Source organism: Acrocarpospora macrocephala, from assembly GCF_009687865.1.
Classification (GTDB): domain Bacteria; phylum Actinomycetota; class Actinomycetes; order Streptosporangiales; family Streptosporangiaceae; genus Acrocarpospora; species Acrocarpospora macrocephala.
On the sequence record NZ_BLAE01000009.1, the window covers coordinates 116,042 to 171,497 of the forward strand.

Below are 55,456 nucleotides of genomic sequence, written 5' to 3' on the forward strand. Positions count from 1 at the left end.
CCGCTGGCACCCGCCGTACCGGAGCAGGCCGAGGAGCCGCCCCCGGCTCCGCGCGGGCCTGACGACGACCCGGAGTTTCTGCGGAACCTGGAGCGGCGGCTCAGGGACGAGGATTAGTTCACGTCAGCGTAGGAGTGCAGGCCGCCGAAGAAGATGTTCACGCCGACCAGGTTGAACAGCAGGCAGCCGAAGGCCACCAGGGAGACGATGAGGGCGGCTTTGCCCTTCCAGCCGGCGGTGGCCCGGGCGTGCAGGTAGGCCGCGTACGCCACCCAGGTGATGAACGCCCAGACCTCTTTGGGGTCCCAGTTCCAGTAGCGTCCCCACGCCTTGTCGGCCCAGAGCGCGCCGGAGATGACGGCGAACGTCCAGATCGGAAAGCCGATCACGATCACCCGGTGCGCGATCCGCTCCAGGTCGGCGAGGGCGGGCAGCCGGGACTGGCCCTCGCCCCGGGAGCCGCGGAACAGGTAGAGCGCGGCGGCCACGCCGCCCACGGTGAACAGCCCGCTGGCGGCGATGGCGGCGGTCACGTGAATGGCCACCCAGTACGAGTCCAGCGCCGGAACCACGGGACCTGCCTGCGTGTACAGCACCCGGACGCTGAACCCGAGCCCGACCGCCGCGATCACGCTCACGAACGCGCCCAGGAACCGGACGGGGTAACGCAGCTGCATGAACAGGTACACGGTCACGGCGGCGAGGATCATCGCCACCACGAACTCGTACATGTTGCCCCACGGCCACCGTTCGACCGCGAGCCCCCGGGTCAGCGTGGCGGTCACGTTGGCGGCCCAGCCGACCCAGGTCAGGCCGACCGCGATCCGCCCGGCGCGCATCGCCCAAGCGACGGGCTCGGCCTCCTGGGTCTCGGTGATCGTGCTGCCGTCTGAGGCGACGAGTTCTCTGACCTGTGCCGGTCGGGTGGCGAAGGCCAGCTCAAGGGCGTACCCGACCATGGCGGCCAGGTAGAGGAGGATGGCGGCCAGGATGAGCTGGTCGCTCAGGGTGGCCAGAGTGTCAGCGGTCATCCGAGACTCCTGAACGGGGGTTGAGCGAGGCGACGATCTCGGCGAACTCGTCGGTGAAATTCGACCCCTCGGTGCGGGACAATCCTCCCACCGTCACCCTTCCGTCCTTCATCCGGACCCAGACCCGGCGGCGGCGGATGGTCAGCGAGAACACCAGGCCCAGGACGGCGGCGATAGAGGCCACCAGCGCGGGCATCCGCCCGGGGTCGTACGTGGTCTGCAAGGAGATCCACTCCTTGACGCCGGTGAACTCGATCTTCCCGGCGCCGCCCGGCAGGTCGAGGGCCTCGCCGACGGCCAGCGGGCGCGGCTGCACGGTCATCGTGCCCAGCGGTTTGAGGTTCTTGTGCGCGCTCAGGTCGTAGACCGACTGCGGCTCGCCGGAGTCCAGCCCGAGGTCGCCCGCGAACGGCCAGACCTGCACGGTCGGGTTGGCGGCCCCGGGGAAGACCGAGATCCACTCCTCCCCGACCGGAAGCGTGGACGGCAGGAACCGCCCCAGGAAGGCCAGCTGCTGGGGCCGCGCGTCCGGCACCTTGATGACGCACTCGGATTCGTACGTCGAGGTGTTGGAGGTCAGGCACGGCACCGGTCCCTCGTACGCGACCTGCCCCTGCCCGTCGGTCACCTTGAAGACGGGCGCGTAGCCGTGGCCGATCAGGTAGGTCAACGTGCCGTTGACGTCCAGTGGCTCGTTGACGCGCAGATCGACCACCCGCTCGGCCGCGCCGGGGGCGTCCTTGACGCTCAGCGTGGCGGAGAACGTGAGCGGCTGGCCTACCTTCTCGTGCCCTGGCCCGATATAGGTGGCCTGGAAGTCGGTGAGCTTGAACGAGAACGGTTCCAGCGACTCGGCGGAGACGGAAGCACCGGGGACATAACGGTCGTAGGCCGCGACGGTGTTGGCGAAGCCGTCGCCTTCGACCACCAGGACGTTGCCCTTGTAGCCGTACAGCCCGCCGGCGCCGACCGCGATCAGCAGGACCAGCAGCGCGACGTGGAAGACCAGGTTGCCGGTCTCCCGGAGGTGACCCTTCTCGGCCGCCACCCAGTCGGGTCCGGTTTCGACCCGGAAGCGCCGCTTCTTGAGCGTGGCCGCGGCTTCGGCGATCGTGAGGTCCGCCGTGAACTCGTCGTGGTGTGGCAGGCGGAGCAGGTTGCGCGGCGCGGCCGGGGGTTTGCGGCGGATCTCCTTGAGGTGGGCCAGCGTGCGCGGCAGCACGCAGCCGACCAGCGACAGGAACAGCAGCAGGTAGATGGCCGCGAACCAGGGCGAGTGGAACACGTCGAACAGCCAGAACCGGTCCAGCCATTCGGCCTTGACCGGGTCGTTCGCGTAGTAGCGCGCCACGAGGCTGGCATCGACGTTGCGTTGCGGGAAGACCGAACCGGGCACCGATGCGAGCGCGAACAGGAACAGCAGGATGAGCGCGGTCCGCATCGAGGTGAGCGTGCGCCAGCCCCAGCGCAACCAGCCGACCACCCCGAGACCCACGGGCTTGGTGACTTCCTTCTGCTCTTCGTCGGTCAGCGTCATCAGATCACCGGCTCGAATCCGCCCACCCAGCCCTGCAGGCCCGCGATGAGCTCACCCCACAGGCCGGTGACGAGCAGCAGCCCCACGGCCACCAGCATCGCGCCGCCGACCCGGGTGATGAGTTGGGAATGGCGGCGAACCGCCCGGAAGGTGTGCAACGCCCTGCGGTAGGCGAGCCCGGCGAGGATGAACGGCAGGCCCAGGCCCAGGGCGTACCCAAAGGCCAGGAGCGCCCCACGAGCGGCGCTGCCTTGGTCGACGGAGAGGGTCAGCACAACAGCCAGGGTGGGGCCGATGCACGGCGTCCAGCCGAGGCCGAAGACGACGCCGAGCAGCGGCGCGCCCGCAAGACCGGCGGTGGGGAGCTTGTGGAAGCGGAACTCGCGCTGCAACCCGGGGATGAGGCCGAGGAACGCGAGCCCGAGCACGATCGTGAGCGCGCCCAGCACCTTCGTGATGACCTGGGCATTGCCGAGAAGCGCCGCGCCGAGACCGCCGAAGAGCGCGCCGCCGAGCACGAAGACCAGAGCGAATCCGAGCACGAAGAGCCCGCTGCCGAGCACCAGCGTGCGCCGGCGCGGGTCGGCGCTCATACCCGTGACGTACGACAGGTAGCCCGGCACCAGCGGCAGCACGCACGGCGAGAGGAACGAGACGAGACCGGCCAGCAACGCGATCGGCAGCGCGATCAGCAGCGAACCGGAGGCGACCGTCTCAGCGAGATTCACTGTTGACCTTGGTGACGGCGTCGAGCAACGCCTGGTACTTGACCGCGCCGAGAGCCCGCGCGGCGATCTTCCCGTTCCTGTCGATGATCAGCGTGGACGGGATCGCGGCGGGCGGCACGGTCCCCTGGAACCCGAGCAGCACCTGCCCCTGCTGGTCGTGAATGCTCGGATACCCCGGCTCCATGGCCCGGTCATAGGCGAGCGCCGCCGTCTTCTGATCCTTGAAGTTCACCCCGAGGAACTCCACACCCCCCGATTTGGTACGGGCGGCGACATCTTTCAGGATCGGCCCCTCGGCCCGGCAGGGCGCACACCAGGACGCCCAGAAGTTGAGCACGACGACTTTGCCCTTGGCCATCCCCGCAGTCGACCCATCCAGCGACTGCCCTTCAACCGCAGGCGCGGCCTTCCGCTCCCCCGGCTCAAAGATCTGGATTTTTCCGTCACCGGGGATAAATCGCGTATCTCCGGACTCCGGCTGCCCCGAACTCTGCGAACCCGCACAGCCCGCCAGCACAAGGATGGCAAGCACGAAGACGAGAGGTTTGATGGGCATCGGAGAACGATCTCCTAGTACTACGGCCAGTAGAGCAACGTCACTCTACTGCGTCATGCCCGCGCCTCCGGCACGGGGGCTCGGGCGCCTTCAGCCTGTGTCTTCCCTCGTCTCTCCGGTCGCTTCGCTCCCTGCGTTCCTCAGTCCAGACACAGGCGCGCCCTCACGGGGATAGCTCGCCCTAAGCTCCGGCCAGGGGATTGCTCTTGAGCAGGATCGCGGCCGGTTCCGTATAGCCAACGGTGACCAGCCGGTCGTCCTCGAAGGTGAAGCTCGTCAGGCTGGCCAGCGAACACTGGCGTCGCCGCGGATCATGCCAGAGCCGCCGGTTCTCCGCCGCCAGCCGGATGATCCAGATCGGCAACTGATGGCTGACCATCAGGATCTCGTGCCCGCGAACCGCCGCTTTCGCGGAGTCGATGACGGACTTCATCCGGGCCACCACGTCCAGATACGCCTCCCCCCAGGAAGGCCGCCGCGGATCCCTGATGTGCCAGAAGTTGCGCGGATCCTTGAAGACCGCGCCCGCCAGCCGCTTGCCCTCGAAGACGTTCGTCGCCTCGATCAACCGATCGTCCAGGGCGACCGCGAGCCCGCCCAGGGCCTCCGCGCTCGGCGCGGCCGTCTCCTGGGCGCGCTCCATCGGCGAACTCCAGATCGCCACGATGTCCCGCCCCGCGATGGACTTGGCCACCATGTCGGCCATCGCCCGGCCGTTGTCCGACAGGTGATATCCCGGCAATCTGCCGTAGAGGACGCCCGCGGGGTTATACACCTCACCGTGGCGCAGCAGATGAACAACGGTGGTCTCAGTCATGGTGGCGCCAGCCTACTGCGCTAAACCGGCGTGCTCTGACTCGCCGCGCCCGGCTCCAGCGCCAGCGGAGCACACGCGGTGCGCAGCGCCTCCACCGCCGCCCGGATCGCGGGACGGCGGGCCGCGTCGGTCCGCCACAGCGCATAAACACGGCGAATCGGCCGGGGCAGGATCGGGACCATCCGCACCTCGTCGGGCACCGCGCCCCGGCCCAACCGCGGGATGAGCGCGTAACCGTGCCCAGCCGCGACCATGGCCATCTGCGACGGATACTCATCGGCGTAGCACACCACCTGGGGCTCCTTCTCCGACGACCGGATCAGGAACATCAGGAAATCATGGCAGACCGTCCCCGGCGAGGAGATGATCCACTGATCGCCGGGCAGGTCGGCCAGGGCCACCTCGCGCTGGTCGGCCAGCGGGTGGTCGGCCGGCACGGCGACATCGGCCACGTCTTCGAGCAGCGCGGCCCGGGACAGACCGTCCGGGATGGCTATCGGCCGGTTGACCCAGTCCTGCACCACGGCCAGGTCGATCTCGCCCCGGGTGACCTCGCGCACCATCCGGTCCGGCTCGCGCTCGTAGACGAGCAGGTCCAGGTCCGGGTGCCGATCCTTGAGCAGGGTGAGCGCGTTCGGCATGATGCCGCGCGCGGCGGTCGGGAAGGCCGCCATGGACAGCCTGCCGACGACCGCGCCGCGCAGCGCTTCGAAGTCCGCCTCGGCGGTCTCCACCAGCGCGAGGATCTTCTCGGCGTGGTCGGCCAGCAGCCCGGCGGCGTCGGTCAGCTTGACCCCGCGCCCGTTGCGCTCGACCAGCACGGCGCCGGTCTCCCGCTCCAACTTGGCGAGTTGCTGGGAGATGGCGGACGGGGTCACCATCAACGCTTCCGCCGCCGCCCCCACCGAACCGTAGGTCGCGACCGCGTGCAGAGCCTTCAACCGGTGCAAGTCCAACATGTAGCTAGTCTAAACCATGCACCTAAGAAAATCTCGCTTGTGCTCAACTGTTAAGCACTGGAAAATGAAGACATGAGAATCCTAAACAACGTCTTCACGAAGACCACCCGCCCCGCCGAACTCTCCTACCTGGAGACCCTGGCCCGCCAGGCCCGTCAGTCCCGCTCCAAGAAGCTGAGTCGCTCAACCTGAAGCTGCTGCTCTTGCTGCAGCCGGTAGGGCTTCGGCGATCCGAGTCAGTGCGTCGTCGTCGTGCGCGGCAGAGAGGAACCACGCCTCGTACGCGGACGGCGGCAGGTAGACGCCCTGATCCAGCATCGAGTGGAAGAACGCCGTGTAGGCCGCCGTGTTCTGGGTCTTCGCCGACGCGAAGTCCGTCACCGGCTGATCGGTGAAGAAAATGGAGAAGAGGTTCCCGGCGCGCTGGAGCCGATGCGGCACCCCCGCGGCGGCCAGCGCGTCCGAAGCCGCCCTGCCGATGATCAAGGCAGAAGCGTCGACCCGGTCGTAGACGTCGGCGTCGCAGGCGATCAACGTGGCCAATCCGGCGGCGCACGCGAGCGGGTTTCCCGACAGCGTGCCCGCCTGGTACACCGGCCCCTCTGGAGCGAGGTAAGCCATCACGTCGGCCCGGCCGCCGAAGGCCGCCGCCGGGAGGCCGCCGCCCATCACCTTGCCGAAGGTCATCAGGTCGGCGCCCACGGAGTCGAGGCCGTACCAGCCGGAGGCGGTCACCCGGAAGCCGGTCAGCACCTCGTCCACGATGAGCAGCGCGCCATGCTCGGTGCACAGCTCGCGCAGCCGCCGGTTGAAACCGTCAAGCGGCGGGACGACACCCATGTTCGCCGGGCACGCCTCAGTGATCACGCACGCGATCTCGGCGGCCGCGAACGCCTCCTCCACCGCCGACACGTCGTTGTACGGCAACACGATCGTGTCCGCCGCCGACGCACCCGTCACGCCCGGGGTATCCGGCAGGCCGAAGGTGACGACACCGGAACCCGCCGAAGCCAGCAGCGCGTCCACGTGCCCGTGGTAACACCCGGCGAACTTGATGATTTTCGATCGGCCGGTGAAGCCGCGCGCGAGCCGTACCGCGCTCATGGTGGCCTCGGTGCCGGAGCTGACCAGCCGCACCTTTTCGACGGCCGGGCTCATCCGGTTGACGATCTCCTCGGCGAGCAGCACCTCGCCCTCGGTGGCGGTGCCGTAGGAGAGACCGTGGGCGAGCGCGTCGGAGACGGCCTGCACCACGGCGGGATGCCGGTGGCCCAGAATCATCGGCCCCCACGAGCAGACCAGGTCCACATACTGGTTGCCGTCCACATCCGTGAGGTACGGCCCCTGCCCGGAGGCCATGAACCTCGGTGTGCCGCCCACCGCCCCGAAGGCGCGGACCGGGGAGTTCACCCCGCCCGGCACGAGCTCCTTGGCCCGGGCGAACAGTTTCGCGGATTGCTGGGTAAATTCCACGCCCACGAGATTAGTCGGCAATCAGGTCGAGCACGCGCAGGGGATCGGGCAGCGGACGCCCGTCCGGCGGGCGCAGCCAGGTCACCACCGAGCCGTCCGGAAGCGTCGACGGCGGCGCGAGCACGTAGCTGTCGCGGCAGTGCCAGCGCAGCCCAGGTGAGGAGTCGATCGTCTCGGGGCCGTAGTCGAGATGGCAGGACCACCACTCGTCCTCGTCGTCGGGCGCACCTCGGGTAGCCACATAAAAAAGAACCCGGTCGCCGTTCGCGGCGACCGGGCCAGTGGCGAATCCGGCGGCGTCCATGGCCGCCAGCGCCGTGATCCCGGCGGCGGCGGGGACGTCGAACACGTCGAACACCCGGCCGGTGGGCAGGATCACGTTCGCCTCGGGGTTCTGCCCCCACCAGCGGGTGAGCTGGGCGGTGTCCAGCGTGGCCTGCATCTGCCAGGCGGGCGACAGCGGATGCATGCCGGGATCGGGACAGCCGATCCGATCGCACGAGCAGGCGCGCCCGCCCTCGCGGAGCGGGTGCGCCCCTAGACAGCTGGCCCAGCCGAGCGCGGCGTAGTGCAGCACCGAGGTGATGGGGCGCGGCGTCCGGTGCGCGCGCCGCCTCGATCTCCGAGCCAGCGGTACCCCCACCATGGTGCCCCTCCCCGATGCCCGACGGAAACAACAACCACACGGGTGGCTGGTGTTGCACCCGATAATGCCTGTTACCAAATGACCTTCGCAGGGCGACCCCCGCATATGGCCCGGTTAGGCCAAGCGGCGGGCGATTTCCGTGGCCCAGTAGGTCAGGATCAGATCAGCACCAGCCCGCCGGATGGCGATCAGCGATTCCATGATCACTCGATCCCGGTCGATCCAGCCGTTCGCGGCGGCGGCCTCCACCATCGCGTACTCCCCGCTCACCTGGTAGGCGGCCACGGGCACGTCCACCATGTCGCGGACCTGCCGCAGGATGTCCAGGTAGGGCAGCGCGGGCTTCACCATGACCGCGTCCGCGCCCTCGTCCAGGTCCAGCCGGACCTCGCGCAGCGCCTCCCCGACCGGCCCGGCCGGATCCTGCTGGTACGCGTTCCGGTCGCCGAACTGCGGCGCGCACTCGGCCGCCTCCCGGAACGGGCCATAGAACCCGGACGCGAACTTCGCCGAGTAGGCCAGGATCGGAATCTCCGCGAACCCTTCGGTGTCCAGCGCCGCCCGGATCGCCGCGACCTGGCCGTCCATCATGCCGCTCGGCGCGATCACCTGCGAGCCCGCCCGCGCCTGCGCGACGGCGGCGGCGGCATAACGCTCCAGCGTGGCGTCGTTGTCGACCTCGCCGGTCGCGGTGAGCAGGCCGCAGTGGCCGTGGTCGGTGTACTCATCCAGGCAGGTGTCCGACACCAGCACCAGCGCGTCGCCCACCTCGGCAGCCAGGTCGGCCAGGGCGAGCTGCACGATGCCGTCCGGGTCGTCGGCGGCCGAACCCCGGCCGTCCTTGTGCAGCGGGATGCCGAACAGGATGAGCCCGCCGACACCCGCCTCAGCGGCTTCGTGCGCGGCTTTGCGGAGCGAGTCGCGCGTGTGCTGCAGCACGCCGGGCATCGACCCGACCGGGTTCGGCTCGGCGATGCCCTCCTTGACGAAGAGCGGCAGGATCAGCTCGGCCGGATGCAGCCGGGTCCCGGCCACCATGCGGCGCAGCGGCGCGGTCCGGCGCAACCGGCGCGGTCTAGCGACCGGAAACTCAGCGGTCATTCCCCTCACCTCATGTTATTTGGCCCGGCGACGGGCGCCCCTGCGCGTCTGTGACGGGCGACGCGGAACCTCACCCGCGGAGACGGCCGCCTGGCGCTGCTTCGCACCGTACTCCGCCAGCGCCGCCGCGAGGGCCGAAGCCGAAGGTTTGTCGGCCATCACGTCCACCCGCAGCCCGAACTCCTCCGCCGTTTTGGCGGTCTGCGGGCCGATGACCGCGATAACAGTGACGTTATGCGGTTTCCCGGCGATCCCCACCAGATTCCGCACGGTCGAAGAAGACGTGAAAAGTACAGCGTCGAACCCGCCGCTCTTGATCGCCTCCCGAATCGGCGCCGGCGGCGGCGCGGCCCGGACCGTGCGGTAGGCGGTCACGTCGTCGCACTCCCAGCCGAGCTCGGTCAGCCCGGCCACCAGCGTCTCGGTGGCGATGTCGGCACGCGGCAGCAGCACCCGGTTGATCGGGTCCAGCATCGAGTCGTACGGCGGCCACTCGGCCAGCAGCCCTTCCGAGGACTGCTCGCCGGTCGGCATCAGATCCGGCCGGACCCCGAACTCGACCAGGGCCCGCGCGGTGGCGTCACCCACGGCGGCCACCTTCAGCCCGGCGAAGGCGCGCGCGTCCAGCCCGTATTCCTCGAACTTCTCGCGGACCGCCTTGACGGCGTTGGCGCTGGTGAAGGCCACCCACTCGTAGCGTCCGGTGACCAGGCCCTTGATGGCGCGGTCCATCTGCTGCGGCGTGCGCGGGGGTTCCACCGAGATGGTGGGCACCTCCTCGGGCACCGCGCCGTACGAGCGGAGCTGCTCGGACAGCCCGGCGGCCTGCTCCTTGGTGCGCGGCACCAGCACCCGCCAGCCGAACAGCGCCCGGGTCTCGAACCAGGAGAGCTTGTCCCGCTGGCCGACCGCGTCGCCGACCACGATGACCGCGGGCTCGGTCATCCCGGCGTGCTTCAGGTCGGGGCCGAGCCGCCCGAGCGAGGAGACCACCGTGTACTGCTCGGTGGTGGTGCCGTCGCTGGTCACCGCGACCGGCGTGTGGTCGGGCTTGCCGCCGGCGATGAGCGCCTTGGCGATCGGGACCGCCTCGGCGAGACCGTTGTAGATCACCAGGGTGCCCTGGCAGGCGGCGTGCGGCGACCAGTCGGTGACCTGCGTGGCGTCCACGATCCGGAACTCCGGCACCGACGAGGCGGCCGGGATGCCGGCGTAGGTGAGCACCGCGGTCGCGGGCGGCACGCCGGGCACGATCTCGAACTCCACCTCGGCCTTGGCGCAGGCCGCGACCTCCTCGGCGACCGAGGAGAACAGCGAGGGATCGCCGGGGCAGACCCGGACGACCCGCTTGCCCGCCTTGGCCGCGGCGATGAAGCCCTCCGTCATCACGATCACGTTGGGCGGGCAGTGGCGCAGCATCGCGCCGTACACCTCCTGGTCCAGCACGACGACATCGGCGCGCGACAGTAGGTCGGCGCCGCGAAGTGTGAGCAGGTTCTCGTCGCCGGGCCCAGCTCCGACAAATGCCACGAATCCAGATTCGGTATTGCTCAATGGGCCCCCATCAACGTGCCGGCCCCTTGCGCGATCATGGCGACCGCGAGCTCGCGCCCGAGGTCCATGGCTGCCGTCCGGGGTCCGGAGGCGGACTTGCGGACCGCTCGCGCGCCGTCGATCGCGACGACGGTGGCGGTCAAATTCAACGTGTGCCCGTCATCCGCCGCATACGCGCCCACCGGCGCGGAGCAGCCCGCCTCCAGGGCGGCCAGCACCGCACGCTCGGCGGTGACGGCGGCCCTGGTCCTGGCGTCGTCGAGCGCGGACAGCAGCTCGACCAGGTCGGGGCGCCCGGTCAGGCACTCCACCGCGAGCGCGCCCTGCCCAGGGGCGGGCAGCATCTCGTCGGTGTCGAACAGCTGGGCGATCTCGCCGTCGCGGCCCAGGCGGGCGAGCCCGGCGGCGGCCAGCACCACCCCGTCCAGCTCGCCGGCGGTGACCTTGCCGATCCGGGTGTCGGCGTTGCCGCGAATCGGCACGTACTCCAGGTCGGCGCGGAGCGCGCGCAGCTGGGCGATCCGGCGCGGCGAGCCGGTGCCGACCCTGGCCCCTGGCGCCAGGTCGGCCAGCTTGACCGCGCCCACCAGGGCGTCCCTGGGGTCGTCGCGGAGCCGGATGGCCGCGATGGTGATCTGCGGGTCCGCGGCGGTGGGCAGGTCCTTGAGCGAGTGCACGGCGAAGTCGATGTCGCCCTCGATCAGGTGGGTGCGCAGCTCGCTGACGAACACGCCGGTGCCGCCGAGCTGGCTGAGCTGCGCCTTGCTCACGTCGCCCAGCGTGGTGATGCCGACGAGTTCGACCGTCCGGCCGGTGAGCGCGGTCAGCCGGTCCGCCACCTGCTGCGACTGCGTCGTCGCCATCAGGCTCTTGCGGGTGCCCAGCCTCAGCTTCACTGTTCGAGCTCCATCCTGGATACGGCGCCCGGCGCCTTCGGGTCCAGATTGAACAGTTCGCGGAGCGCCTCGGCATAATGATCGCCTGCCGGGGACGCCGCGAGCTGCTTGACACGCACAGTCGGCTCATGGAGGAGTTTGTCCACCACGCGCCTGACCATGTGCGCGACCTCGTCTTTTAGCTTGCCATCGAGTTCGGGCACTCGTGCCGCCAACCGGCCCATCTCGGCCTCGACCACGGCCGCCGCCCGGCTGCGCAGCGCGATCACGGTCGGCGTGACCCGGGCCGCGCGGGTCTGGTCCAGGTAGGCGGCGACCTCCTCGGCCACGATCCCCCGGACCGCCTCGATCTCGGCCCCGCGCCCGCCGTCGCCGCCGATCCCGGCCTGCTGCATCGAGTCCAGGTCGACCAGGGTGACGCCGGGGAACGTGCGCACGCCCGGGTCCACGTCGTGCGGCAGCGCCAGGTCCAGCAAGAACAGGGGTCGCGAACGGCCCGCCATCGCCGCCAGCACCATGTCCGTGGTGATCGCGCGGTTGCCCGCTCCGACGCAGGAGACCACCAGGTCGGCCTGGGCCAGCTCGGCGGTCACTTCGGTGAGTTCGACCGCCCGGCCGCCGACCGTCTCGGCGAGCCGTACGGCGCGCTCGTAGGTGCGGTTGGCGATGACGATGTTGGTGACGCCCGCGCGGGCCAGGGTGGCGGCGGACAGGGCGCTCATCGAGCCCGCGCCGACGACCAGGGCGCGGCGGCCCTTGATCGGGCCGAGCACCCGCCCGGCCAGGTCCAGGCCCACCCCGACCAGGGATGCCCCGGCCCGGTCGATGCCGGTCTCGCTGTGCGCGCGCTTGCCCGCCCGCAGCGCGTGCTGGACCAGCTCGTTCAGCGTCGGGCCGACGCTGCCCTCGTGCTGGGCGGTCCGCAGCGCCGTCCTGATCTGGCCGAGGATCTGGCCCTCGCCGACGACCATGGAGTCCAGGCCGCAGGCGACCGAGAACAGGTGGTGGACCGCGCGCTCCTCGTAGTGCACGTAGAGGTGCCGGGTCAGCTGCTCCTGCGGCACGTCCGAGTGGGCGGCCAGCAGGTCGGTCAGCGCGGTGACCCCGCCGTGGAACTTGTCCACGTCGGCGTAGAGCTCGACCCGGTTGCAGGTGGAGACGACCATGGCCTCCGACACGTGCTCGTCCTGGCGCACGTCGTGCAGCAGCTTCAGCAGCGCGTCACCCGAGACGGTCACACGCTCCAGCAGAGCCACCGGAGCGGTCCGGTGGCTGAGCCCGACGATGAGCATGGTCATCCGGCCTCCCCGGCCCAGTCCTCGGCCATCATGGGCCCCCCACTCACCTTGCGCTGCTCATGAAACGCGAGGATCTGCAGTTCAATGGATAGATCGACCTTACGGACATCGACACCGTCAGGCACCGTGAGCACGACGGGGGCGAAGTTCAAGATACTCGTGACGCCGGCGGCGATGACCCGGTCGCAGACCTGCTGCGCCGCCGTCGCGGGGGTGGCGATCACCACGATCGACACGCCGCGCTTGCGGATGACGGCCTCCAGGCCGTCGGAATGTTCCACCGTCAGGCCCGCGATGTGGTCCCCGACCACGGCGGGATCGGCGTCCAGCAGCCCGGCCACCCGGAATCCCCTGGACACGAAGCCGCCGTAGTTGGCCAGCGCCCGGCCCAGGTTGCCGACGCCCACGATGGCCACCGCCCAGTCCTGGGTGAGGCCGAGCTCGCGGGAGATCTGGTAGATCAGGTACTGCACGTCGTAGCCGACGCCGCGGGTGCCGTACGACCCCAGGTGGGAGAGGTCCTTGCGGAGTTTGGCGGAGTTCACGCCCGCGGCCAGGGCCAGATCCTCCGAGCTCACCGTCGCGGTGCCGCGCTCGGCCAGGCCGTTCAGGGCACGCAGGTAGAGCGGCAGCCGCGCGACGGTCGCGTCGGGGATGCCGCGCTCACGAGCTTGCGGAATACGGCGGATCACTGGCCGGAGCTCCCGGGGGGAATGAGACGGATGTTGAGAACAAACCCCAGGTTAGTGCCTTTGTGAAGCCATGCACAAAGTCGAGGCTTATCCGTCCGTGCTCAATCACTGTGCCAGCCGGAGGGGCCGGTCTCCAATTCGCCCCCCGTACTGTGGAACGCATGGCTCATTCGATCACGCTGTACGGGAAGCCAGGCTGCCACCTCTGCGCGGACGCCCGCGCGATCATCGCCCGGGTGGCCGGGGAGCTGGGCGTGCCGTGGGAGGAACGTGACATCACCGCCTCCGCCGAGGACCTGGAGAAATACGGCGAGATGATCCCGGTGACGTTGATCGACGGGGTGCAGCACGACTTCTGGCGGGTCGACGAGGCCCGGCTGCGCGCCGCGCTCGCCTAGATCCGGAACGCCGAGGGCAGCGGCACCACCTTTGCCGCGTTCACGCTCAGCTCGATGACGTTGGTCGCCAGCACCAGCACCTGGCGTTCGGTGGCGAAGCGTTCCATGTGCGGCTGCCGCTGGTGCTCGGAGAAGGCCACCTCGTCCCGGTAGAGCTCGTAGACGATGCGCTGCAGCGGGGCCGACTTCACGCCGTGGCAGACGAAGACCAGCGTGTCCGGCTCGGCCGCCTGGACCGCTTCGACGGTCTCCTCGGCCAGCTTGTCGAACGCCTCGCCGGAGCCGTCCAGGAGGGTGAAGACCGTCAGGATGCCGTAGATGTTGGGGGACGGCTTGGCGGTCGCGCCGATCGAGGCCGCGCCCGCGTAGACGACGCCGGTGGCCGGCATGTTGTATTCGGGGACGGCGGGCTGGGGGGCGGGCATGCCGTACTCGGGGGTGCCGCCGCCGTAGCGGTCGGCGGGCATCATCGTGCCCGTCATCGGGCCGCCGAACGCGTCAGGGCCGCTGGGGCCGACCGGGGCGCCGAAGCCGCCGGTCTGCATCCGGGCCGCGTAGTCGACCTCGCCGGTCTCGCCCGCGCGGTATTCGGCCACCAGGTCGCCGAGGCCGGAGCGCAGGGGTGGGAGCTCCGGTTCGGGTTCTTGCCGGCGGCCGTACCCCTGCCAGTCCTGCTGGGGCGGGGGGCTTGGCGGTGGGGCGGGTTCGTCCTCCTCGTCCTCGTACGGGGCGAGCGGCCGGGCCACCGCGTACCAGATCGCGCCGGCCAGGCCGCCCAGCAGAGCGGCCACGAACGGGCCGGGCACGGGGAACAGGAACGCGCCCACCAGGGCCATGCCGGTCGGGGCCAGCACCACGGTGGCGTTCATGTTGTCGGCGTCGTAGTCGTCCCCGCCGCGCCAGCGCACCACCGCCACCATCAGCGAGATCAGCAGGATCAGCAGGATCACGACATGCACGACGCGCAGCAGCTGCTCCGGCCAGAGGTCCCAGAACGTGCTCCCGATCGGCAGCTCTTTCGTGAAGTCCTCCGGAGCCACCACCGGGTCGATCAGCATGATGACGCCACCGACGAGGGTGAGGCCCACGCCGAGCGCCCAGCCGGAGAACTGGGCCGAACGTTTCTCCGCCAGCAGCTGGATCAGCCCGATGGCCAGCCAGAGCGGCGCCAGCAGCGCCCCGCCGATCTGGTAGATCCGGAAGGTGAGCGGCGCGAAACCGAGCAGGTGCCCGACCCCGACCGCGCCGAGGGCCAGGCAGAGCGAGAAGGCCGTGATGATCCAGGCGGTCAGCCACCCGGACGCCTCCTCCCGCAACCGCCCGATCAGGGCGCCCGTGGTGATGGCGGCCAGAAGGGCTCCGGCGAAGGCGATGACAGCAACTAGAACTTCCATGGTGTTCCTTATGCTGCCGGACATCACCTACGAACCGGTAGCCGATGCCCAGGTCCACTGGGTGTGCTCGGCCGAACACGCGAATTCTCACCTGAGTTCTGTCTGAGTGGATTGTGTTATGTGGCCGGTATTTCTAGAGTGTGCAAGCACGCCGACTTCCCCTTCCCCGCAGGGATATCCGGATGCCGAACACGTGGCCGTTCGCCGGGATCGCTCCTCCGGCTTCCGCTGGAGCGGTGCAGACCGCGCCCATCGAGCCAAGCACGATCACGCTCTCGCCGGAACACGACGAGATGCGCACGCTGGTCCTGCGCGCCAAGACCGGCGACACCGAAGCTTTCGGCATGCTCTACGACCGTTACGTGGAGCTTGTCTACCGCTACGTCTTCTTCCGGGTCGGATCGCACCCGTTAGCCGAGGACCTGACCAGCGACACCTTCCTGCGCGCGCTGCGCGGCATCGCCGACTTCACCTGGCAGGGCCGGGACTTCGGCGCGTGGCTCGTGACGATCGCCCGGAATCTGGTGACCGATCATTTCAAATCAGGCCGAAATCGCTTAGAAGTCTCCACAGCGGAGGTCCTCGACACCCCGCTCGACGGGCCGCACATCCCGGAGAACGCCGTCGTCACCAACATGGTGAACGAGCACGTGATGCGCGCCGTCCAGCAACTCGGCCCGGAGCAGCAGGAATGCGTCATCCTCCGGTTCCTGTACGGCATGTCGCTGGCCGAGACCGCGCTCGTGATGGGCAAGAAAGCCGGGGCGATCAAGGCGTTGCAGTTCCGCGCCATCAAGGCGCTGGCCCGGGCGCTGCCCAAGGATCTCGGTTAAGACACGTGCCGTAACCTAGGCCGCCTGCGCGTCGTTGGGCAGGAGGCAGGGCGGGGATCATCCGGGTTTTCCGGGGCTGACGAAACGCGGGAGCGTTCATGGGGTGGTGGCGTCGGTGGCGCGCCGGTCGCTTCTCGGCCGACGTGGTGTCCCGCCTCGGCGACTTCGGCCACCGGCTGGGCAGCGGGCCGCGGGCCGAGTTCCGCGCCCGGCTGCGGGACGAGCTGCTCAGAACCCACCAGAGCGAGCGTGTGCCGGCCGGGCAGCCGCCGCACGACCGTCCGTCGATTCCGGCCGTTCGGCGCTGGATCCGGATGCGGCCGTGGGCCGGGCTCGGCGCGATGATCGTGGCCACGGTGGCCACCGCCATGGTGACCTACTCGACCGTCCCCGGCGACCTGCTCTACCCGCTCAAGCGGGCGGCCGAGTCGACCCTGCTGACGCTGACCACCAGCGACGCCGACCTGGCCGACCGGCAGATGACTGCGGCCAAGGCGCGGGCCGGGGAGGCGGCGGCGCTCTTACAGGCGGCCACCACGCCCAACCGCAAGGAGTTACTCAAAGAGACGCTGCAGGACATGGACACCACCACCCGGGCCGCCCTCAACCGGGTCAAGCCGCGCGCCAAAGCCGACGCCAGAGCCCAGGCGAAGGTACGGACATTCGCGCGCGAGCAGCGCAATCGCATCGAGGGCATGCTCCCCAAGCTGGACGAGGAGAACCGGGAGCGGGCCAACGAGTATCTGGTCTTCATCGACGGATACACGGTCGGCGGCTACTAACCCGCTGCGGCGGTCCAGATCACGACTTTCCCATCAATACCGAACCGTCATACGCCGCTAACAGTGCGTACCCGATCTCGTCCGTCTCGGCGGTTAAGCTGATGGGCTATGAAGCGGCTACTGAGACGGCAGGACCCGGCGGAGATCGCGGCCGAGGCGGCGGGCGCGATGGCACCCGCGGCGGCCCCGCCCGTCGAACCTGACCTCGCGGCTGCGGCGTTCTTCGACGTGGACAACACGATGATCCGTGGCGCGTCGATCTACCATTTCGCCCGGGGGCTGGCCTCCCGTGGCCTGTTCACCACCCGCGATCTGGTGCGTTTCGCGTTCGGGCAGGCGATGTTCCGGGTCAGGGGTGACGAGAACCCGGAGCATGTGGCCAAGGCCAAGGAGATGGCGCTCGCCTTCGTCGCGGGCCTCAAGGTGGAGGATGTGGTCCGCCTCGGCGAGGAGATCTACGACGAGGTGATGGCCGACCGCATCTGGTCGGGCGCCCGCGCCCTCGCCCAGGCCCACCTGGACGCCGGCCAGCGGGTCTGGCTGGTCACCGCCACCCCCGTGGAGCTGGCCCAGGTGATCGCCCGCCGCCTCGGCCTCACCGGCGCCCTCGGCACGGTCGCGGAAACCGACTCCGGCGCCTACACCGGCCGCCTCGTCGGCGACCTCCTGCACGGCCCCGCCAAAGCCGACGCCGTCCGCGCCCTGGCCCGCCAGGAAGGCCTCGACCTGACCCGCTGCTCCGCCTACAGCGACTCCGCCAACGACCTCCCCATGCTCTCCATCGTCGGCCACCCCTACGCCATCAACCCCGACTCAGAACTCCGCGACCACGCCAAAGCCCAGGGCTGGGCCATCAAGGACTTCCGCACCGGCCGCAAAGCCACCATGATCGGCCTCCCCGTAGCCGCCGCCGCAGGCGCGGTGGCAGGCGGCGTCGCCGCCGGAATAGCCCTCCGAAAGCATTACAGAACCCACTAAGGGTTACTCGCCGTTATCCGGCGCCGTTTACCTCCGCGCTGCGTCTCGCCGCACCGGCGCCAAGAGGGACCTCCCGGCCGAGAGCCAACAGCCAATGCCGAGAGCCAAGAAACCGCCCGGCCGAGAGCCAACAGTCAATAGTGTGCGTGGAGTCGATGCCTCGGCCCCTTTTGGCGCCGGTGCGGCGAGACGCATCACCTGCGTGAACGGCGCCGGATAACGGCGAGGAGCCTGGTGCGTTCAGCGGTGGAACGCAGGGCCGCGGCGCTCGCGTAGGGCGTCGAGTTGGTGTTGGAGGGTTTCGCGTACCTGGTCGGTGAGGTTGAAGACGGTCATGGGGTCGTCGGCGTCGCTGGGGGTGGTTTTGATGGGTTCGCCGAACTCGATCAGCCATTTGGAGGGGAGCGGGATCAGGCCGAAGGCTCCCAGCCAGGGGAAGAACGGGGTCATCGGCAGGTAGGGGAGGCCGAGCATGCGGGCGAGCAGGGTGAAATCGCCGATCTTCGGGTAGATCTCCTCAGCGCCGACGATCGCGCAGGGGACGATGGGGACGCCGGCGCGCATGGCGGTGGACACGAAGCCGCCCCGGCCGAAGCGTTGCAGGCGGTAGCGGTGGGTGAAGGGTTTGCCGACGCCTTTGAAGCCTTCCGGGAAGACGCCGACGAGTTCGCCCTTGCGGAGCAGGCGGTCGGCGTCTTCGGGGCAGGCGAGGGTGTGGCCGAACTTTCTGGACAGGTGGCTCAGGGTCGGCAGGCGGTAGACGAGGTCGGCGGCCAGGAGCCGTACGGCGCGGTGAGCTTCGTCGTGGAGGCAGACCTGGAGCATGAGCGCGTCCAGCGGAAGCGTGCCGGAGTGGTTGGCGACGATCAGCGCGCCGTCGGCGGGCACATGCTCGAGTCCGGAGGTCTCCACCCGGAACCAGTGCCGGTAGAGCGGGCGGAGCAGCTCCAGCAGGACGGTGTCGGTGAGTTCGGGGTCATAGCCGAACTCGTCCACCTCGTAGTCGCCCGAAACCCGCCGCCGGACGAACGCGAGCAGCTCTTTCACCGGACCAGACCCGCGAGCGCGTCCACCACGGCGAGTGGCAGATTGCTGGTCAGTCCACGCGAGCGCAGGAAGTCGGCGTAGGCGGCGGCCGTGTCGTAGGCGAAGGTCCAGCCGAGCTCGGCGACCAAGCGGGAGGAGTCCACCGCCCGCCCGTGACTCATCAGCGCCACCTGCTCGGGCGAGTAGTCCACCTGGTCGAGCCCCCGGGCCAGCTCACCAAGGAGCCGGAACGCGGGACCGGGCACCGGCAGCGTGGGCCGCCCCGCCCGCCGCACGCACTGCGACAGCAGCAGCACCCCGTCCCCGGCCGCGTTGAACGTGCCAGGATGATCCTCGGTGGCGGTCCTGCGCAACACCTCGACCGCGTCGTCCTCGTGGATGAACTGCAGCCGGGGATCGAAGCCGAGCACGGTCGGCAGCACCGGCTGGGTGAAGAACCGGGTCAGCGGCGAGTCCACCCCCGGACCCATCAGGTTGGCGAAACGCAGCGTCGTCACGGCCACATCCGGACGCCGCCGGGCGAACCCGCGCACGAAGCCTTCCACCTCGACCGTGTCCTTGCCGTACCCGGACGTGGGCGGCTCGGCGGGCTCGCTGCTCTCGGTGAAGACCGCCGGATCCAGCGGCGAGGAGCCGTACACGACCGTGCTGGAACGCACCACGACCCGGCGCACCGTGTCCGACCGCTGGCAGGCGGCCAGCAGCTGCAGGGTGCCGATGACATTGTGCTCTTTCATCGCCGACCGGCTCAGGGCCGGTCCGCTGAGCAGGCTCATGTGCACCACGGTGTCGATGTCGCACGCGGCGATCACCCGGGTGATATCCGGGCTGCGCAGATCGACGTGGACGAACTCCAGCGAATCACGGAGTTGGGCGCCGCCATCCCGCCCATCGCGCTCAGGCGACGTCGGCGGCACCGTATCGACTCCGATGACCCGGATGCCCGGGTCGGCTGCGAGCACGGCCGCCACGCGGGCGCCGATGTGTCGGCCGACCCCTGTGACCAGCACGGTGTGGGTCATTGCCGCCTCGCAAGATGGTGCACGGTCGCTCGCCCATATCTGACCACGGGCGAGCGGCTCCGTCGGTTACTTCTTGTTTCTGCGCTGGATGCGCGTCTTCTTCAGCAGCTTGCGGTGCTTCTTCTTCGCCATGCGCTTACGACGCTTCTTGATGACAGAGCCCACGGGACCCCCAGGAGTCGGTTGCCGAGCCGGTGCGCGCTCGCACACCGGCTCAACAGACTACCGGCGATCGACCGTCGATCGCTCCCCCGGGGGGATCCCATTGAGCCACTAATGAACCATCGCCTGGTGAGCGTTGGTTCCGCCGCCTGGTTACTTCATCCAGCCTCGATGAAAGCATCCCTCAGATAGTCGTGGACTGCCTGTTCGGGCACTCTGAAGGATCGGCCTACCCTGATGGCCGGCAACTCACCCGAGTGCACGAGCCGGTACACCGTCATCTTGGACACCCGCATGACCGTGGCCACTTCAGCCACCGTCAGGAACTTCACCTCGCTGAGAGGTCTTTCGCCTGCACCCATCGGACGCCTCTTCCGCACGTGTTTACGGGTTATCCCCACTGGTGCCATTGCTCACGCACGTGTACTGCCGTCAGCGTAAGTCGCGACCCCGAGAAGGCAAACCCCCCATTTCATCAGTCCTCGGGGGCTCGTGCCGCCGAAACCGGGAAAATCGCTGGCCAGCAGCCGGACCGTGCCCCTCGCCAAGATCTTGGAACGGACCAACTTCTCTCACATTAGAGTCGCTCAGGCCCACAAAAAAGTTGGCAACCGGTCGACACACTGGTGCAAAAGCGGGCGCGAAATACCCCAAATGGGCGGTCCTAAAGCCCAGCGGTGATCCAAGCCAGCAGGTACCGGGTCAACGGACCGTAATATCTGGGGAGCACATTGTCATCAAGCGGCACAGTCACCGCGATTTTCCCCTCTGCCTCCCCGACGAAGAGGCCGGGGTCGTTACTGTCCGCGAAGGCCACCGTCTCAATTCCGGCCTCGCCGGCCGCCCCGGCCCAGCCGTGGTCGGCGATCACGAAGTCCGGCCGCTCCTCGGCCAGCATCGCCCGCATCGGGGCGGCGTCGTGGGTGTGCACCAGCGCGCCGCCGTCGTCGAGCAGGGCGACGTCCTCGATGTACCTGATCCGCCTGCGGCGGCCGTACGAGCCGGGCTGGTACATCCAGCCCTCGGCCGGGGTGACCAGGGTTGCGCCGTGCGCGGCCAGAAACCGGGCCAGGGCCAGGTGGATGACCATGATCCCGGTGGGGTGCCCGGTGGCCAGGGTGAACCGGCTGCCCGGCCGGCTCAGGGCGGCCGCGATGCGGTCGCCCATCGCCTCGGTGGCGGCGACCGTGCGCTCGGGGTCGATGGTGTCCTGGCCGTAGCGGTGTTCCGGGTCGGCGATCACCCCGGCCGACTTGGCCATCAGCGCCAGCACGTCCCGGTAGCTCCAGGTGCTCTCGAAGGTGAGCCCGAGCAGGTAGTGCGGGTCCCCGACGGCCAGCGAGCGGTAGTGGTCGAGATTGTTGTCCCGGGGTGTCGCCACGTCGCCGGCGACTTGAGTGCGGACGAGCTGTTCGATCAGTTCGTCGCGCGTGGGGGCTTTCGTCATGGCATCGGGTCCAGACCGTGGAGGGGGAAGACCGCGTTCCGGGTGGCCATGATGGCGCGGTCAATGGGGTCCGCCGGGTCGAAACCCTGGGCGATATCACGATATTCCGGATTTCGGCCGTCGGTCATCGTGAGCGGCGGGACCTCGCCGGTCCGCTGCCGCACGAACGCGCGCCACTCGTCCGGCGTCCGCGTCTCGGGGTCCACCGGCACTCCGGCGGCCTCGGCGATCAGATGGGTCCAGGCCCGGGGAACCACCTGGACCAGCTCGTAGCCACCGCCCCCGGTCGCCACCCACCGCCCGCCGGCCGTCTCGTGCGCGAGCTTGTGCAGCTCCTGGTACGCCGTGCGCTGCCCGTCCAGGCTCAGCATCAGATTGGCCAGCGGATCCAGCGCATGGCTGTCGCACCCCTGCTGGCTCACCAGGACCTGCGCGTCGAACTCCCGCAGCAGCGGCGGCACCACCGCGTGAAAGGCCCGCAGCCACCCCTGATCACCGCAGCCCGCCGGAAGCGCCACATTCACCGCGCTGCCCGCGATTCCGGTCTCCTCCGGATATCCGGTGCCCGGGAAGAGGGTGCGCGGCGACTCGTGCAGGCTGATCGTCAGCACCCGGGGGTCGTCGTAGAACATCGCCTGCACCCCGTCGCCGTGGTGCACGTCCACGTCCACGTACGCGACCTTCGACGCCCCCTGCTCCAGCAGCCACGCGATCGCGAGTCCCGGATCGTTGTAGACGCAGAAACCGCTCGCGCGCGCGGGCATCGCGTGATGCAGCCCGCCCGCCACGTTGATCGCGTGCTCCGCCTCCCCCAACCAAACGGCTCTGGCGGCGGCCAGCGTGGCTCCGGCGACGAGCGCGGAGGCCTCGTGCACGCCCACGAAGGCGGGATTGTCCGGCGTGCCGAGCCCGGCGTTCAGGTCGGGCCTGCCGGTCTTGGAGACCCGCTTGACCGCGTCGATGTAGTGCCGCTCGTGCACCAGGCCGAGCTCGTCGTCCTCGGCGGGGGCGCATCCGACCAGCTCCACCGCGTCCAGCACGCCGAGCTCGCGGGCCAGCGCCATGGTGAGCTCGACCCGGACCGGCGCGAGTGGATGCTGTGGCCCGAAGTCGTACGACGTCAGCGCGTCATCCCAAACCACCCGCACCGCGTCGCTCATGCCATGAAATTACCGCATCACCTCATTCGGCCCGCAGCGCCACCACCGGATCGAGCTTGCCCGCCCGCCGCGCCGGGGCCACCCCGAAGAACACCCCGACCCCGACCGACACGCCGAACGCGAGGGAGATCGACCACCAGGTGATCGCGGCCGGGACCGGCGAGACCGCCGCGATCAGCAGCGCCCCGCCGACCCCGAGCAGGATGCCGATCACCCCGCCGATGGTGGTCAGCAGCACGGCCTCGATCAGGAACTGGCCGAGGATGTCGCGCTGCCGCGCCCCGAGCGCCTTGCGTAGCCCGATCTCCTTGGTCCGCTCGCGCACGCTGACCAGCATGATGTTGGAGACGCCGACCCCGCCGACCAGCAGCGAGATGCCCGCGATGGCGGCCAGCACGCCGGTCAGCATGCCGAGCACGGTGCCGATGGTGCCCAGCAGCTGGGTCTGGGTGACGGCCGAGAACTTCTCGCCCGGGTAGCGCTGGACCAGCGCGTCCACCACCTTGCGCTGGAGCGGCTCGATCTCGTCGGGTCCGGACGCGCCGACCGCGATACCGTTGATCCTGGCCACCCCGATCAGGCGCTGCGCGGTGGTGACCGGCACGTGCACCTCCTGGTCGCGGGCCACCCCGAAGGTCGCGCCGACCTTCTCGTAGACGCCGATGACCCGGAACCGCACCCCGGAGATGGTGGCCTGGCGGCCGACCGGGTCCACGTCGCCGAACAGCCGGGCGGCCACCTCGGAACCGAGGATCACCACCCGGCGGCGGGTGTCCACGTCGGTCTCGGTGAGGTATCTGCCGCGCCGCAGCGGCCGATCGAAGATGTTGGGCAGGAACTGGTCGGTGCCGAGCACGGTCACGAACGCCTCGTCCCGGCCGACCCTGATCGTCTCGCCGGACTGCACGGAGACGGTCACCCGGGATTCGTCGCCGACCACCCGGCGGACGTAGGCGACGTCGGTGAGGTCCAGGCGGCTCTGGGTGGGGGCGGCGGCGAAGTTCAGCTGGCCGGGCACGACCAGGATGATGTTGCTGCCGAGCCCGGCGATCTCCTGTTCGATCGCGTTCTTGGCGCCGGTGCCGATGGCGACCAGGACCACCACGGCGGCCACGCCGATGATCACGCCCAGCATGGTCAGCCCGCTGCGGAGCCGGTTGACGCGCAGGGCTTCCAGCGCCATCCGGAGCGCTTCCGCGGTTCTCACGACGACCCCGTGTCGAGCTCGATGACGCCGTCCCTGACGTGGATCTGGCGGCGGGCCCGGCCCGCGACCTCGGGTTCGTGGGTGACCAGGATGACCGCGACACCGCTGTCGGCGTTGAGGCGTTGCAGCAGGTTCATCACCTCGGCGCCGTTGCGGGAGTCCAGGTTGCCGGTCGGCTCGTCGGCGAGCACCACCTTGGGGTCGCCGACGAGGGCGCGGGCGATGGCGACCCGCTGCTGCTCGCCGCCAGACATCTGGGCGGGGCGGTGGGCCAGCCGGTGCGCCAGGCCGACGGCTTCCAGGGCGGCTCTGGCCCGGGTCCGGCGTTCGGCGCGGGGCACGCCGCGGTAGACGAGCGGAAGGGCCACGTTGTCCAGGGCCGAGGTTCTGGCCAGCAGGTGGAAGGACTGGAAGACGAAGCCGATGGTCTGGTTGCGTAACTCGGCCAGTTCGGTGTCGGTGAGCGTGGCGACGTCGACGCCGCCAACCCGGAGGGTGCCGGAGGTGGGGCGGTCCAGGCAGCCGAGCAGGTGCATGAGGGTGGACTTGCCGGAACCGGACGGGCCGATGATCGCGGCGAATTCCCCGGATGCGACGGTGAGATCGACGCCTCTGAGCGCCTCCACCGAGACGCCTTCCAGCTGGTAGGAGCGGGTCAGGGCGACCGCCTCGAAGGCCGGGGTCACCCGAGCTCCTGTCCTTCGCGTACGGTGTCGGCGCCCTTGACCACGATCCGGTCGCCGACCTGGAGGCCGGTGAGGATCTCCACCATGGTGTCGCCTTGGGCGCCCAGTTTGACGGTTCTGCGCTGAGCTTTGCCGTCGCGTACCAGCCAGACCGTGCTCTCCCGGCCGCTGGAGACGATCGCGGCGGCGGGCACGGCGACCGTGTCGGGGGAGTCGCGGACGGTGAGGCGGATGACGGCGCTCATGCCGGGTTTGGGGGCGGGGGCTTCGCTGCCGTCGTCGTACAGGCCGTCGCCGAGGGAGAGGCGGACCGGGTAGCTGACGCCGCCGGTGGCGCCCTCCTTCGGGGTGACGCCGACGCCGGTGACGCGGGCGGCGTAGGTGGCGCCGGCGACGGCGTCGAACTCGACCGTGGCCTCGGTGCCGTCCGTGACGAGCAGGACGTCGGTTTCGTCCACGTCGGCGGCGAGGCTGAGTTTGGAAATATCGGTGATCGTCACGATCGCGTCGCCGGTGGCGACGGGGACGCCGGTGGCGATCACGCCCGCCGATCGGCCGGTGGAACCGCTGGAGGGCAGGGCCATGCCCGCGGGCAGCAGCGCGCTGAGGTCAGGCTGAGCGCCGCCGGAACCGGCTCCGCCGAGGGTGACCACGCCGCCGAAGGGGGCTTTGATGGTCAGCGCGTCCACGGTGGATTTGGCCGTTTTCACCGCCGCTTTGGTCTGGGTTCTGGACGCGGCCTGCAGGGAGCTCATCGACTCGGTCAGGCCGCCGAGGCCCGCGCCGAGCTGGCCTGTCACCTGGGAGAGCGACCGGTTGACCGAGGTGTTGAGGCCGTCCACGAGCTCGCCGAGGGCGTCGTGCTGGGCTTCCGCGGCGTCCAGGGCGCTGAGCAGCTGCTCCCGGATCACGGGGTCCTCGATCTTCTTGGCGGAGGTACGGGCCTTCGCGAAGTTGCGCCGTACCTTCGCGTCGAGCTTGCCGGAGAGCTCCAGCTTCGGCAGCTGGATCGACGGCGCGGCTCCGCCGGAGGAGACGCTCCTGGCCGCCTGGGCGTCGGCCTTGCGGGCCTGGTCCAGCTGGTCGCGGGCCTGCTTGGAGGTGATCTTGGCCAGGATCTGGCCCTTCTTCACCGTGTCGCCGTCGCTCACGTAGAGCTTGCCGACCGTTCCGGCGGCCGGCGAGGTGAGGGTGGCGGTCGCCCGCGCGCCGACGGTTCCCGGAGCCTCCACGACCTCGCTCACCGACGCCCTGGTCACCTGCGCGATCTGGACGTTCGGGGGCTCGTCGCCGGTGCAACCGGTGAGCAGGAAGGTCAGGATGAGAAGCGGGGGGATGCCGCGACGAATCGTCACTCGACCCATCGTAATGTGATGCTTACTCGGCCTTTGTGACAGCTCTCAGGTTTCGTACGGCAGGGGTCGCGAGCAGCACGACAATGCCCAGCAACCCCGTCGCGCAGCCGAGCAGCAGCACGTTGTCGGCGCCCACCCGCGCCCCCACCACCGGCGCCAGCGCCTGCCCGATCGGAATGCTCAGCACCGAACCCGCCACCTCGTAGGCGGTGATCCGGTTGAGCACCTCCCCCGGCACCTGCGTCTGCACGCTGGTCGCCCACATCACCGACCAGAACGCCCAGGCCGCCCCGGCCAGGATCATCGCCGACACGATGTACGGCAATGGCAGCCGCAACGCGATGACCAGCGGCATCGCCATGAACGCGATCATCCCGACAGCCCCGGAGAACAGCGGCCTGGACGGGCGGTACCGCATGGCGATCAGGCCGCCGAGGATGCTGCCGACGCCTTCCCCGGTGACCCCGATCACGAACGCGCTCTCGCCGAGACTCTTGGTGACCAGTTCCGCGCCGAGGGGCCAGCTCGGGCCGAACAGCGTGATGCCGTACACCGACCAGACCAGGATCACCGACCACATCCAGGTGCGGGAGCGGAACTCTCGCCAGCCCTCGCGCAGGTCCTTGATCAGTTTGCTGCCGGTGATGGGCGCCAGGCGCACGCGCAGGGCGAGCAGGCAGGCCGCGCTGATCGCGAAGGTGCCCGCGTTCACCGCGTACACGACCCCGGCGCCGCCGAGCAGCACGATCGCGCCCGCCAGGCCGGGGCCGACCAGGCGGGCGATGGCGTCGGCCACCCGCAGGATCGCGTTGGCCCGCTGCGGGTCGTCGGCGATCTGCGGGATCATGCTGTTCACGCCGGGTTGGAACAAGGCGGCGCCGAGGCCGCTGAGCGCGGACATGACGATCAGCAGCCACAGCGCGGGACGTCCGGCGAAGAAGGCGAACGCGATGACGAGGTGGGTGACGACCCGCAGCAGGTCGGCGCCGATCATCATCTTCCTGGCGGTGAACCAGTCGGCGAACACGCCACCGAACAGGACGAGTCCCCCGAAAGCGGCCATCCACGCGGCGAGCACGACGCCCACCCCGACCGGGCCGTAGAGCCGTAAAACGCCGAGCGTCACGGCGATGGGCAACATCGCGTCGCCCATGAGCGCGACCGACCGCGCCACGAAATAGAGAGAAAAATCCCGCGACCACAGCGCACGACGCGCTACGACAACCGTCACCCCGGCCCGCCCCGAATACCCGAAATACAGGAAAGGTTCTTTATGATTCCCTACGTCGGGGCAGGTTGGCTAGCTGATTATCCGGAGGCGAGCTGGCGACTGCGGTCCCTGGCCGCCTCGATGGCGTCCAGGAACGCGGCCCGCACCCGATGCCGCTCCAGCTCGGCGATCGCCGAAATCGTCGTGCCACCCGGGGACGTGACGGCCTCGCGCAGGATCACCGGATGCTCCCCGGAATCCCTGAGCATGATCGCCGCACCCACGATCGACTGGGTCACCATGTCGAGCGCGGCCGCGCGCGGCATCCCGAGCAGGATGCCCGCGTCCACCATCGCCTCGACCAGATAGAAGAAGTAGGCGGGCCCGCTGCCGGACAGCGCGGTCGCCGCGTCCTGCTGGGACTCCGGGATGCGCAACACCTTGCCCACCGGGCTCAGCAGCGCCTCGGTCTGCTTCATGTGCTCCTCGGCCGCGTGCGCGCCCGCCGAGATCACGCTCATCGCCTCGTCCACCAGCACCGGCGTGTTGGACATCACCCGGACCACCGGCACGGACGCGCCCAGGCGGGACTCCACGAACGCGGTGGTGATGCCCGCCGCCACCGAGATGACCAGCCGATCGGCGGGCACGTAGGGGGCGATCTCGGCGAGCAGGGTGGCCATGTCCTGCGGTTTGACCGCCAGGATCAGGGTGTCGGCCGTCTTGGCGGCCTCGGCGTTGCTGACCACCCGCACGCCGTACCGCTCCTGCAGGGCCTCGCCGCGGTCCCGGCGGCGGGCGGTGGCCATGATCTCGTTAGGCCGCCGCCCGGCGCGGACGAGACCGGACAGCAGGGCCTCGCCCATCTTTCCGGTTCCGAGAATCGCGATCATGCCGTACACCTCGCTGTTAGGGGACGGCGGCAGTTTACGGCGTCCTGCGGCGCAGGGTGGCCGCGCCCAAGCCGAGCGCGAGCAGGATCGATCCGACGACCACGATCACGTCGCGCCAGAAGTCGCCGTTCAGGTCCGCGCCCATGACCGCCAGTTTCATGGCCTCGATCGCGTACGACATGGGCAGCACGTTGGAGATCCACTCCAGCACGGTGGCCATCTGGTCGCGCGGGACCAGGATGCCGCCGAGCAGGATCTGCGGGATCATGACCACCGGCATGAACTGCACGGCCTGGAATTCGGTCCGGGCGAACGCGCTGCACAGCAGGCCGAGCGCGGTGCCCAGCAGCGCGTTGAGCAGCGCCACCAGGATCAGCGGCCAGAGCGCCCCGGCCAGCTCCATGCCCAGCCAGGTGAGCGAGACCGACAGCGCCAGCGCCACCTGCAGGCAGGCCATGACACCGAACGCCAGGCCGTAGCCGAGCAGCAGGTCGAGCTGCTTGAGCGGGGAGGCCATCAACCGTTCCAGCGTGCCCGACGTGCGCTCCCTGAGCGTGCTGATGGAGGTGACCAGGAACATCACCAGGAAGGGAAACACGCACAGCAGCACGGGCGCCCAGGCCGCGAACGACCGCTCGTCGTCCATCACGTAGTAGAGCAGCACCATGACCAGTGTCGGCACCAGCACCATCAGCGCCACCGTGCGGCGGTCGTTGCGGAGCTGGCTCATGATCCGGCGGGCGGTGGCCAGGGTGATCGTCGCGTTCATGCCGCCAGCCTCTCCTCGATCAGGCGCAGGAACGCCTCTTCCAGATCCGTCGTCCTGGTCCGGTCGCGCAGAGCCTCCGGGCTGTCGTCGGCGAGGATCTCCCCGTCGCGGAGGATGAGCAGCCGCTGGCAGCGGGCCGCCTCGTCCATCACATGGCTGGACACGACCAGGGTGACGCCCCGGTCGGCCAGGCCCTGGAACAGCGTCCACAGCTCCTTGCGGAGCACCGGGTCGAGGCCGACGGTCGGCTCGTCGAGGAGCAGCAGTTCCGGGCTGCCGAGCAGGGAGACCGCCAGGCTGGCCCGGCTGAGCTGCCCGCCGGAGAGCGTGCCGCCGAGCTGGCGGCGCTGCCCGGTGAGGCCGACCTCCGCCAGCACCCGATCCACGTCGTTCCTGGGCGCGCCGAGCACGGCGGCGAAGTAGCGCAGGTTCTCCTGCACCGACAGGTCCCGATATATGGCGGGATTCTGGGTGGAGTAGCCGATCGTGCGGCGCAGGTTCGGGCTTCCGGCGGGCTCGCCGAGCACGGTGACCTCGCCCCCGGCGACGACCTGCACGCCGACGATCGACCGGATCAGCGTCGTCTTGCCGCAACCGCTCGGGCCGAGCAGGCCGGTCACCTGGCCGCGCGGCACCTCGAACGAAACCCCGTGCAGCACCTCGTGGCCGCCTCGGGTAACCCGCAGATCTCGTACGGAGATCGCCGGCTGAGCTAAATTCATCATGCGGTGAATTTAACTCTGGGCTATACCAGAGTCAATGGTTTTATGAACCCGCGCCGGGACTCGGCCGTCATAGGGACATGAGACGGATCTGGCTGATCGCGCTCCTGCTTACGGCGGTCGCGTGTGGAGAGGGGACCTCTGTGACCACTGGCCAACCGGTCAACCCGGAACAGCCGGTCAGCACGCCGGCGAGTTCGGGCGTCCCGAGCACCGGCCCTTCCATGGCCGTCGCCGTGGGGAACACCATCAACCCCCGCAAGATCCCGTGGACCGAGGTCAAGCCCGTGGCCGACGGCCTGGAGATCTTCTGGTGGTCGGGCGTGGAACCCTGCAACAGCCTTGACCGTGTGGACGTGACGTATTCCGCCACCGAGGTGACCGTCACACTGTGGGAAGGCACCACCGACAAGGATGCGATCTGCATCGAGATCGCCATCGAGAAGAAGACGATCGTCAAGCTCTCCGAACCGGTCGGCGACCGGAAGATCGTGGACGGTGCGAAATGACCATTCGACGGGCAGCCGTGGCTCTCGCCGCGGCGCTCACGCTGAGCGTGGGCGCGGGGGCTCTCCCGGCCCAGGCCGTGGTGGCCGACCCCATCGTGAAGCCGCAGCGGGGGACGATCAACCCGCACAAGATCAAGTGGACGTCGGCGAAGCCGTACAAGAAAGGCAAGTACCTCAAGGTGACCTGGTGGTCCGGGCCGCAGCAGTGCTACGCGCTGGACCACGTCAAGGTCAAGGAGACGCGCAAGAAAGTCACCGTCACCCTGTATGAAGGCTCGGTGAAGGACAACGGCTTCTGCATCGCGATCGCGGTCAAGAAGACCACACTGGTCAAGCTCAAGGCTCCGCTGGGCAAGCGCAAGGTGGTCGACGGCGCCAAATGATGTTGGGGACGGCCCGCGCTGATACCGGCGCGGGCCGTCGGCATGTGCGGGTTTGGGAACTTTTCGCGCGGCTCAAGGGTTGAGCGCATTAGACTCAAGCTGTTTGACAGCCCCGCGCTTGACAAGGGCGGGAAGCCCATCCCAATATTGAGTCTGTCTGACTCAACTTTGACTACAAGGACGTACTCATGGCACGTGCGGTAGGTATCGACCTGGGGACGACCAACTCCGTCGTCTCGATCCTTGAGGGCGGTGAGCCCACCGTCATCGCGAACGCCCAAGGCTCGCGGACCACGCCGTCCGTGGTGGCCTTCGCCAAGAACGGTGAAGTGCTGGTCGGCGAGGTGGCCAAACGCCAGGCCGTGACCAACGTCGACCGGACCATCCGGTCGGTCAAGCGCGAGATCGGCACCAACTGGTCGGTCGAGATCGACGGCAAGAAGTTCACACCCCAGCAGATCAGCGCCTTCGTGCTGCAGAAGCTCAAGCAGGACGCGGAGGCCTACCTGGGCGAGAAGATCACCGACGCGGTGATCACCGTCCCGGCCTACTTCAACGACGCGCAGCGCCAGGCCACCAAGGAAGCCGGCACCATCGCGGGCCTCAACGTCCTGCGCATCATCAACGAGCCTACCTCGGCCGCTCTGGCCTACGGGCTCGACAAGGACCAGGACCAGACCATCCTCGTCTTCGACCTCGGCGGCGGCACCTTCGACGTGTCCCTGCTGGACGTCGGCTCCGAGGACGGGCACGGCTTCGTCGAGGTCAAGGCCACCTCGGGTGACAACCACCTGGGCGGCGACGACTGGGACCAGCGGGTCGTGGACGAGCTGGTGACCCGGTTCAAGAACGCGCACGGCGTGGACCTGTCCAAGGACAAGATGGCCACCCAGCGGCTCCGCGAGGCGGCCGAGAAGGCCAAGATCGAGCTTTCCTCGCAGACCGAGACCTCGATCAACCTGCCCTACATCACCGCCTCGGCCGAGGGTCCGCTGCACCTCGAGGAGAAGCTGACCCGCGCCGAGTTCCAGCGCATCACCGCCGACCTGCTCGAGCGCTGCAAGGGCCCGTTCCACCAGGTCATCAAGGACGCCGGGATCAAGGTCGCCGACATCGCCCACGTGGTGCTGGTCGGCGGTTCCACCCGGATGCCGGCCGTCAGCGACCTGGTCAAGGAGCTGACCGGCGGCAAGGAGCCCAACAAGGGCGTCAACCCGGACGAGGTCGTCGCGATCGGCGCCGCGCTCCAGGCCGGCGTGCTCAAGGGCGAGGTCAAGGACGTCCTGCTGCTGGACGTGACCCCGCTGTCGCTGGGCATCGAGACCAAGGGCGGCATCTTCACCAAGATCATCGAGCGGAACACCACGATCCCGACCAAGCGCTCGGAGGTGTTCACCACCGCCGAGGACAACCAGCCGTCCGTGCAGATCCAGGTCTACCAGGGCGAGCGCGAGATCGCGGCGTACAACAAGAAGCTGGCCACCTTCGAGCTGACCGGCATCGCCCCGGCGCCGCGCGGCATCCCGCAGATCGAGGTCACCTTCGACATCGACGCCAACGGCATCGTCAACGTCGGCGCCAAGGACCTGGGCACCGGCAAGGAGCAGACGATGACCATCACCGGCGGCTCCGCGCTGGCCAAGGACGACATCGACCGCATGATGCGGGAGGCGGAGTCCTACGCCGAGGAGGACAAGAACCGCCGGGAGGAGGCCGAGGTCCGCAACAACGCCGACTCGCTGGCCTACCAGACCGACAAGTTCCTCCGGGAGAACGACGACAAGGTCCCGGCCGACATCAAGACCGAGGTCAACGACGCGCTGGCCGAGCTGAAGAAGACCCTGGAGGGCACCGACACGCCCGCCATCCGGGCCGCCGCGGAGAAGCTGGCCACGGTCAGCCAGAAGATGGGCTCGGCGATCTACGCCCAGTCCGCCGCCGCGTCCGGCGCCGAGGGCGGCAACCCGGGGGGCAACCCCGGCGGTGAGCAGCAGGCCAAGGCCGACGAGGATGTCGTGGACGCCGAGATCGTCGACGACGAACCGAAGCGGGAGGGCGGCGCCAAGTGACACCGCGCGAGAACGGTTCCGAGCAGGAGCCGGTGATCCGCGACAACCGCAAGATCGACCCGGAGACCCTGGAGGCGCGGGAGACCGCGCCCGAGGAGACCTCCCCCGCCGACACCGCCGCGCTTGGCGGAGTGGCCGCGGAGATGCTCGCGGAACGCACGGCCGACCTGCAGCGGCTGCAGGCCGAATACGCCAACTATCGCAAGCGCGTCGAGCGGGACAGGACCGTCGTCCGGGAGCACGCGGTGGCCAGCGCGCTGACCGAGCTGCTGCCGGTGCTCGACGACATCGGCCGGGCCCGCGACCACGGCGAGCTCACCGGCGGTTTCGCCAAGGTGAGCGAGTCGCTGGAGGCCGCCGTCGGCAAGCTGGGCCTGACCACCTTCGGTGTGAAGGGCGACCCGTTCGACCCGACCGTGCACGAGGCGCTGATCCACAGCTACTCCCCCGAGGTGACCGAGCCGACCTGCGTGGAGATCCTCCAGCCCGGATACCGGATCGGCGAGCGGATCCTGCGCCCCGCGCGGGTGGCCGTGGCCGAGCCGGAGGAGGGCGGCGAGGTCACCACCCCGCCGGCCGCCGCGGACGTGCCGGCGGACGAGGTCGTCACCGGTGGAGACCTGCTCGACGACGAGCCGGAAAAAGACTGAAATTCCCCGGGAGCCCCCTCCCGCACGCCGGGAGGGGACCCGATCACATATGCGGCAGCACAACCGGAGGAAGCGGTAGATGAGCACCAAGGACTACCTGGAGAAGGACTACTACGCCGTCCTTGGTGTGCCCAAGACCGCGACCCCCGACGACATCAAGAAGGCCTACCGCAAGCTCGCCCGGCAGTATCACCCGGACGCGAACAAGGGCAACACCGAGACCGAGGAGAAGTTCAAGGAGGTCTCCGAGGCCTACGACGTGCTGTCGGACACCAAACGCCGCAAGGAGTATGACGAGGCCCGCACGCTGTTCGGCTCCGGCCTGGGCGGCTTCGCCCGCAACCAGGGCGGCGGCCGGGGCGGCTTCGACTTCGGCGACCTGTTCGGGGGCAGCGGCCAGCAGGGCGCGGGCGACCGCATCGGCGACCTGTTCGGCGGCATCTTCAACCGGGGCGGCAGCCAGCGCCCCAGCTCGGCCGGCCGGGCCAGGCGCGGCCAGGACATCGAGTCCGAGGTGACGCTGTCGTTCGCCGAGGCGGTGGACGGCGCGACCGTCTCGCTCCGCCTGACCAGCTCCTCGGCCTGCGCGGCCTGCGCGGGCACGGGGGCCAAGGCGGGCACCACGCCGCGGGTCTGCCCGACCTGCGAGGGCACCGGGGCGGCCAGCCGCAACCTGGGCAACTTCGCCTTCTCCGAGCCGTGCCGCGACTGCCGCGGCCGGGGCCTGCTGGTGGACGACCCGTGCCCGGTCTGCGATGGCAGCGGGCGGGGCAAGAGCACCAGGAACATCCAGGCCCGGGTGCCCGCCGGGGTGAGCGACGGCCAGCGGATCAAGCTCAAGGCCAAGGGCGCGCCCGGCGAGAACGGCGGCCCCGCCGGAGACCTCTACGTGGTGGTGCACGTGCAGCCGCACCCGGTGTTCGGCCGCAGCGGCGAGAACCTGACCGTGTCGGTCCCGGTGACGTTCCCGGAGGCCGCGCTGGGCGCCGAGATCAAGGTCCCGACGCTGCGCGGCATGCCGGTCACGCTCCGCATCCCGGAGAGCACGCCGAACGGCCGCACCTTCCGGGTCCGCGGCCGCGGCGCGGCCCGCAAGGACGGCACCAAGGGCGACCTGCTCGTCTCCGTCCAGGTGACCGTGCCGGAGCACCTGAACGACAAGGCCAGGGCGGCGCTGGAGGAATTCCGCGACGCGACCGAGGGTGCGGACCTACGCGAGGAACTGATCAAGCAGGCCAGAAGCGAGTAGCCGATGGACGCCAATTTCTTCGACCTGTCCGATGAAACGCCCGTCTACGTGATCTCGGTGGCGGCCCAGCTGTCGGGTCTGCACCCGCAGACGCTCCGGCAGTATGACCGCCTCGGGCTGGTCAGCCCCGGCCGCACGGCCGGGCGTGGCCGCCTCTACTCGACCCGGGACATCATCCTGCTGCGCGAGGTGCAGCGCCTCTCCCAGGAGGAGGGCATCAACCTCGCCGGGATCAAGCGGATCCTGGAGCTCGAAACCGAGAACCTGCGCCAGCGGGACGAGCTGTCCCGGCTGCGCAGCGAGCTCACGATGATCAGGGCGCTGATCCGCTACCAGCTTCCCCCCGCCTAACTTCTCTCTTTTCTTGTACTGGGGGCCCACGAAAATGGACTACAAGCTCACACAGAAGAGTCAGGAAGCCCTCGCGGGGGCGATGCGCCGCGCGGCGGCGGAGGGAAATCCCGAAATTTCGCCCGCGCACTTGCTGACCACGTTACTGGCGCAGACCGGGGGCACGGCTGTGCCGCTGCTTGAGGCCGTGGGCGCGGACTGGAAGGTGTTGCGCACCCAGGCCGAGCACCTGCTGGCCGGGCTGCCGAAGGCGCAGGGGGCGACGGTGGCGGCGCCCGCCACTTCGCGGCAGCTGCTGACGGTGCTCAACACGGCCGCGCAGCGGGCCAAGCAGCTGGAGGACGACTACGTGTCGACCGAGCACCTGCTGGTCGGCCTGGCCACCGACGGCGGAGCGGTCGCCGACCTGCTGAAGGCCCAGGGCGCCACGTCGAGCGCGCTGCTCGACGCGTTCGAGAAGGTGCGCGGCCACGCCCGGGTGACCAGCGAGACCCCCGAGGACACCTACCAGGCCCTGGAGAAGTACGGCGTCGATCTGACCGAGCGGGCCAGGAACGGCAAGCTCGACCCGGTGATCGGCCGGGACGCCGAGATCCGCCGGGTGGTGCAGGTGCTCAGCCGCCGTACCAAGAACAACCCGGTGCTGATCGGCGAGCCGGGGGTGGGCAAGACCGCCGTGGTGGAGGGCCTGGCGCAGCGGATGGTCGCGGGCGACGTGCCGGAGAGCCTGCGCAACAAGCGCCTGGTCTCGCTGGACCTGGGCGCGATGGTGGCGGGCGCCAAATACCGGGGCGAGTTCGAGGAGCGGCTGAAGGCCGTGCTGAACGAGATCAAGGAGAGCGACGGACAGATCGTCACGTTCATCGACGAGCTGCACACCATGGTCGGGGCGGGCGCGGCCGAGGGCGCGATGGACGCGGGCAACATGCTCAAGCCGATGCTGGCCCGCGGCGAGCTGCGCATGATCGGCGCGACCACCCTGGACGAATACCGCGAGCGCATCGAGAAGGATCCGGCGCTGGAGCGGCGGTTCCAGCAGGTCTACGTGGGCGAGCCCAGCGCGGAGGACACGATCGCCATCCTGCGCGGGCTGAAGGGCCGCTACGAGGCCCACCACCAGGTGCAGATCTCCGACGGGGCGCTGGTCGCCGCCGCCACCCTCTCCGACCGCTACATCACCGCGCGCTTCCTGCCGGACAAGGCCATCGACCTGGTGGACGAGGCGGCCAGCCGGCTGCGCATGGAGATCGACTCCCGGCCGGTCGAGATCGACGCGCTCCAGCGCGTGGTGGACCGGATGAAGATGGAAGAGCTCGCTCTCGCCAAGGAGACCGACGAGGCCAGCCTGCAGCGCCTGGAGAAGTTGCGCGAGGAGCTGGCCAACCGGCAGGAGGACCTGAACGGCCTGGTCGGCCGGTGGGAGCAGGAGAAGGCCGGGCTCAACCGGGTCGGCGACCTGAAGAAGCAGCTCGACGACAGCCGCAGCACGGCCGAGCGGGCCCAGCGGGACGGCAAGTTCGAGGAAGCCGCCCGGCTCATGTACGGCGAGGTGCCCCGGCTGGAGAAAGAGCTGGCCGAGGCCACCCACGCGGCGCAGCGCGAGCAGACCATGGTCAAGGAGGAGGTCGGCCCCGACGACATCGCCGAGGTCATCTCCGCCTGGACCGGCATCCCCGCCGGACGGCTGCTGGAGGGCGAGACCGCCAAGCTGCTCCGGATGGAGGAGGAGCTGGGCAAGCGCCTGATCGGCCAGCGCGCCGCCGTCCAGGCCGTCTCCGACGCGGTACGGCGAGCCAGGGCCGGCGTCTCCGACCCCGACCGGCCGACCGGCTCGTTCCTGTTCCTCGGCCCGACCGGCGTCGGCAAGACCGAGCTGGCCAAGGCGCTGGCCGACTTCCTGTTCGACGACGAGCGGGCGATGACCCGCATCGACATGAGCGAGTACAGCGAGAAGCACAGCGTGGCCCGGCTGGTCGGGGCGCCGCCCGGATATGTCGGGTATGAGGAGGGCGGGCAGCTGACCGAGGCGGTGCGGCGGCGGCCGTACACGGTGGTGCTGCTGGATGAGGTGGAGAAGGCGCATCCGGAGGTCTTCGACATCCTGCTGCAGGTGCTCGACGACGGGCGGCTGACCGACGGGCAGGGGCGCACGGTCGACTTCCGGAACACCATCCTCATCCTGACCTCGAACATCGGGTCGCAGTTCCTGGTTGATCCGCAGCTGGAGAACGGGGCCAAGCGGGAAGCCGTGATGGGGGCCGTGCGGACCGCGTTCAAGCCGGAGTTCCTGAACCGGCTCGACGACGTGATCCTGTTCGACGCGCTGGGGTCCGAGGAGCTGTCCCAGATCGTGGATCTGCAGGTGGAGCACCTGGCCCGGCGGCTGGCCGCCCGGCGGCTGACGCTGACGGTGACCGCGGCCGCGCGGGACTGGCTCTCACTGACCGGCTACGACCCGATGTACGGCGCGCGCCCGCTCCGGCGTTTGGTGCAGTCGGCCATCGGCGACCAGCTGGCCAAGGAGCTGCTTGCTGGGCAGGTCAGGGATGGCGAGGAGGTCATCGTCGACCTGGACGAAGGCGCGGACAGCCTGGTGGTCCGACCCGCAAGATCGGCCGCGCCGGTGCCCGAAGACGCAGGCGCTCCGGGGGATCGGCCATGAATACAGCCGCGTAAGGTTCTTGCCACGCTTGGGGCAAGCGGGCCTCTCCCCCTGGGACTGCGGGCTACGTTCGGCGCTTGTCGGACTACCGTAAGCGAACAGGGGGACATGCGTGTCACGCAACATCGGGCGGTGCGCTGCCGTGCTGGCGGCGGTCACCGTCGTGGGAGTCGCCTGGGCCGCCCAAGCCCAGGCTCAGGTTCGGGTTCATCCGGGGGCGGCCGACATGTGCGCCCGGGCGGCCGTGGTCGGGCTCGCCAACAAGGCCGCCAACAAGGTCACGGCGACGACCGGAGCGGTGGCCGGGCGGAACGGCCGGGCCGCCGTCGGCACGGCGCTGGTGGCCGTGGGCCGCACCGGCGTGTTCACCGTGCTGCCGTGCGACGTGGATCCACGGGCGGGCTACCGGCTGGCCGCCCTCGCCGGGCTGCCGGGCCTGTCGGCGGCGTCGGGGGTGCTCAGCGTGGCCGACGCGGCGGGCGTGGCGGCCGGTTCCGGCCGGGTCGCGCTGCCGGGGCTGGAGGGGAAGCCAGGTCTGCCGGACGTGCCGGGGCTGCGGGACGCGAGCTCGCTGGTCACGCTGCCCGAGCTGCCGGGCGTGCCGCCGCTCCCGGGGAAGCCGAAGTCGCCCGCGCCCAACCTGGTGCTCGCCAAGACCATGCCCAGCGAGCTGAGCGGGGTGGCCGCCGGGATCCCGGCCACGTCCGGGCTGCCGGAGGCTCCCGCTGTTCCGGCGGTTCCCGCCGTACCCGACGACGAGCTGCTGCCCGCGGCGTCGCTGCTGCCGAAGGCCCTGCCGGACGCCCCCGGCACGGTCACCAAGATCGCCAAGAGCCTGCTGGGCGACACCCTGGTTCCCTGAGCCGCCACCAGGGACCACGAGAAGGGGCCGCGCACCCGCGCGGCCCCTTCTTTCGCGTTAGCGGGAGACGTCGAGCAGGGCGTCGAGGTCGTCCTCGGGGAGGCCGAGGTCGATGCGGATGCGGTAGCGGGTGCGGAGCAGGGCCTCGCGGAGCAGGCCGGGCGGGCAGGCGTCCACGCCGTCGGTGGCCCATTCGTGCGCGCCGTTCAGGTCACCGTACGCGGCGAGGGTCTCGGCGATGGTGAGGGCGGTCGCGGGGGTCCAGCCGGCCGTTCTGATAGTGGCGATCATGTCGACCGCCTCGTCGGGGCGTTCCAGTTCGAAGAGGGTGTCGGCGATGCCCGCGCGCGGGTCCACCGGCGCCTCACCGCCGTCGTCGGCCGCCTGCTGGAACCGGTCGAGCGCGGCCGCCGGTTGGCCCGACTGCCGCCATTCCTCCGCCGCCAGGACGAGGATCGCCGCCCTCGATACCTCGCCGGTCTCGTACGACTGGGCGAGCACGTCCAGCTGACGGGCGAGGGCACCGTGGTCGTCGAGAAGGAGTGCCTGTTCGAGCAGACGATCAAGCTGCTCCCGCGTCACATGTGCCACAGGGATGAGGCTATCTAGAGAGGGGGGTCTTTGACTGGACAACGGCAGGCATTCGTCTGTCCACGATTGGTCCAGGATCAGTTCAGCCGCGTCTGCTGGTGAGCCGGACGGGCATATTTCCCTCGCCTGAGGTGCGTCGAGGGCGAGGGGGCTGCGGTGGCGAAATCCAAGCAGACGACCTTTACGCTCCTGTGTGCGGCCGTGCTGTCCGTGGCACTGCCGGGGTTCGCGGGGTACGCTTCCGCAAAGTTCGAGGCCTATGACCAGACGAAGAGGGAACTGGCCCGGTTGCGCGCCCAGCTCGACGAGCCCACCATCCAGGGGCCGAGGATTCAAGGACCACGAATTCACAAGCCGGGCGTGGCGAGACCCACGAACTCCCCGGAACCATCCGATCCCGCCATCGCGGGATATTTCATGGGCGTTCCCGGAGTTGCCGGGAGAGATAGCTGCGGATCAGCTCTTTGGCCTGAGCGATGATCTCGGGGGCGCCGTTGGGGTCGCGGCGGAACGCGAGCTTCAGCACCGCGTCCCCCGCTTCCACGGCGACCAGGACCGCCAGGTCGATGCGCTCGCTGTCGGCCATGCCGTACTCCTCGAGGAGCATGCCGCGCAGGCGTCCGGCGATCACCGTGTTGCTGTCGGAGACCGAGTCGAGCAGGTTGAGGTCGACCGCGTCGCTGAAGTGCAGGGAGCGGAAGCCGGGCACGGTTCGGTGCATGTCGACGTACTCGTCGATGATGGTGTCGACCGCGCCCCACCATCCGTCGAAATCTTCTGACATGAACCGGCGCCCGACCCGGGACACGAACAGTTCCACGTTGCGCCGGGTCAGGGCCTGGCTGATCGCGCGTTTGTCGGGGAAGAACTGGTAGACCGAGCCGATCGCGACCCCGGCGCGTTCGGCGATGCGGGTGGTCGACAACGATTCGTAGCCGACTTCGTCCAGGAGTGAGGCGCACGCGTCGAGCATGCGCTCGACGCGTCGCGCGCTGCGGCGCTGCGTGGGCCGACGGCGTAACGAGGAGGGTTCGAAGTCGTCGAAGTCGTCAAGTGGCTGGCTGGACACTCCCCCATTTTGCCCGTTCTTCCGAGCATGGGTCAGGTCTTTATTGGCTAGTTCCCCATTTCACGTACTGCTTTACAAGCCCGGGAAACGCCCGTTGCGGAACAGGTCCACGAAAAGCTGGTGATCCTGGCGGGCTCGCGCGCCGTAGGCGTGGGCGAAATCCACGAGCATCGCGACGAACCCGTCGTGGTCGCCGTTGACCACGCCCGCGATCGCCTCCTCGGTGGAGAAGTCGACCAGGTCGTGGCTGGACTCGTCGTCGGCGACCGAGTGCATGCGCGCGACCGCCCGCCCGAGGTCGCGCACCACCGACGACAGGTCTCCCGGCTCGTTGACGTCGCTCCAGTCCAGATCCGCCGAGTACGGCGACACCTCCGCGACCAGCTGTCCGACCCCGTTGAGCACCGTGTAGCCGAGCCACGGATCGGCGTAGGCCTGCAACGCCCGCTGCGACTCCGCCGTGCGATGCCCCTGATGCCGGAAATATCCGTGCACCTTCTCGTCGGTGATGTAGCGCGCCACCGCCGGGACCTGCGCCTGCTTCATGTACAGGATCACGTCGTTCTCCAGCGCCTGCGTGTGCCCTTCGAGCAGCAGGTTGTAGGACGGCAGCCCCGCCGACCCGATCCCGATGCCCTTGCGCAGCGCCACATCCTTGATCACGTGCTCGACCGGGTTGAGCGGCGCGGGCAACGTGCCCAGATAGTCCTGGAACGCCTCGATCACCGTGCCCTGGGTGATCGCGTCCACCGGCAGCCGGCTCTCGGTGATCGTGAACCGGCGCTCGAAGTTGTCGATCGTGGTCTCCAGGTCGAGCATCGACACCCGGGTGTTCAGCCGCGCGGTCTGCAGCACCCGGTGCAGCACTCCGGCGGTGGTGTCCAGCGTGAGCGACCCGATCGCGTCGTCCCCGCCGTGCGCGATCCCGAGCAGTTCCCCCAGGTAGGAATGCGCGAAATCCCCCACCAACCTGGTGATCACCTCATCGGAGAGCGCCTTGGCGTACCCGATCAAGGCGACACTCGCCACGAACCTCTTCAAATCCCAGGTGTACGGCCCGACATACGCCTCGTCGAAGTCGTTGACGTTGAAGACCAGCACCCCGGAGGCGTTCATGTACGTGCCGAAGTTCTCGGCGTGCAGGTCGCCGTGGATCCAGACGCGGCGGGTGAGATCGTCGAGATAGGAGTCGTCGGCCAGTTCAGCGGACAGATCCGCGTAGAACAGGCACGCGCTGCCGCGATAGAACGCGAACGGCGTGGCCGCCATCTTCCGGAACTTCCGCTGGAAAGCCGCTGGTTCCCGGGCGATCGAGTCTCCGAACTCGGCCAGGAGAACGTCGAGAATGTACTGAGACCGCTGCGTCATGAGTGGACGTTAATGCCGCAGCCGCGTCTTGCACCATGACAGGTCGGGGAAATTCTGGTGACTCCAGTTAGGACGGTTTCGCTGTCAGGCCCGTACAGCCGCGTAGAGCCCGCCAGTTCGCGGTCGCCTGCTTGCCCGCGGACCCGGTGACCGGCACGGGCACCCCGCCGTTGATCCGCGCGGGAGTCCACTGATCTTTCAGCACCCGGCGGCCGTTGATGGTCAGGGTGAGCACCCCGGTCTGCCCGGTTTCCGGCCCCCAGTTGTAGAAGACGAAGTTGCCGAGCCCGTAGCTCACATAGCTCTTGTCGAGGTAGCCGGCGCCCAGCAGGATGTGCGCGTGCCCGCCCACGATCACGTCGGCGCCCGCCTCGACCAGCTTCGGAGCCAGCGCGCGCTGCGCGTCGTTGGGGCATTTCTGCAGTTCGGTCCCCCAGTGCAGGTGCACGATCACGGTGTCGGAGTTCTTGCGCGCGTTCCGGACCGCCTGTAAGAGCCGCCCCTCCTCCTTAGCCGACGCGAGCCCGCCCTTCGTGCTGGTGGCCGTCCAGGCCGAGATGAACTCGGCGTCCAGCACCTGCGTCGCCCCGATGATCGCGACCCGGTTCCCGTTCACCGTGGTCCGCCACGGCCGGTACGCCTCCGCCGCGTTCTTGCCGATCCCCACGATCGGATACTTGGTGCGCTTGATCGCCGCCAGCGAATCCTGCAACCCGGTGTCCATGTAGTCCATGCCGTGGTTGTTCGCCATCGAGGCGACATCCACCCCGGCCGCCTTCAGCGCCGTGAACGCGCTGGGCGGTGTCCGGAACGTGTACTGCTTGCCGGGCGCGGGCGTGCCGCCCGTGGTCACCGCCGTCTCCAGGTTGACCATGGCCAGGTCGGCCCGCCTGAGCACCTTCGCGATCGGCCCGAGCGCGGTCCGCGGATTGGCATTGAGCCGGGTCCGCAGCACCCCCTCGAAGTGCACGTCCCCCCCGAACGCGATCGTGTACGGCTGGCGCACCGGTTTCGGCGGCACCGTGGCCGTGGCCTCGGGCTCATCCACCGACTTGGAGACCGGCTCCCCCTCGGCCGCACTGCATCCCATCGCAAGCACGGCAAAGACGAGGACGGCCACCAAATAGCTCTTCACGCCCCTGAGCATGCCATCTCGGACGGCCTCCCAGGCAGTTCCCCGCGCCACACTGGAAATATTCCTTTACTTGAATGATTCAGCTCAGTGTCATGATTCCGCAAAAAGGCCTGCGTCCCCTCCCGGGGACGCGGGCCCTTCATACGTAAGGGCCCTCACGGGCCCTCAGAAATCGAACTCTCCATCCTTGATCCCGGCGGACAGGGCCCGCCAATCTTCCACAGTCACGACGAGAGTCGCCCCGCTCCGGTCGTTACTGTCCCTGATACCCACGTGCGTGAGACCCAGCTGGGCCACCTCAACGCAGTTCCCATTGGCGCTGTGGCGACTCTTACGCCAGTCGGCCTTGGACAGGTCGGAATCCAGCACTGCCCACCCCTTTTCGTCGAAGCTACCATAAGGATAAAGGCGTACGAGAAATCCCACAAGGTTACAAACCTTACCTAAATACCATTAATCGCGTTCCCGAGCGCGCTCGGCCTCCCCATGGTGTATAAACATGATCGTCACAAGAATGATCTAGTAAAAGTCGGCATATCAGGACAGACCGGCTTGATTTCTTGGCAGGAGTGGGGCCGGTCCTGGTGGTCATCTGAGACGGCTCCGGTGCAAGCGCATCGGGGCCGTTTGCTGCTACAAGTCGAATTCAGAGCCCTTCACGCCCTGGACGAACGCGGTCCATTCCCCGGGAGTGAAAACCAGAGTGCTCCCGTCCCGGTCCTTGCTGTCCCGGACCGCGACGTGCCCGCCGTCCAGCCGGGCGACCTCCACACAGTTCCCGTTAGAGCTCCACGAGCTCTTCTTCCACACCACATCGTTCGTGCTCATACGTGCTATATCCATCTCCGCGCCTTCGCCGGCCCTAGGCCTGCCAGTACGCCATCGTGTCCCGGATGAGACGCCGCGAGGTGGGCTCGCTGAGAGCCACCTTCATGAGGTAATCGAAGGCTCGTTCGTACAGAAAGACAGCTGTCGCGTCTTCGAGGAAACGGGTGCCCGTGAGATCTTCCAGGCACGCCGTGTCAGGGAAGTCGCGAAACTTGAAGTGGACAAAAGGACCTGTGGTCATCGGCAACTGAGTCGACTGGGTGATGATCCGCATCTCCACGTTCTCCCGGTCGGCGACCTCGTCCAGATGCTGGAGTTGCCTCCGCATCACGGCCTTGTCGCCCACCATGCGCTGGAGCACGGACCCATCGAAGATGGCCATCAGGTTCAGGGGTTCCTCGGCGTAAAGCACTCGGTGCTGGCGCTGCAGGCGCGCCTCGACCCGGCTGTGCAGAAACGCCGGCGGAATCTGATTGATCGGCTGGATCACGTTCCCCAGCAGCGCCCGGGCGTAGTCCTCGGTCTGGAGGAGGCCGGGCACCACGTGGGGTTCCCAGTTGCGCATCTCAATTGCTTCTGCCTCAAGCCCTATATATGCGATCAAGCCCTGGTCAAGGGCAGCGCCATGTTTCTCCCACCAGCCTTTTTGGGCGGCGTCCTTACGGATTTTGAGTACATCCCCTAAGACCACGCCATCCACCCCGTACAGGTTGAGCAGGGCGGTGATGTCGTCCTCACTGGGGAGTGTCCTGGCGGTCTCGATACGACTCACCTTCGCGGCGGACCAGCCCAGCTGCCGGGCCGCTTCTTCACCGGTGAACCTGGTGGTTTCGCGGAGTCGGCGTAACTCTTGACCGAGCCGTCGGCGGCGCGGCGTGGGTGCTTCGACGTCTGCCATCCCCACCACCGTCCCCTACTGCTCGCGCCAGGCTGGAGGGCTCCTATCGGAGGAGCCCTCCCTGCATCGTATGCAAATTGCATACGTTCTTGCACTGTATTCCTCGGGATTTGTTTCGTCATGTCTTGCAGTGGAATCTGTTCTGAGCGACCATCGAAACAGGAAGGAACATCGAAGATCACCGAGCCTGCCGATGATCGTCCGGCCTGGGCTCCGCTATCCGGCAAAGGCGCCGTTCCCCAACCCCGTAGATGTCCTTGCGACGAAGCAAGGAAAAGGCCGGGTCGAAGGCTGCCACCGACGACCCGGCCTGAGAGCTCCAGTCGAAGCCACCGAAAAGGAGTCTCCTATGCACTTCCACGGTACCAATGCCCTCTTGCTATGCAAGGCCCAGCTCATACTGCTTCTTGACGGTGCGGACCGGCGGCTCTGCGCGGACCAGGACCGCTGGGCTTACGAGCTGGAATGGACCATAACGCGGGCCGGCTTCGGCGCCCGGCAGTACCGCGACCCCCGCTTCGACCTCGTGCAGGAAGTAGAAGAGGCCGGCCGAATGGCCCTCATGAGCTGAGCCGTTTCCGCGCCTCCCCGCTGGAAAGGGTTCAGAAGGGCGCCTTGGCGGTCCGCGGGGGCGTCAGGGCGCCAGGAGGCCCCAGAACAGAGCTATATTCGGTTCTGGGGCTTCCGCCATTCCCCTCAGGAGCGCACATGAGCATCGTTTATCGAACCTGTCCGCTCTGCGAGGCCGTGTGCGGCCTGAAGATCACCCTCGACGACGCCGGACATGTCACCGATGTGCGCGGCGACCGGGAGGACCCCTTCAGCCGGGGATTCATCTGCCCTAAAGGCGCCTCGCTCGGCCGCCTCGACGAGGACCCCGACCGCCTGCGCGCCCCGCTCGTCCGGGACGGCGACCAGTGGCGCGAGGTCTCCTGGCCGGCGGCGTTCGCCGCCGTCGAACGCGGCCTGGCCGCCGTGCCCGGCCCTGCCCGGGCCATCTACCTGGGCAATCCGAGCGCGCACACGATGGCCGGCGCGCTGTACGGCTCGGCGGTCGCCCGCAGCCTCGGCACCCGCGCCGTCTTCTCCGCCAGCACCGCCGACCAGATGCCCAAGCACGTCTCCTGCGGCCTGATGTTCGGCAACCCGCTGGCCATCCCGGTGCCCGACCTGGACCGCACCGCCTACCTGCTCATGCTTGGCGCCAACCCGCTGGAGTCCAACGGCTCGCTCTGCACCGCGCCCGACTTCCCCGGCCGCCTGAAGGCGATCAGGAAGCGCGGCGGACGCCTGGTCGTCGTCGACCCGCGCCGGACCCGCACCGCCGACCTGGCCGACGAGCACGTCTTCGTGCGGCCCGGCACGGATGCGTACCTGCTGGCGGGCATCGCCCACACGCTGTTCGCCGAGGGTCTGGTCACGGTGGACACGCCGGTCAGCGGCCTGGCCGAGGTGGAGGCCGCGCTCCGGGACTTCCCCGCCGAGCTCGCCGCGCGGGCGTGCGGGGTGCCCGCCGCCGTGATCGTACGGCTGGCGCGTGAGCTCGCCGCCGCTCCGAGTGCCGCCGTGTATGCCCGCCTTGGCACCTGTACGGCCGAATTCGGGACGATCACCCAGTGGCTGGTGGACGTGCTCAACGTGCTGACCGGCAATCTGGATCGGCCTGGTGGGGCCATGTTCGCTCGGCCGGCTACCGAACGGGGCGCGCGGCGCAAGCCGTACCGGACGGGGCGGTGGCACAGCAGGGTGCGCGGGCTGCCGGAGGCCAACGGCGAGTTGCCGGTGGCGACGCTGGCCGATGAGATCGAGACGCCCGGTGAGGGGCAGGTCAGGGCGCTGATCACGATTGCCGGGAATCCGGTGCTTTCGGCGCCCAACGGGGCTCGGCTGGATCGGGCGTTCCGGGGGCTTGAGTTCATGGTGAGCGTGGATCCGTACCTGAACGAGACCACGCGGCACGCGCATGTGATCCTGCCGCCGCCGCGGATTCTCAACTCCGGGCATTTCGACTTCGCGCTGCTGGGGTTCGCGGTGCGCAACTACGTCAGGTATTCGCCTCCGGCGCTGCCGCTGGACGGCGCGCCGCCGGAGACCGAGATCCTGGCCCGGCTGGCGATGATCGCGTCCGGGCAGGGCGCGGACGCGGATCCGGCGCTGCTGGACGAGCTCATCCTGACCGGCTTGCTCGGCGACTCCCCGGAACGGCGCGCCGCGCTGGACGGCTCTTCGGGGGCCGAACTGCGGCTGGACGCGATGTTGCGGCTGGGCCCGTACGGCGAGTGGTCCGGCGGCGGTGACCTGTCCTTGCGCAAGCTCCGCGAGCACCCGCACGGGATCGATCTCGGCCCGCTGGAGCCCCGGCTTCCGGGCAATCTGGCGACGGCTTCCGGCCTGATCGAGCTGGCCCCGGAGGGGATCATGGCCGATCTGGTACGGCTCCGCGCGCGGCTTTCTGCGGAAATACCGGAATTTTTGCTGATTGGGCGGCGGCATCTGCGGTCGAACAACAGCTGGCTGCACAACGTGGGGCCGCTGGTGGGCGGGAGCAATCAGTGCACGTTGCAGATCAATCCGGTGGATGTGGCGCGGCTGGGGCTTGGGCGGGAGGCGGTGGTGCGGTCGGCGAAGGGCGAGCTGACCGTGCCGCTGGAGCCGACTGACACGATCATGCCGGGGGTGGTGAGCCTGCCGCACGGCTGGGGGCACGAGGGCAGCGCGCAGGCGGTCGCGGCCAAGAACGCGGGGGTGAGCGTCAACGTGCTCACCGACGAGGATGTGATCGACCCGTTGTCCGGGAATGCCGTGTTCAACGGGGTTCCGGTGAGCTTGGCGATACGATGATCTTGCCAACTCGGCCGCTAAGGGTGATCACGTCCGATTAGGCTTGCGCAGGTGACCACCGCGCATCACGAGGACCGCCTGTCGGGCCAGATCCAGTTCATTCTGGAGATCGACAAGCTGAAACGCGTCCTGCGGCGCAACCTGCTCATCGACGGCTCCCGGCGGGAGAACGACGCCGAGCATTCCTGGCATCTCGGAATGCTGGCGTTGGTCATGGCCGAGCATGCCGAGCCCGGGGTGAATCTGGACCGGGTGGTACGGATGCTGCTCGTGCACGACATCGTGGAGATCGACGCCGGGGACACGTTCATCTACGACGTGGTGGCGGTGGAGGCGCAGGAGGCGGCCGAGCGGGCGGCGGCGGATCGTATCTTCGGGCTGCTGCCGGAGGATCAGGCTGCGGAGTTCCGGGCGTTGTGGGATGAGTTCGAGGCGCGCGAGACCCCGGAGGCGCGGTTCGCGAAGGCGCTCGATCGGCTGGCTCCGATCATGGCCAATCATCACAATGAGGGCGGCACCTGGGCGTTGTACAAGGTGACGGCGCGGCAGGTGCGGGAGAAGATCGCGATTATCGCGGATGGGTCGGCGACGCTGGGAGCGTTCGCGGTGGCGCTGGTGGAGACGTCTGTGGCGCGGGGACACCTGGCGCCCTGACGCCTGGGCCGTTTGTGGCGGGAAGGTGGAGACCTCTGCGGCCCAGGGGCACCCGAACCCTGATCCGGGGTCTTGCGGCCGGATGTTCGCCTTCCTGAGGCGGGGGTAGGTCGGTCAGGGGGTGAAATCGATGGATAAATCGACTGAACCGCGCCGGGCAAACCGTCTCATCGCTCCGCCTGGGGAGACCTTGGATCGGTTGGAGCACAGTAGTCGGCTTGATCCGCCGATACGGGTGCTGGCGAAAGCCGTACGAGCCAGGATCCGGCCAGGGCGGTTGCGGGACATGCTGCATGGGGTGCCGATCGGGCATCCGCTTCATCCGTTGCTGGCCACGTTCACGCTGGGGTCTCTGGCGGGGACCGCCGTGCTCGACCTGACCTCAGTTGATCCACGGGCGGCGCGCGTGCTCCTGACGACGGGGCTGGCGGCCGCGCTGCCCACGGCGGCGGCGGGGATCACCGACTGGTCGTCCCTGCATCGGGAACAACAGCGGGTCGGCTTCGTCCACGCGGTGGCCAATGTGACCGCGCTCAGTCTCTACACCACCTCGCTCCTCATGCGGCTCACCGGCCGCACCCGAACCGGCCGGACCCTGTCCTTTCTGGGCCTCGGAGCCGCGAGCCTGGCCGGATATCTCGGCGGGCACCTGGCGCATCGCCAAGCCGCCGGCGCCAACCACGCCGAATCGGTCACCCATTTGGTCCCGACCGGCTGGCACGACCTGTGCACTCTCCGCGAGCTCCCCCACGGCCGCCCTGTCATCCGCCGCCTCGGCTACATCGACCTTTTCGTCCTCCGCCTGGGCGAAACCGTCACGATCCTCGCCGACGGCTGTTCCCACCTGGCCGGCCCGCTCCACCAGGGCCGCATCGCCGTCGAGGACGGCACTCCGTGCATCATCTGCCCGTGGCACGGCAGCGTTTTCCGCCTCACCGACGGCTCCGTAGTCCACGGCCCCGCCACCGCTCCCCAACCCTGCCTGCAAACCCGCCTCAGTGAGGATGGCATAGTCCAGGTCTGTGTCTAGAAGGCGTATACCTCGATCCTGGTCCTATCGGTCTGCCACAAAATCGCTCGCCAGGTTGAGGAGATCTTGGTGACGCCGCTGGAAGCGGTCGCGGTTTTCGCGGCGGGGGTTGGGGCCGGGGGGATCAATGCCGTGGTCGGGTCGGGGTCGTTGATTACGTTTCCGACGTTGCTGGCGGTGGGGTATCCGCCGGTGGTGGCGAATGTGTCCAACAACATTGGGCTGGTTCCGGGTGGGATTACCAGCGTGCTCGGGTACCGGGCCGAGTTGCGGGGGCAGCTGGAGCGGTTGCTGCGGTTGGGCATCGGGTCGGTGCTAGGGGCGCTGGTCGGGGGGTTGCTGCTGCTGTGGTTGCCGGAGCAGGCGTTCCAGGTGATCGTGCCGGTGCTGATCGCGGTGGCGTGTGTGCTGGTGGTGGCGCAGCCCAAACTCAATGTGTGGCTGGCTGAGCGGCGGCCGCACGCGCATCCGCATGGGGGGCCGTGGTTGTGGCTGGGGGTGTTCGGGGCTGGGATGTACGGGGGATATTTCGGGGCGGCGCAGGGGGTTGTGCTGATCGGGCTGCTGGGAGTTTTCCTCGATGAGGGATTGCAGCGGGTCAACGCGGCCAAGAATCTGCTCTCACTGCTGGTCAACACATCGGCGGCAGTGCTGTTCGTGGTGATCGCTCAGGTCGACTGGACGGCGGTGGCCTTGATCGCGGTTGGGTCCGCGCTGGGCGGATTCATCGGTGCCCGAGTCGGCCGGAAACTTCCCGCTCCCTTCCTGCGCGCCGTGATCGTCATCGTCGGCGTCACGGCCATCATCAAACTCCTGACATCCTGAAAAATGCGTACAAATGCTCGAATGTGGGTATGACAAGGGTGTGAAAGGGGATCGAGTAGAAATCGTCATCGACGCCGGCGGCACCCCGCGCACCTACGAGGTCGTCGCGACCAAAGCCGGCCGCCGCGTCGAGGTAACCACCGGCCGCAGCATCGTCGAAGTAAGCGAAGTAACCCGAAACGGCACCCCCGTCCGCACCGCCCGCTTCATGTCCAACCGCATCCTCGCCCTCGTCGAGCACCCGGTGGACGGCGGTCCCACTCCCCTCGGAACCTAGGAAGAAGGACGGTCGATCTGACCGTCCTGCCGAGGGTTGACCGCGTCCCGCGGAGGTTCTACCGCATCACGCGGAGGGCTGAAGAGGCCGCCCAGGTTTTCGAGGGCGCGGCCCATTTCGGAGGGGACGATCCAGAGTTTGTTGGCGTCGCCCTTGGCGATTTCGGGGAGGGTTTTGAGGTACTGGTAGGCGAGGAGGCGGTCGTCGGGGGCGCCCTCGTGGATGGCTTTGAAGACCATGGCGATGGCGTCGGCCTCGCCCTTGGCGCGCATGGCCTTGGCTTCGGCTTCGGCCTGGGCGCGGAGGACGGCGGCTTCGGCTTCGCCGCGGGCCTTGAGGACGGCGGCTTCGCGTTCGCCCTGCGCGGTGAGGATGGCGGACTGCTTGTTGCCTTCCGCGGTGAGGATGGCGGCGCGTTTGTCACGGTCGGCGCGCATCTGCTTCTCCATCGAATCCTGGATGGAGGCAGGCGGATCGATCGCCTTGAGCTCGACCCGGTTGACGCGGATGCCCCATTTGCCGGTCGCGTCGTCCAGCACCCCGCGCAGCTCGGTGTTGATCTCCTCGCGCGAGGTGAGCGTGCGCTCCAGATCCATCCCGCCGACCACGTTCCGCAGCGTCGTCACGGTCAGCTGCTCCACCGCGACAATGAAGCTCGCGATCTCGTACGTGGCCGCTTTCGGGTCGGTGACCTGGAAGTAGATGACCGTGTCGATGGAGACGACCAGGTTGTCCGAGGTGATCACCGGCTGCGGCGGAAACGTCACCACCTGCTCGCGGAGATCGACCTCGACCTTTATCCGGTCGATGAACGGCACCACGATGTTCAGACCCGCGTTGAGGGTCCGGTGGTAGCGACCGAAACGCTCCACGATCCTGGAGGTGGCCTGCGGCACGATTCTGATCGTTCTGGCCAGGGCAAATCCCGCGACACCAACCACGATCAGGGCGGCGATGAGCTCAACCATGCTCTCACTCCAGTCTTTGACCCCGGCTGGAATGCTATTTGGTTTTGCCGATACGCGTGGATTAAGACCACATATCAGAACGGACGCGCGTACCACCGGCCGTTGTCGCCGCGGTCCAGGCTGAGCGGCACGCCGAATGTCTTGGACAGGTTGTCGGAGTTCATCACCTGCTCGAGCGGCCCCTGCGCGACCACCGATCCATGCCGCAGCAGCATCACGTGGGTGAACCCGGCCGGCACCTCCTCGACGTGATGCGTGACCAGCACCATGGTCGGCGACTTCGCGTCCAGGGCCAGCGCGGACAGCCGCCTCACCAGATCCTCCCGGGCGGCCACGTCAAGCCCTGCGGCGGGCTCGTCCAGCAGCAGCAACTCCGGGTCGGGCATGAGGGCTCGAGCGATCTGCACCCGTTTGCGCTCGCCCTCGGACAACGTGCCGAACCGCCGCCGGATCAGGTGCGCGCAGCCGAGTTGATCGATTAATTCGACCGCGCGGGTCACGTCGTTGGAGTCGTACTCCTCGTTCCAGCGGCCGAGAATCGCGTACGACGCGGTGATGACCAGGTCGATGACCTTCTCCTCGGGCGGCACCCGTTCGGCCAGCGCCGAGCTGGCCAACCCGATTCTGGGCCGCAACTCGAAGACGTCGGTCTGGCCGAGGCGCTCGCCGAGGATCTCCACCGAACCTTCGGTGGGGAACAACAACGCGGCGGCGACCTGCAGCAACGTGGTTTTGCCCGCGCCGTTGGGGCCGATCACCACCCAACGTTCGTCCTCGCGCACGGTCCATTCGATGCCGCCCAAGAGCGTCGCGCCGTCCCTCCGGACGGCCACGTCCTGCAGCCGAAGCACCTGACCGCCCACGACAGTCCCCCTCCCGTTCGAACACGCTCAGACAAAACCTATTGCAGGACGAGCGCATATCGTGGACTGGGTGCGCACCGATTCACCGATCTCCGCCACCCTTGTCGCCTGGGGCAACGCCTGGCTGACCGGGCACATCGGTCTTGACGAGGCCGTGGACCGGGTCGAACGCGCCGCGGGCCCGCAGCTCGTGGCCGTCCCCGTGGATGCCACCCCCGCCACCGAGACGGCCGGTTCGCCCTTGCCCGCCGAGGTTTCCGCGCCCGCCGCCGAGCTGGCCGACGTGCCGTTGCGCGGCTTCCTGGCGGAACTGCGCGGCGAAGGACTGACCTCGTTCCGGCTGGCCCTGCCCGCGCCCGGGGATCCGCTGGGGCTGACCGGGCCGCCCGCGTTCACCCGCTCGGCGGTGGCGGCCGAGCAGGCGGCGATCGCCGTACTGGACGGCAAGCGGCTCGGCCTGGTGCCCGCCGAAGACCGCCGCGGCTCCTCCTACTCGGGCGTACGGTGGGCGACCATGCCCGCCGCGACCACCGACGCCGACGTGCCACAACTAGCCGAAGCCGAACGCGCCCTCACCCTCACCATGCGCTCCGCAACCGACGCCCTGATCGGCATAGACGGCCCCGCCCAAGGTTTCCCCTCCCTCGACGCCGCCGACGAGGCCCTCGCCCCCGGCTACCCCGGCCGGGCCCACCGTCTGGGCGCCCTGGCCGCCCGCCTCTCCCTCGCCCTCCGCCTCGCCGAGGAACGCGGCCTCACCACCAGCCAACTCACCACCCGCAACGAGGCCCTCCGCGACCTCGACCGCGCCGTACGCCGAGCAAGAATCGCCGCCCACCACGCAATCGTGGAACTCAGAACGCCCTGAAGCTCGAGTCGTCAGGGGGAGAATTCCTTGATTTGCCAGAGTTTCAGGCGGCGGTCTTTGCCTGCGGAGACGATTGCGGGTTTGTCGTCGAGTTCGACTAGGTCGACGGAGAGGACGCCGCCTTTGTGGGCTTTGACTGGTTTGCCGAGGGCCTTGAAGGTTTCCAGGTCCCATAGGCGGATTGTTCCGTCGGTGCTTCCGGAGACCAGGACAGGGTGGTTGTTCACCTCGCCGAAAGCCAGGGAGTAGACGTTGTTCTTGTGGCCGGTGAGTGTCTTGCCGACGGCTTTCCCGGACTTGGGGTCCCAGATCCTGATCTTGTTGTCCTCGCCGCCGGATATGACCACGTCACGGCCGTCGAGCACGCCGGTCGTGACCGAGTAGACCGGCTTCTTGTGGGCCCGGAACGTGGTGTTGATGCGTTTGCGGGTGGAGGCGTTCCAGACCCGGAGCGTGCGGTCCTCGCTCGCCGAGATGATGACGGTCTTGCCATCCCGCTTGCCCAGCGTCAGCCAGTTGATCACGTTCCGGTGTGCGGCGATGGCACGGCCGAGGGGTTTGCGTTTCTTCAGGTCCCACATCCGGATCCGGCCATCGGCACCGCCGGAGACCGCGACCCATTTATCCCCCACCTTGCCCACGGCCACCGCGTACACGGCGTCAGAGTGCCCACGCATCGGACTGCCGAGCGCCTTGCGCTTCTTCAGGTCCCAGACCCGGACGGTGCCGTCCCTGCTACCCGTAACCGCCAGCGCGCGACCGCTGACGTTGGCGGCGGCCACCGCGTACACCTCGTCGGAGTGGCCGGTCATGGGTTTGCCGATGGATGTGCGCTTGTCGGCGTTCCAGAGGCGTACCTGACGGTCCAGGCCGGTGGAGACCAGGACGTGGGTGTCGCCCACCGTCGTGGCGGCCACGGAGTAGACCGCGCCGCGATGGCCGGACAGCGGTTTGCCGATCGGCTTGCCCAGGGCCGGGGGCGGCGTGACCACCGGCGTCGGGCTCGGCGACGGCAACGGCGACGCGACGCTCGACGGTGGGAGGGGAACGGCGGAGGAGGTGACTTGAGCCACCGCCTGGGGATCCTCCTCCTCGCCGGAGAACATGGCGGGAACGACGAACAGAGCGGTGGCGGCCAGCGCCAGCACGACAGCGAGCCCACCACCGACCAGCCCCGCCCGCCTTCCCCGGCGCGGCACATCGGTGTCGGGAAAGAACACCGGATCCGGCAGCCGATGGTTCACCGTGACCGACTGCTCAGACTCCGGGTCGTACGACGGCGAGGCGAACGCGTTCGGCCGCGCCGCGTCAAGTGACGGCGAAGCGAACGGATTGACCGGCGCCGCAGCAGACGGGTTGAGCGGCGCCGCGTCATGCGACGGCGAGACGAACGGATTGACCGGCGCGGCGTCATGTGACGGCGAAGCGAACGGATTGGCCAGCGCGGCATCAGGTGACGGCGGAGCGAACGGATTGACCGGCGCGGCGTCATGTGACGGCGAGACGAACGGGTTGGCGGGTGTCGCCGCGACCTGCAGGCCCGCCGTCATCGAGCGTTCGAGGTCGTCGGTGTCAGCGCCCTGCTGGTCAAGCAGAATGAACAGTGCCTCGGCCGCGGTCGGCCGGTCCTCCGGACGTTTGGCCAGGCACGACTGTACGAGCGGGCGCAGCCGATCCGGCAACTGGGAGACGTCGGGTTCCTCGTTGATCACCCGGTAGATCACGGCAGGCAGGCTGTCGAACCCGAACGCGGGCCGCCCCGTCGCCGCGAAAATCATCGTGACCGCCCAGCTGAACAGATCGGACGGCGGCCCGACCCGCTGCGCGCCGATCTGCTCGGGCGACATGTACGCCGGCGTCCCCACCACCCCACTGGACAACGTCACGGAGGAGTCCAACGCCCGCGAGATCCCAAAATCGATCACCCGGGGCCCGTCCGGCCCCAGCAGCACGTTGCTCGGCTTGAAGTCCCGGTGCACGATCCCCGCCCGATGGATGGCGGCCAGCGCGGTGATCGTCCCCACCGCCAGCCGATACAGCGCGCCATCCCGGCGAGGACCCTCATCGTGCACGATCCGCTGCAACGACACGCCATCGACCAGCTCGCTCACGATGTACGGATGATCGCCATCCATATGCGCGCCGATCACCCGGGCAGTGCAGAACTGCGCGACCCGCCGGGCGGCCGCCACCTCCCGCAGGAACCCGTCGGCATCATCCACCGCCTGCTCCCCGATCCGCGCCCGGAGCAGCTTGATCGCCACATTGGCGCCATCGGGCCCGGTGCCCGCGTACACCACGCCCTGCGCGCCCTCGCCCAGCCGCCCGACCAGGCGGTAACCCCCGAGCGAGACCGGATCATCGGGACGGAGTGGTTGTGTCTGCGCCACGTCGGGCATCCCCCATCATCCCGAATCACGAAATTTACGACCCGGATTCTAGTGAGGGAAGATCGCCATCCTCATTCCAAAGTGATAATCATCAGATATACGGGGATTACCATGACTCATCCAACGGAGACTCCATGCGCCGCACTTCTGGCATGCTCGCAGGGCTCACTGTCTTAGTTCCGCTTGCGCTGACCGCACCGCCCGCCGCCGCGAAGATCACCGCGCCGACCACCGCGACAACCGCCACGGCTCTCCCGGCGAAGGCCGCCAAACGCGACCCCTACGCGAACTTCAAGATCCACCACGTGACCTACCCGAAGAAGGTCAAAGCCGGGGGCAAGGTCACCTACAGCTTCCAGATCACCAACGTCGGCCCGCACAGCGCCGACTACTACTACATCGGCGGCATCCTCCCCAAGGGCATCGTCAGCACCCTCAAATGGGGCGGCCCCAAAGGCACCGAATGTTTCTGGGAAGGCCGCGAATTCTGGTGCTGGCCCCCGCCGATCCTCTACCCCAACCCCGCCGAGGGCCAGACCGACACCACCTGGCTGACCATCCAGATCACCCTCCTCAAGGGCACCCGCGGCACGCTCACCACCAAGCTCGGCGCCATCACCTACGACGTCCCCACCGGCGCGGAGAACCTCGACAAGAGCCAGCTCAAAGAACTGGGCATCGACGGCTGGATCACCACCAGAACCGTCAAAACCAAAATCATCGCCCCCGGCTCCCGCGTCTACATCCCCCCGCCCCCCAAGCC

The 55,456-nt window shown here is 68.7% G+C and carries 56 protein-coding genes and 1 pseudogene; 20 read left to right on the plus strand and 37 right to left on the minus strand.

The features are described 5' to 3' along the window. Positions 1–113: 113 nt before the first annotated feature. The 13 genes from ccsB to Amac_RS08830 form a co-directional block, all read right to left on the minus strand. Positions 114–1,031, minus strand: a complete 918-nt coding sequence (gene ccsB, locus Amac_RS08770) for a c-type cytochrome biogenesis protein CcsB (protein WP_155353819.1) — start codon at positions 1,029–1,031, stop codon at positions 114–116. After that, a complete protein-coding gene (gene resB, locus Amac_RS08775) occupies positions 1,021–2,568 on the minus strand; it encodes a cytochrome c biogenesis protein ResB (RefSeq protein ID WP_155353820.1) in 1,548 nt (515 codons plus the stop codon). Before resB ends, ccsB begins: the two co-directional genes overlap by 11 nt. Continuing rightward, a complete protein-coding gene (locus Amac_RS08780) occupies positions 2,568–3,296 on the minus strand; it encodes a cytochrome c biogenesis CcdA family protein (RefSeq protein WP_155353821.1) in 729 nt (242 codons plus the stop codon). The genes resB and Amac_RS08780 overlap by 1 nt, the downstream gene beginning before the upstream one ends. Continuing rightward, positions 3,283–3,852, minus strand: coding sequence for a TlpA family protein disulfide reductase (locus Amac_RS08785; RefSeq protein WP_155353822.1), 570 nt, complete (start codon positions 3,850–3,852; stop codon positions 3,283–3,285). The genes Amac_RS08780 and Amac_RS08785 overlap by 14 nt, the downstream gene beginning before the upstream one ends. Positions 3,853–4,033: 181 nt before the next feature. Continuing rightward, positions 4,034–4,669: a histidine phosphatase family protein gene (locus Amac_RS08790; protein WP_170322390.1), complete on the minus strand. Its 636-nt coding sequence runs from the start codon at positions 4,667–4,669 to the stop codon at positions 4,034–4,036. A 20-nt stretch (positions 4,670–4,689) separates the two neighbouring features. Next, entirely contained in the window at positions 4,690–5,628 is a 939-nt protein-coding gene (locus Amac_RS08795) for a LysR family transcriptional regulator (protein WP_155353823.1), read from the minus strand. 183 nt (positions 5,629–5,811) lie between these two features. Continuing rightward, a complete protein-coding gene (gene hemL, locus Amac_RS08800; RefSeq protein WP_155353824.1) occupies positions 5,812–7,101 on the minus strand; it encodes a glutamate-1-semialdehyde 2,1-aminomutase in 1,290 nt (429 codons plus the stop codon). A 10-nt stretch (positions 7,102–7,111) separates the two neighbouring features. Then, on the minus strand, positions 7,112–7,747 hold the full coding sequence (locus Amac_RS08805; protein ID WP_155353825.1) for a bifunctional DNA primase/polymerase: 636 nt from the start codon (positions 7,745–7,747) through the stop codon (positions 7,112–7,114). Positions 7,748–7,861: 114 nt separating this feature from the next. Continuing rightward, entirely contained in the window at positions 7,862–8,848 is a 987-nt protein-coding gene (hemB, locus tag Amac_RS08810; protein ID WP_155353826.1) for a porphobilinogen synthase, read from the minus strand. Between the two features lie 15 nt (positions 8,849–8,863). Next, the gene (locus tag Amac_RS08815) at positions 8,864–10,378 is read right to left on the minus strand and encodes a bifunctional uroporphyrinogen-III C-methyltransferase/uroporphyrinogen-III synthase (RefSeq protein WP_218040948.1); all 1,515 of its coding nucleotides are present in this window, start codon (positions 10,376–10,378) and stop codon (positions 8,864–8,866) included. A gap of 20 nt (positions 10,379–10,398) precedes the next feature. Beyond that, positions 10,399–11,298 (minus strand): hydroxymethylbilane synthase, encoded by a 900-nt coding sequence (hemC, locus tag Amac_RS08820; protein ID WP_281356258.1) that lies wholly within the window; start codon positions 11,296–11,298, stop codon positions 10,399–10,401. Then, a complete protein-coding gene (locus tag Amac_RS08825; protein WP_155353828.1) occupies positions 11,295–12,596 on the minus strand; it encodes a glutamyl-tRNA reductase in 1,302 nt (433 codons plus the stop codon). The genes hemC and Amac_RS08825 overlap by 4 nt, the downstream gene beginning before the upstream one ends. Continuing rightward, positions 12,593–13,288 (minus strand): redox-sensing transcriptional repressor Rex, encoded by a 696-nt coding sequence (locus Amac_RS08830; RefSeq protein WP_155350368.1) that lies wholly within the window; start codon positions 13,286–13,288, stop codon positions 12,593–12,595. Before Amac_RS08830 ends, Amac_RS08825 begins: the two co-directional genes overlap by 4 nt. Positions 13,289–13,449: 161 nt before the next feature. Between Amac_RS08830 and Amac_RS08835 the strand changes: the two genes are divergently transcribed. Next, a complete protein-coding gene (locus Amac_RS08835) occupies positions 13,450–13,686 on the plus strand; it encodes a glutaredoxin family protein (protein ID WP_155353829.1) in 237 nt (78 codons plus the stop codon). Here the strand turns inward: Amac_RS08835 and Amac_RS08840 are convergent. Then, positions 13,683–15,080: a putative quinol monooxygenase gene (locus Amac_RS08840; protein ID WP_155353830.1), complete on the minus strand. Its 1,398-nt coding sequence runs from the start codon at positions 15,078–15,080 to the stop codon at positions 13,683–13,685. The genes Amac_RS08835 and Amac_RS08840 overlap by 4 nt on opposite strands. 182 nt (positions 15,081–15,262) lie before the next feature. On the opposite strand from Amac_RS08840, the gene Amac_RS08845 reads away from it, so the two are divergent. The 3 genes from Amac_RS08845 (at position 15,263) to Amac_RS08855 (ending at position 17,673) form a co-directional block, all read left to right on the plus strand. Continuing rightward, a complete protein-coding gene (locus Amac_RS08845) occupies positions 15,263–15,913 on the plus strand; it encodes a sigma-70 family RNA polymerase sigma factor (RefSeq protein ID WP_155350371.1) in 651 nt (216 codons plus the stop codon). A 98-nt stretch (positions 15,914–16,011) separates the two neighbouring features. Further along, the gene (locus Amac_RS08850; protein ID WP_155353831.1) at positions 16,012–16,695 is read left to right on the plus strand and encodes a DUF5667 domain-containing protein; all 684 of its coding nucleotides are present in this window, start codon (positions 16,012–16,014) and stop codon (positions 16,693–16,695) included. 108 nt (positions 16,696–16,803) lie between these two features. After that, positions 16,804–17,673, plus strand: a complete 870-nt coding sequence (locus Amac_RS08855) for an HAD family hydrolase (RefSeq protein WP_155353832.1) — start codon at positions 16,804–16,806, stop codon at positions 17,671–17,673. A gap of 240 nt (positions 17,674–17,913) precedes the next feature. Here the strand turns inward: Amac_RS08855 and Amac_RS08860 are convergent, their stop codons facing one another. The 13 genes from Amac_RS08860 to Amac_RS08920 all read right to left on the minus strand — a co-directional run bounded on the left by Amac_RS08860 (position 17,914) and on the right by Amac_RS08920 (position 29,356). Further along, complete coding sequence (locus Amac_RS08860) at positions 17,914–18,720, minus strand: lysophospholipid acyltransferase family protein (RefSeq protein WP_246268170.1); 807 nt, start codon at positions 18,718–18,720, stop codon at positions 17,914–17,916. Then, positions 18,717–19,742, minus strand: coding sequence for an NAD-dependent epimerase/dehydratase family protein (locus Amac_RS08865; protein WP_155353834.1), 1,026 nt, complete (start codon positions 19,740–19,742; stop codon positions 18,717–18,719). The genes Amac_RS08860 and Amac_RS08865 overlap by 4 nt, the downstream gene beginning before the upstream one ends. 66 nt (positions 19,743–19,808) lie before the next feature. Further along, positions 19,809–19,907 carry a 30S ribosomal protein bS22 gene (locus tag Amac_RS08870; protein WP_018654693.1) on the minus strand — a complete coding sequence of 33 codons (99 nt, stop codon included), beginning with the start codon at positions 19,905–19,907 and terminating at the stop codon, positions 19,809–19,811. A 155-nt stretch (positions 19,908–20,062) separates the two neighbouring features. Next, positions 20,063–20,266, minus strand: a complete 204-nt coding sequence (locus tag Amac_RS08875; RefSeq protein WP_030456159.1) for a helix-turn-helix domain-containing protein — start codon at positions 20,264–20,266, stop codon at positions 20,063–20,065. Positions 20,267–20,568: 302 nt separating this feature from the next. Further along, complete coding sequence (locus tag Amac_RS08880) at positions 20,569–21,351, minus strand: phosphatase (protein ID WP_155353835.1); 783 nt, start codon at positions 21,349–21,351, stop codon at positions 20,569–20,571. Further along, the gene (locus Amac_RS08885; protein WP_155353836.1) at positions 21,348–22,511 is read right to left on the minus strand and encodes an acetoin utilization protein AcuC; all 1,164 of its coding nucleotides are present in this window, start codon (positions 22,509–22,511) and stop codon (positions 21,348–21,350) included. Before Amac_RS08885 ends, Amac_RS08880 begins: the two co-directional genes overlap by 4 nt. Positions 22,512–22,533: 22 nt before the next feature. After that, positions 22,534–23,718, minus strand: a complete 1,185-nt coding sequence (locus Amac_RS08890) for an ABC transporter permease (protein ID WP_155353837.1) — start codon at positions 23,716–23,718, stop codon at positions 22,534–22,536. After that, positions 23,715–24,404: an ABC transporter ATP-binding protein gene (locus Amac_RS08895; protein WP_155353838.1), complete on the minus strand. Its 690-nt coding sequence runs from the start codon at positions 24,402–24,404 to the stop codon at positions 23,715–23,717. Before Amac_RS08895 ends, Amac_RS08890 begins: the two co-directional genes overlap by 4 nt. Continuing rightward, positions 24,401–25,759, minus strand: a complete 1,359-nt coding sequence (locus tag Amac_RS08900; RefSeq protein WP_170322391.1) for an efflux RND transporter periplasmic adaptor subunit — start codon at positions 25,757–25,759, stop codon at positions 24,401–24,403. The genes Amac_RS08895 and Amac_RS08900 overlap by 4 nt, the downstream gene beginning before the upstream one ends. Before the next feature lie 22 nt (positions 25,760–25,781). Beyond that, positions 25,782–26,990 (minus strand): MFS transporter, encoded by a 1,209-nt coding sequence (locus Amac_RS08905; RefSeq protein ID WP_246268172.1) that lies wholly within the window; start codon positions 26,988–26,990, stop codon positions 25,782–25,784. Between the two features lie 77 nt (positions 26,991–27,067). After that, positions 27,068–27,862: a pyrroline-5-carboxylate reductase gene (gene proC / locus Amac_RS08910; protein ID WP_174900148.1), complete on the minus strand. Its 795-nt coding sequence runs from the start codon at positions 27,860–27,862 to the stop codon at positions 27,068–27,070. Positions 27,863–27,896: 34 nt separating this feature from the next. Continuing rightward, positions 27,897–28,631: an ABC transporter permease gene (locus tag Amac_RS08915; protein ID WP_155353841.1), complete on the minus strand. Its 735-nt coding sequence runs from the start codon at positions 28,629–28,631 to the stop codon at positions 27,897–27,899. After that, a complete protein-coding gene (locus Amac_RS08920) occupies positions 28,628–29,356 on the minus strand; it encodes an ABC transporter ATP-binding protein (protein ID WP_218040949.1) in 729 nt (242 codons plus the stop codon). Before Amac_RS08920 ends, Amac_RS08915 begins: the two co-directional genes overlap by 4 nt. 140 nt (positions 29,357–29,496) lie before the next feature. On the opposite strand from Amac_RS08920, the gene Amac_RS08925 reads away from it, so the two are divergent. The 8 genes and pseudogenes from Amac_RS08925 to Amac_RS08960 all read left to right on the plus strand — a co-directional run bounded on the left by Amac_RS08925 (position 29,497) and on the right by Amac_RS08960 (position 38,088). Continuing rightward, entirely contained in the window at positions 29,497–29,862 is a 366-nt protein-coding gene (locus Amac_RS08925; RefSeq protein WP_246268174.1) for a hypothetical protein, read from the plus strand. Next, positions 29,859–30,245, plus strand: coding sequence for a hypothetical protein (locus Amac_RS08930; protein WP_155353843.1), 387 nt, complete (start codon positions 29,859–29,861; stop codon positions 30,243–30,245). The genes Amac_RS08925 and Amac_RS08930 overlap by 4 nt, the downstream gene beginning before the upstream one ends. Before the next feature lie 188 nt (positions 30,246–30,433). After that, positions 30,434–32,314, plus strand: a complete 1,881-nt coding sequence (dnaK, locus tag Amac_RS08935) for a molecular chaperone DnaK (RefSeq protein WP_155353844.1) — start codon at positions 30,434–30,436, stop codon at positions 32,312–32,314. Continuing rightward, complete coding sequence (grpE, locus tag Amac_RS08940) at positions 32,311–32,964, plus strand: nucleotide exchange factor GrpE (RefSeq protein WP_155353845.1); 654 nt, start codon at positions 32,311–32,313, stop codon at positions 32,962–32,964. The genes dnaK and grpE overlap by 4 nt, the downstream gene beginning before the upstream one ends. Positions 32,965–33,043: 79 nt before the next feature. After that, positions 33,044–34,213: a molecular chaperone DnaJ gene (gene dnaJ / locus Amac_RS08945; RefSeq protein ID WP_155353846.1), complete on the plus strand. Its 1,170-nt coding sequence runs from the start codon at positions 33,044–33,046 to the stop codon at positions 34,211–34,213. Positions 34,214–34,216: 3 nt separating this feature from the next. Beyond that, positions 34,217–34,475, plus strand: a pseudogene (locus Amac_RS08950) (heat shock protein transcriptional repressor HspR); the annotation flags it as partial. A 123-nt stretch (positions 34,476–34,598) separates the two neighbouring features. Beyond that, positions 34,599–37,226: an ATP-dependent chaperone ClpB gene (gene clpB / locus Amac_RS08955; protein WP_155353847.1), complete on the plus strand. Its 2,628-nt coding sequence runs from the start codon at positions 34,599–34,601 to the stop codon at positions 37,224–37,226. Positions 37,227–37,338: 112 nt separating this feature from the next. Continuing rightward, positions 37,339–38,088 carry a hypothetical protein gene (locus tag Amac_RS08960; RefSeq protein ID WP_155353848.1) on the plus strand — a complete coding sequence of 250 codons (750 nt, stop codon included), beginning with the start codon at positions 37,339–37,341 and terminating at the stop codon, positions 38,086–38,088. A gap of 57 nt (positions 38,089–38,145) precedes the next feature. Here the strand turns inward: Amac_RS08960 and Amac_RS08965 are convergent, their stop codons facing one another. From Amac_RS08965 to Amac_RS08995, 7 genes are all read right to left on the minus strand, one after another. Next, positions 38,146–38,679, minus strand: coding sequence for a YfgM family protein (locus tag Amac_RS08965; protein WP_246268176.1), 534 nt, complete (start codon positions 38,677–38,679; stop codon positions 38,146–38,148). A gap of 415 nt (positions 38,680–39,094) precedes the next feature. Continuing rightward, positions 39,095–39,652 carry a TetR/AcrR family transcriptional regulator gene (locus Amac_RS08970; RefSeq protein WP_155353918.1) on the minus strand — a complete coding sequence of 186 codons (558 nt, stop codon included), beginning with the start codon at positions 39,650–39,652 and terminating at the stop codon, positions 39,095–39,097. A gap of 168 nt (positions 39,653–39,820) precedes the next feature. Next, on the minus strand, positions 39,821–41,116 hold the full coding sequence (locus Amac_RS08975; RefSeq protein WP_155353849.1) for a DUF2252 domain-containing protein: 1,296 nt from the start codon (positions 41,114–41,116) through the stop codon (positions 39,821–39,823). A 67-nt stretch (positions 41,117–41,183) separates the two neighbouring features. Next, a complete protein-coding gene (locus Amac_RS08980; RefSeq protein ID WP_373869811.1) occupies positions 41,184–42,206 on the minus strand; it encodes a CapA family protein in 1,023 nt (340 codons plus the stop codon). Positions 42,207–42,416: 210 nt separating this feature from the next. Then, the gene (locus tag Amac_RS57215; protein ID WP_307729712.1) at positions 42,417–42,677 is read right to left on the minus strand and encodes a DUF397 domain-containing protein; all 261 of its coding nucleotides are present in this window, start codon (positions 42,675–42,677) and stop codon (positions 42,417–42,419) included. Between the two features lie 207 nt (positions 42,678–42,884). Next, positions 42,885–43,079: a DUF397 domain-containing protein gene (locus Amac_RS08990; protein ID WP_155353851.1), complete on the minus strand. Its 195-nt coding sequence runs from the start codon at positions 43,077–43,079 to the stop codon at positions 42,885–42,887. A gap of 34 nt (positions 43,080–43,113) precedes the next feature. After that, positions 43,114–43,977 carry a helix-turn-helix domain-containing protein gene (locus tag Amac_RS08995; RefSeq protein ID WP_155353852.1) on the minus strand — a complete coding sequence of 288 codons (864 nt, stop codon included), beginning with the start codon at positions 43,975–43,977 and terminating at the stop codon, positions 43,114–43,116. A gap of 349 nt (positions 43,978–44,326) precedes the next feature. On the opposite strand from Amac_RS08995, the gene Amac_RS09000 reads away from it, so the two are divergent. The 6 genes from Amac_RS09000 (at position 44,327) to Amac_RS09025 (ending at position 49,604) form a co-directional block, all read left to right on the plus strand. After that, positions 44,327–44,548: a hypothetical protein gene (locus Amac_RS09000; protein WP_155353853.1), complete on the plus strand. Its 222-nt coding sequence runs from the start codon at positions 44,327–44,329 to the stop codon at positions 44,546–44,548. 137 nt (positions 44,549–44,685) lie between these two features. After that, positions 44,686–46,818, plus strand: coding sequence for a molybdopterin-dependent oxidoreductase (locus tag Amac_RS09005; RefSeq protein ID WP_155353854.1), 2,133 nt, complete (start codon positions 44,686–44,688; stop codon positions 46,816–46,818). 51 nt (positions 46,819–46,869) lie between these two features. After that, the gene (locus Amac_RS09010) at positions 46,870–47,472 is read left to right on the plus strand and encodes an HD domain-containing protein (protein WP_155353855.1); all 603 of its coding nucleotides are present in this window, start codon (positions 46,870–46,872) and stop codon (positions 47,470–47,472) included. Between the two features lie 199 nt (positions 47,473–47,671). Further along, positions 47,672–48,502 carry a Rieske (2Fe-2S) protein gene (locus Amac_RS09015; protein ID WP_246268182.1) on the plus strand — a complete coding sequence of 277 codons (831 nt, stop codon included), beginning with the start codon at positions 47,672–47,674 and terminating at the stop codon, positions 48,500–48,502. Positions 48,503–48,571: 69 nt separating this feature from the next. After that, a complete protein-coding gene (locus Amac_RS09020) occupies positions 48,572–49,327 on the plus strand; it encodes a sulfite exporter TauE/SafE family protein (protein WP_155353857.1) in 756 nt (251 codons plus the stop codon). A 40-nt stretch (positions 49,328–49,367) separates the two neighbouring features. Continuing rightward, on the plus strand, positions 49,368–49,604 hold the full coding sequence (locus Amac_RS09025) for a DUF8836 family protein (protein WP_155353858.1): 237 nt from the start codon (positions 49,368–49,370) through the stop codon (positions 49,602–49,604). Here Amac_RS09025 and Amac_RS09030 read toward each other — a convergent pair. Next, positions 49,601–50,572 (minus strand): SPFH domain-containing protein, encoded by a 972-nt coding sequence (locus tag Amac_RS09030; RefSeq protein WP_155353859.1) that lies wholly within the window; start codon positions 50,570–50,572, stop codon positions 49,601–49,603. The two genes, Amac_RS09025 and Amac_RS09030, sit on opposite strands and share 4 nt — an antisense overlap. A 74-nt stretch (positions 50,573–50,646) precedes the next feature. Beyond that, positions 50,647–51,435, minus strand: a complete 789-nt coding sequence (locus tag Amac_RS09035; RefSeq protein ID WP_155353860.1) for an ABC transporter ATP-binding protein — start codon at positions 51,433–51,435, stop codon at positions 50,647–50,649. A gap of 70 nt (positions 51,436–51,505) precedes the next feature. Here Amac_RS09035 and Amac_RS09040 point away from each other — a divergent pair, with 70 nt between their 5' ends. Next, positions 51,506–52,303: an Rv1486c family protein gene (locus tag Amac_RS09040; RefSeq protein WP_155353861.1), complete on the plus strand. Its 798-nt coding sequence runs from the start codon at positions 51,506–51,508 to the stop codon at positions 52,301–52,303. An 11-nt stretch (positions 52,304–52,314) separates the two neighbouring features. On the opposite strand, the gene Amac_RS09045 is transcribed toward Amac_RS09040, so the two are convergent. Beyond that, positions 52,315–54,702, minus strand: coding sequence for a serine/threonine-protein kinase (locus Amac_RS09045; protein ID WP_155353862.1), 2,388 nt, complete (start codon positions 54,700–54,702; stop codon positions 52,315–52,317). A gap of 125 nt (positions 54,703–54,827) precedes the next feature. Between Amac_RS09045 and Amac_RS09050 the strand changes: the two genes are divergently transcribed. Next, a partial coding sequence (locus Amac_RS09050) for a hypothetical protein (protein WP_170322392.1) occupies positions 54,828–55,456 on the plus strand: 629 nt, incomplete at its 3' end.

Excerpts from the sequence above, each read along its gene's own strand:
- Amac_RS08825 (WP_155353828.1), bottom strand. The coding sequence starts at position 12,596 with ATGACCATGCTCATCGTCGGGCTCAGCCACCGGACCGCTCCGGTGGCT.
- dnaJ (WP_155353846.1), top strand. The coding sequence starts at position 33,044 with ATGAGCACCAAGGACTACCTGGAGAAGGACTACTACGCCGTCCTTGGT.
- Amac_RS08790 (WP_170322390.1), bottom strand. The coding sequence starts at position 4,669 with ATGACTGAGACCACCGTTGTTCATCTGCTGCGCCACGGTGAGGTGTAT.
- proC (WP_174900148.1), bottom strand. The coding sequence starts at position 27,862 with ATGATCGCGATTCTCGGAACCGGAAAGATGGGCGAGGCCCTGCTGTCC.
- dnaK (WP_155353844.1), top strand. The coding sequence starts at position 30,434 with ATGGCACGTGCGGTAGGTATCGACCTGGGGACGACCAACTCCGTCGTC.
- clpB (WP_155353847.1), top strand. The coding sequence starts at position 34,599 with ATGGACTACAAGCTCACACAGAAGAGTCAGGAAGCCCTCGCGGGGGCG.
- Amac_RS08915 (WP_155353841.1), bottom strand. The coding sequence starts at position 28,631 with ATGAACGCGACGATCACCCTGGCCACCGCCCGCCGGATCATGAGCCAG.
- Amac_RS08875 (WP_030456159.1), bottom strand. The coding sequence starts at position 20,266 with ATGGGTGCAGGCGAAAGACCTCTCAGCGAGGTGAAGTTCCTGACGGTG.
- Amac_RS08930 (WP_155353843.1), top strand. The coding sequence starts at position 29,859 with ATGACCATTCGACGGGCAGCCGTGGCTCTCGCCGCGGCGCTCACGCTG.
- Amac_RS08995 (WP_155353852.1), bottom strand. The coding sequence starts at position 43,977 with ATGGCAGACGTCGAAGCACCCACGCCGCGCCGCCGACGGCTCGGTCAA.
- Amac_RS08805 (WP_155353825.1), bottom strand. The coding sequence starts at position 7,747 with ATGGTGGGGGTACCGCTGGCTCGGAGATCGAGGCGGCGCGCGCACCGG.
- Amac_RS08795 (WP_155353823.1), bottom strand. The coding sequence starts at position 5,628 with ATGTTGGACTTGCACCGGTTGAAGGCTCTGCACGCGGTCGCGACCTAC.
- ccsB (WP_155353819.1), bottom strand. The coding sequence starts at position 1,031 with ATGACCGCTGACACTCTGGCCACCCTGAGCGACCAGCTCATCCTGGCC.
- Amac_RS08990 (WP_155353851.1), bottom strand. The coding sequence starts at position 43,079 with ATGAGCACGAACGATGTGGTGTGGAAGAAGAGCTCGTGGAGCTCTAAC.
- Amac_RS09005 (WP_155353854.1), top strand. The coding sequence starts at position 44,686 with ATGAGCATCGTTTATCGAACCTGTCCGCTCTGCGAGGCCGTGTGCGGC.
- Amac_RS08850 (WP_155353831.1), top strand. The coding sequence starts at position 16,012 with ATGGGGTGGTGGCGTCGGTGGCGCGCCGGTCGCTTCTCGGCCGACGTG.
- hemB (WP_155353826.1), bottom strand. The coding sequence starts at position 8,848 with ATGACCGCTGAGTTTCCGGTCGCTAGACCGCGCCGGTTGCGCCGGACC.
- Amac_RS08845 (WP_155350371.1), top strand. The coding sequence starts at position 15,263 with ATGCCGAACACGTGGCCGTTCGCCGGGATCGCTCCTCCGGCTTCCGCT.
- Amac_RS08975 (WP_155353849.1), bottom strand. The coding sequence starts at position 41,116 with ATGACGCAGCGGTCTCAGTACATTCTCGACGTTCTCCTGGCCGAGTTC.
- Amac_RS08840 (WP_155353830.1), bottom strand. The coding sequence starts at position 15,080 with ATGGAAGTTCTAGTTGCTGTCATCGCCTTCGCCGGAGCCCTTCTGGCC.
- Amac_RS08880 (WP_155353835.1), bottom strand. The coding sequence starts at position 21,351 with ATGACGAAAGCCCCCACGCGCGACGAACTGATCGAACAGCTCGTCCGC.
- Amac_RS08835 (WP_155353829.1), top strand. The coding sequence starts at position 13,450 with ATGGCTCATTCGATCACGCTGTACGGGAAGCCAGGCTGCCACCTCTGC.
- Amac_RS08980 (WP_373869811.1), bottom strand. The coding sequence starts at position 42,206 with ATGGGATGCAGTGCGGCCGAGGGGGAGCCGGTCTCCAAGTCGGTGGAT.
- Amac_RS08865 (WP_155353834.1), bottom strand. The coding sequence starts at position 19,742 with ATGACCCACACCGTGCTGGTCACAGGGGTCGGCCGACACATCGGCGCC.
- Amac_RS08885 (WP_155353836.1), bottom strand. The coding sequence starts at position 22,511 with ATGAGCGACGCGGTGCGGGTGGTTTGGGATGACGCGCTGACGTCGTAC.
- Amac_RS08855 (WP_155353832.1), top strand. The coding sequence starts at position 16,804 with ATGAAGCGGCTACTGAGACGGCAGGACCCGGCGGAGATCGCGGCCGAG.
- Amac_RS08785 (WP_155353822.1), bottom strand. The coding sequence starts at position 3,852 with ATGCCCATCAAACCTCTCGTCTTCGTGCTTGCCATCCTTGTGCTGGCG.
- Amac_RS09045 (WP_155353862.1), bottom strand. The coding sequence starts at position 54,702 with ATGCCCGACGTGGCGCAGACACAACCACTCCGTCCCGATGATCCGGTC.
- Amac_RS08970 (WP_155353918.1), bottom strand. The coding sequence starts at position 39,652 with ATGCTCGACGCGTGCGCCTCACTCCTGGACGAAGTCGGCTACGAATCG.
- resB (WP_155353820.1), bottom strand. The coding sequence starts at position 2,568 with ATGACGCTGACCGACGAAGAGCAGAAGGAAGTCACCAAGCCCGTGGGT.
- Amac_RS08920 (WP_218040949.1), bottom strand. The coding sequence starts at position 29,356 with ATGATGAATTTAGCTCAGCCGGCGATCTCCGTACGAGATCTGCGGGTT.
- Amac_RS09030 (WP_155353859.1), bottom strand. The coding sequence starts at position 50,572 with ATGGTTGAGCTCATCGCCGCCCTGATCGTGGTTGGTGTCGCGGGATTT.
- Amac_RS09000 (WP_155353853.1), top strand. The coding sequence starts at position 44,327 with ATGCACTTCCACGGTACCAATGCCCTCTTGCTATGCAAGGCCCAGCTC.